51 protein-coding genes, 1 tRNA gene and 3 pseudogenes are annotated in these 57,671 nt (G+C 69.6%); 14 read left to right on the forward strand and 41 right to left on the reverse strand.

The window, feature by feature from the left end; genetic code table 11:
- From CG719_RS09195 to CG719_RS09275, 17 genes are all read right to left on the reverse strand, one after another.
- Nucleotides 1–643, reverse strand: a 643-nt coding sequence (locus tag CG719_RS09195; protein ID WP_234375494.1) for a F0F1 ATP synthase subunit A, incomplete at its 3' end; no start/stop codon positions are given.
- Between the two features lie 225 nt (nt 644–868).
- Nucleotides 869–1,315 (reverse strand): hypothetical protein, encoded by a 447-nt coding sequence (locus CG719_RS09200; RefSeq protein WP_100568044.1) that lies wholly within the window; start codon nt 1,313–1,315, stop codon nt 869–871.
- Nucleotides 1,316–1,618: 303 nt separating this feature from the next.
- Nucleotides 1,619–3,019: an MraY family glycosyltransferase gene (locus CG719_RS09205; protein WP_100568045.1), complete on the reverse strand. Its 1,401-nt coding sequence runs from the start codon at nt 3,017–3,019 to the stop codon at nt 1,619–1,621.
- Between the two features lie 139 nt (nt 3,020–3,158).
- Nucleotides 3,159–4,397 carry a serine hydroxymethyltransferase gene (gene glyA / locus CG719_RS09210; protein ID WP_100568046.1) on the reverse strand — a complete coding sequence of 413 codons (1,239 nt, stop codon included), beginning with the start codon at nt 4,395–4,397 and terminating at the stop codon, nt 3,159–3,161.
- A gap of 409 nt (nt 4,398–4,806) precedes the next feature.
- Entirely contained in the window at nt 4,807–5,439 is a 633-nt protein-coding gene (locus CG719_RS09215) for an arsenate reductase/protein-tyrosine-phosphatase family protein (RefSeq protein WP_100568047.1), read from the reverse strand.
- Nucleotides 5,436–6,083 (reverse strand): L-threonylcarbamoyladenylate synthase, encoded by a 648-nt coding sequence (locus tag CG719_RS09220; protein WP_100568048.1) that lies wholly within the window; start codon nt 6,081–6,083, stop codon nt 5,436–5,438. Before CG719_RS09220 ends, CG719_RS09215 begins: the two co-directional genes overlap by 4 nt.
- Before the next feature lie 52 nt (nt 6,084–6,135).
- Nucleotides 6,136–6,975: a peptide chain release factor N(5)-glutamine methyltransferase gene (prmC, locus tag CG719_RS09225; protein ID WP_100568049.1), complete on the reverse strand. Its 840-nt coding sequence runs from the start codon at nt 6,973–6,975 to the stop codon at nt 6,136–6,138.
- Nucleotides 6,976–7,070: 95 nt separating this feature from the next.
- A complete protein-coding gene (gene prfA, locus CG719_RS09230; protein WP_100568050.1) occupies nt 7,071–8,138 on the reverse strand; it encodes a peptide chain release factor 1 in 1,068 nt (355 codons plus the stop codon).
- Nucleotides 8,139–8,255: 117 nt separating this feature from the next.
- Nucleotides 8,256–8,480, reverse strand: coding sequence for a 50S ribosomal protein L31 (gene rpmE, locus CG719_RS09235; RefSeq protein WP_100568051.1), 225 nt, complete (start codon nt 8,478–8,480; stop codon nt 8,256–8,258).
- Nucleotides 8,481–8,628: 148 nt separating this feature from the next.
- Nucleotides 8,629–9,768, reverse strand: a complete 1,140-nt coding sequence (locus CG719_RS09240) for an LCP family protein (RefSeq protein WP_100568052.1) — start codon at nt 9,766–9,768, stop codon at nt 8,629–8,631.
- A gap of 430 nt (nt 9,769–10,198) precedes the next feature.
- Entirely contained in the window at nt 10,199–12,235 is a 2,037-nt protein-coding gene (gene rho, locus CG719_RS09245) for a transcription termination factor Rho (protein ID WP_100568053.1), read from the reverse strand.
- Nucleotides 12,236–12,652: 417 nt separating this feature from the next.
- Nucleotides 12,653–13,582 carry a homoserine kinase gene (gene thrB, locus CG719_RS09250; protein ID WP_100568054.1) on the reverse strand — a complete coding sequence of 310 codons (930 nt, stop codon included), beginning with the start codon at nt 13,580–13,582 and terminating at the stop codon, nt 12,653–12,655.
- 581 nt (nt 13,583–14,163) lie between these two features.
- Nucleotides 14,164–15,222 carry a threonine synthase gene (gene thrC, locus CG719_RS09255; RefSeq protein ID WP_100568055.1) on the reverse strand — a complete coding sequence of 353 codons (1,059 nt, stop codon included), beginning with the start codon at nt 15,220–15,222 and terminating at the stop codon, nt 14,164–14,166.
- Between the two features lie 6 nt (nt 15,223–15,228).
- Nucleotides 15,229–16,521, reverse strand: coding sequence for a homoserine dehydrogenase (locus tag CG719_RS09260; protein ID WP_100568056.1), 1,293 nt, complete (start codon nt 16,519–16,521; stop codon nt 15,229–15,231).
- A gap of 190 nt (nt 16,522–16,711) precedes the next feature.
- A complete protein-coding gene (gene lysA, locus CG719_RS09265) occupies nt 16,712–18,103 on the reverse strand; it encodes a diaminopimelate decarboxylase (RefSeq protein ID WP_100568057.1) in 1,392 nt (463 codons plus the stop codon).
- A 26-nt stretch (nt 18,104–18,129) separates the two neighbouring features.
- Nucleotides 18,130–19,182, reverse strand: a complete 1,053-nt coding sequence (nrtL, locus tag CG719_RS09270) for an ArgS-related anticodon-binding protein NrtL (RefSeq protein ID WP_100568058.1) — start codon at nt 19,180–19,182, stop codon at nt 18,130–18,132.
- A 136-nt stretch (nt 19,183–19,318) separates the two neighbouring features.
- Nucleotides 19,319–19,843, reverse strand: coding sequence for a response regulator (locus CG719_RS09275; RefSeq protein ID WP_100568059.1), 525 nt, complete (start codon nt 19,841–19,843; stop codon nt 19,319–19,321).
- A gap of 61 nt (nt 19,844–19,904) precedes the next feature.
- Between CG719_RS09275 and CG719_RS09280 the strand changes: the two genes are divergently transcribed.
- Nucleotides 19,905–19,976: transfer RNA gene (locus CG719_RS09280), tRNA-Arg, on the forward strand.
- A gap of 164 nt (nt 19,977–20,140) precedes the next feature.
- On the opposite strand, the gene CG719_RS09285 is transcribed toward CG719_RS09280, so the two are convergent.
- From CG719_RS09285 to CG719_RS09350, 14 genes and pseudogenes are all read right to left on the reverse strand, one after another.
- Nucleotides 20,141–20,422: a hypothetical protein gene (locus CG719_RS09285; RefSeq protein ID WP_100568060.1), complete on the reverse strand. Its 282-nt coding sequence runs from the start codon at nt 20,420–20,422 to the stop codon at nt 20,141–20,143.
- 205 nt (nt 20,423–20,627) lie between these two features.
- The gene (locus tag CG719_RS09290; protein ID WP_100568061.1) at nt 20,628–21,542 is read right to left on the reverse strand and encodes an IS982 family transposase; all 915 of its coding nucleotides are present in this window, start codon (nt 21,540–21,542) and stop codon (nt 20,628–20,630) included.
- Nucleotides 21,543–21,628: 86 nt separating this feature from the next.
- On the reverse strand, nt 21,629–22,138 hold the full coding sequence (locus tag CG719_RS09295) for a DinB family protein (RefSeq protein WP_100568062.1): 510 nt from the start codon (nt 22,136–22,138) through the stop codon (nt 21,629–21,631).
- 187 nt (nt 22,139–22,325) lie between these two features.
- The gene (locus CG719_RS09300; protein ID WP_100568063.1) at nt 22,326–23,699 is read right to left on the reverse strand and encodes a tyrosine-type recombinase/integrase; all 1,374 of its coding nucleotides are present in this window, start codon (nt 23,697–23,699) and stop codon (nt 22,326–22,328) included.
- Nucleotides 23,696–23,890, reverse strand: coding sequence for a helix-turn-helix transcriptional regulator (locus tag CG719_RS09305; RefSeq protein ID WP_100568064.1), 195 nt, complete (start codon nt 23,888–23,890; stop codon nt 23,696–23,698). The genes CG719_RS09300 and CG719_RS09305 overlap by 4 nt, the downstream gene beginning before the upstream one ends.
- Nucleotides 23,866–25,164 (reverse strand): replication initiator, encoded by a 1,299-nt coding sequence (locus CG719_RS09310; RefSeq protein ID WP_100568065.1) that lies wholly within the window; start codon nt 25,162–25,164, stop codon nt 23,866–23,868. Before CG719_RS09310 ends, CG719_RS09305 begins: the two co-directional genes overlap by 25 nt.
- A 152-nt stretch (nt 25,165–25,316) precedes the next feature.
- Nucleotides 25,317–25,574, reverse strand: a complete 258-nt coding sequence (locus tag CG719_RS09315; RefSeq protein WP_100568066.1) for a SpdD protein — start codon at nt 25,572–25,574, stop codon at nt 25,317–25,319.
- 14 nt (nt 25,575–25,588) lie between these two features.
- Complete coding sequence (locus CG719_RS09320; protein ID WP_100568067.1) at nt 25,589–25,783, reverse strand: hypothetical protein; 195 nt, start codon at nt 25,781–25,783, stop codon at nt 25,589–25,591.
- Nucleotides 25,784–25,793: 10 nt separating this feature from the next.
- Nucleotides 25,794–25,985: a mobile element transfer protein gene (locus CG719_RS09325; protein ID WP_100568068.1), complete on the reverse strand. Its 192-nt coding sequence runs from the start codon at nt 25,983–25,985 to the stop codon at nt 25,794–25,796.
- 11 nt (nt 25,986–25,996) lie between these two features.
- Nucleotides 25,997–26,635, reverse strand: coding sequence for a DUF2637 domain-containing protein (locus CG719_RS09330; protein ID WP_100568069.1), 639 nt, complete (start codon nt 26,633–26,635; stop codon nt 25,997–25,999).
- A gap of 91 nt (nt 26,636–26,726) precedes the next feature.
- Nucleotides 26,727–28,102 (reverse strand): annotated as a pseudogene (locus CG719_RS09335) (FtsK/SpoIIIE domain-containing protein).
- On the reverse strand, nt 28,102–28,458 hold the full coding sequence (locus tag CG719_RS09340) for an SCO3933 family regulatory protein (protein WP_100568070.1): 357 nt from the start codon (nt 28,456–28,458) through the stop codon (nt 28,102–28,104). The pseudogene CG719_RS09335 and the gene CG719_RS09340 overlap by 1 nt, the downstream one beginning before the upstream one ends.
- A 318-nt stretch (nt 28,459–28,776) precedes the next feature.
- The gene (locus CG719_RS09345) at nt 28,777–30,015 is read right to left on the reverse strand and encodes a helix-turn-helix domain-containing protein (protein ID WP_442802718.1); all 1,239 of its coding nucleotides are present in this window, start codon (nt 30,013–30,015) and stop codon (nt 28,777–28,779) included.
- Nucleotides 29,996–30,310: a putative quinol monooxygenase gene (locus tag CG719_RS09350; protein WP_100568071.1), complete on the reverse strand. Its 315-nt coding sequence runs from the start codon at nt 30,308–30,310 to the stop codon at nt 29,996–29,998. The genes CG719_RS09345 and CG719_RS09350 overlap by 20 nt, the downstream gene beginning before the upstream one ends.
- Before the next feature lie 213 nt (nt 30,311–30,523).
- Here CG719_RS09350 and CG719_RS09355 point away from each other — a divergent pair, with 213 nt between their 5' ends.
- From CG719_RS09355 to CG719_RS09365, 3 genes and pseudogenes are all read left to right on the forward strand, one after another.
- A complete protein-coding gene (locus CG719_RS09355; RefSeq protein ID WP_234375495.1) occupies nt 30,524–30,937 on the forward strand; it encodes an ATP-binding protein in 414 nt (137 codons plus the stop codon).
- Nucleotides 30,938–31,025: 88 nt separating this feature from the next.
- Entirely contained in the window at nt 31,026–31,403 is a 378-nt protein-coding gene (locus tag CG719_RS36300; protein ID WP_100568268.1) for a hypothetical protein, read from the forward strand.
- A 394-nt stretch (nt 31,404–31,797) separates the two neighbouring features.
- A pseudogene (locus CG719_RS09365) lies at nt 31,798–32,076 on the forward strand (IS701 family transposase); the annotation flags it as partial.
- A 330-nt stretch (nt 32,077–32,406) separates the two neighbouring features.
- Here the strand turns inward: CG719_RS09365 and CG719_RS09375 are convergent.
- Nucleotides 32,407–34,692, reverse strand: a complete 2,286-nt coding sequence (locus CG719_RS09375) for an NACHT domain-containing protein (protein ID WP_199836570.1) — start codon at nt 34,690–34,692, stop codon at nt 32,407–32,409.
- A gap of 284 nt (nt 34,693–34,976) precedes the next feature.
- Here CG719_RS09375 and CG719_RS09380 point away from each other — a divergent pair.
- A pseudogene (locus CG719_RS09380) lies at nt 34,977–35,057 on the forward strand (IS5/IS1182 family transposase); the annotation flags it as partial.
- Between the two features lie 412 nt (nt 35,058–35,469).
- Here the strand turns inward: CG719_RS09380 and CG719_RS09385 are convergent.
- Nucleotides 35,470–36,852 (reverse strand): S53 family peptidase, encoded by a 1,383-nt coding sequence (locus CG719_RS09385; RefSeq protein WP_100568074.1) that lies wholly within the window; start codon nt 36,850–36,852, stop codon nt 35,470–35,472.
- A gap of 581 nt (nt 36,853–37,433) precedes the next feature.
- Here CG719_RS09385 and CG719_RS09390 point away from each other — a divergent pair.
- Entirely contained in the window at nt 37,434–38,117 is a 684-nt protein-coding gene (locus tag CG719_RS09390; RefSeq protein WP_234375496.1) for a hypothetical protein, read from the forward strand.
- 71 nt (nt 38,118–38,188) lie between these two features.
- Here CG719_RS09390 and CG719_RS09395 read toward each other — a convergent pair whose 3' ends face one another.
- Both CG719_RS09395 and CG719_RS09400 read right to left on the reverse strand, forming a co-directional pair.
- Nucleotides 38,189–39,196, reverse strand: coding sequence for a tyrosinase family protein (locus CG719_RS09395; RefSeq protein WP_100568076.1), 1,008 nt, complete (start codon nt 39,194–39,196; stop codon nt 38,189–38,191).
- Between the two features lies 1 nt (nt 39,197).
- A complete protein-coding gene (locus CG719_RS09400; RefSeq protein WP_100568077.1) occupies nt 39,198–39,527 on the reverse strand; it encodes a hypothetical protein in 330 nt (109 codons plus the stop codon).
- A gap of 859 nt (nt 39,528–40,386) precedes the next feature.
- Between CG719_RS09400 and CG719_RS09405 the strand changes: the two genes are divergently transcribed.
- Both CG719_RS09405 and CG719_RS09410 read left to right on the forward strand, forming a co-directional pair.
- On the forward strand, nt 40,387–41,970 hold the full coding sequence (locus CG719_RS09405; protein ID WP_100568078.1) for an FMN-binding glutamate synthase family protein: 1,584 nt from the start codon (nt 40,387–40,389) through the stop codon (nt 41,968–41,970).
- A gap of 254 nt (nt 41,971–42,224) precedes the next feature.
- A complete protein-coding gene (locus CG719_RS09410; protein ID WP_442802716.1) occupies nt 42,225–43,316 on the forward strand; it encodes a hypothetical protein in 1,092 nt (363 codons plus the stop codon).
- 415 nt (nt 43,317–43,731) lie between these two features.
- On the opposite strand, the gene CG719_RS09420 is transcribed toward CG719_RS09410, so the two are convergent.
- The 3 genes from CG719_RS09420 to CG719_RS09430 all read right to left on the reverse strand — a co-directional run bounded on the left by CG719_RS09420 (nt 43,732) and on the right by CG719_RS09430 (nt 46,541).
- Entirely contained in the window at nt 43,732–44,136 is a 405-nt protein-coding gene (locus CG719_RS09420; protein ID WP_100568080.1) for a VOC family protein, read from the reverse strand.
- Nucleotides 44,137–44,389: 253 nt separating this feature from the next.
- Nucleotides 44,390–45,118: a rhomboid family intramembrane serine protease gene (locus CG719_RS09425; RefSeq protein ID WP_100568081.1), complete on the reverse strand. Its 729-nt coding sequence runs from the start codon at nt 45,116–45,118 to the stop codon at nt 44,390–44,392.
- A 154-nt stretch (nt 45,119–45,272) separates the two neighbouring features.
- Nucleotides 45,273–46,541: an NAD(P)/FAD-dependent oxidoreductase gene (locus CG719_RS09430; RefSeq protein ID WP_100568082.1), complete on the reverse strand. Its 1,269-nt coding sequence runs from the start codon at nt 46,539–46,541 to the stop codon at nt 45,273–45,275.
- Between the two features lie 212 nt (nt 46,542–46,753).
- Here CG719_RS09430 and CG719_RS09435 point away from each other — a divergent pair, with 212 nt between their 5' ends.
- Nucleotides 46,754–48,394, forward strand: a complete 1,641-nt coding sequence (locus tag CG719_RS09435) for a helix-turn-helix domain-containing protein (RefSeq protein WP_100568270.1) — start codon at nt 46,754–46,756, stop codon at nt 48,392–48,394.
- Between the two features lie 75 nt (nt 48,395–48,469).
- On the opposite strand, the gene CG719_RS09440 is transcribed toward CG719_RS09435, so the two are convergent.
- Complete coding sequence (locus tag CG719_RS09440) at nt 48,470–50,590, reverse strand: TerD family protein (protein WP_199836571.1); 2,121 nt, start codon at nt 50,588–50,590, stop codon at nt 48,470–48,472.
- 220 nt (nt 50,591–50,810) lie between these two features.
- On the opposite strand from CG719_RS09440, the gene CG719_RS09445 reads away from it, so the two are divergent.
- A complete protein-coding gene (locus tag CG719_RS09445; protein WP_100568084.1) occupies nt 50,811–51,680 on the forward strand; it encodes a class II glutamine amidotransferase in 870 nt (289 codons plus the stop codon).
- Nucleotides 51,681–51,704: 24 nt separating this feature from the next.
- Here CG719_RS09445 and ku read toward each other — a convergent pair whose 3' ends face one another.
- The gene (gene ku, locus CG719_RS09450; RefSeq protein ID WP_100568085.1) at nt 51,705–52,760 is read right to left on the reverse strand and encodes a non-homologous end joining protein Ku; all 1,056 of its coding nucleotides are present in this window, start codon (nt 52,758–52,760) and stop codon (nt 51,705–51,707) included.
- 111 nt (nt 52,761–52,871) lie between these two features.
- Here ku and ligD point away from each other — a divergent pair, with 111 nt between their 5' ends.
- Nucleotides 52,872–53,753: a non-homologous end-joining DNA ligase gene (gene ligD / locus CG719_RS09455; protein ID WP_100568086.1), complete on the forward strand. Its 882-nt coding sequence runs from the start codon at nt 52,872–52,874 to the stop codon at nt 53,751–53,753.
- A gap of 180 nt (nt 53,754–53,933) precedes the next feature.
- Here the strand turns inward: ligD and CG719_RS09460 are convergent, their stop codons facing one another.
- Nucleotides 53,934–54,746: a nuclease-related domain-containing protein gene (locus CG719_RS09460; protein WP_100568087.1), complete on the reverse strand. Its 813-nt coding sequence runs from the start codon at nt 54,744–54,746 to the stop codon at nt 53,934–53,936.
- Nucleotides 54,747–54,846: 100 nt separating this feature from the next.
- Between CG719_RS09460 and CG719_RS09465 the strand changes: the two genes are divergently transcribed.
- From CG719_RS09465 to CG719_RS09475, 3 genes are all read left to right on the forward strand, one after another.
- Nucleotides 54,847–55,353, forward strand: a complete 507-nt coding sequence (locus CG719_RS09465; protein WP_100568088.1) for a protein-tyrosine phosphatase family protein — start codon at nt 54,847–54,849, stop codon at nt 55,351–55,353.
- Between the two features lie 161 nt (nt 55,354–55,514).
- The gene (locus CG719_RS09470; protein ID WP_100568089.1) at nt 55,515–56,300 is read left to right on the forward strand and encodes a hypothetical protein; all 786 of its coding nucleotides are present in this window, start codon (nt 55,515–55,517) and stop codon (nt 56,298–56,300) included.
- Entirely contained in the window at nt 56,297–57,604 is a 1,308-nt protein-coding gene (locus CG719_RS09475) for a sensor histidine kinase (protein ID WP_100568090.1), read from the forward strand. Before CG719_RS09470 ends, CG719_RS09475 begins: the two co-directional genes overlap by 4 nt.
- Nucleotides 57,605–57,671 lie beyond the last annotated feature (67 nt).

The following is a 57,671-nucleotide window of genomic DNA, read 5'->3' on the forward strand; positions in this document are numbered from 1 at the left end:
GCAGCAGCAGCGTGTGGCCCGCGAACATGTTGGCGAAGAGTCGCACCGCGTGGGTGAACGGCCGCACCAGCAGGTTCGAGAAGAACTCGATGAGCATGGCCAGCGGCAGCACCGCGCCCAGCGACTTGTCGTAGCCCGTGACGTTCTTGAAGAAGCCCACGAAACCGTGGCGCTTGAAGGTCAGCGAGATCCACAGCACGTAGACGATCACGGCCAGGACCGCCGGGTACGCGATGATCGCGGTGACCGGGAACTGGGCGACCGGGATGATCGACCAGAGGTTCATCATCCAGATGAAGAAGAACAGGGAGACGACGAGCGGGACGTACTTCTCGCCTTCCTTCTTGCCGATCGTCTCGTAGACGACCCCGCGCCGGATGAAGTCGTAACCGGCCTCGGCGACCATCTGGAGCTTGCCCGGCACGACCTGGGGCTTACGGAAGGCGGCCCAGAAGAATCCGACGACGACGATGGAGCCGAGCAGCGCCAGCAGCATCGTCTTGTTGAAGTACAGGTTGCTGTCCGCGTTGCCCCAGAGGGGCTCGAACAGGAACGAGTGCAGGCCCGGAGCGGGGAAGCCACAGCCGGAGAAGATGTGGCAATCGGTCTCGAAGGCGAGCACCTGCGTCGGATCAGCACTCACCGCGGGCTCCTTCAGCGTGGCGCATGGGTACGGCAACCTCGTTGTGTCGGCGCGGCGCGAGGCCGCGGTTCGGCACGGGACTGGTGTTACGGATGTGGGGGCGGCTGTGGGGCATCTCGCCTCGCGATCGACCAGGCGTCAGCTCGGATGCCCGCGCCCGCGATGCCGCAGTTGGCAACGGACGATAGCAGGAACTCTCATGCGTCCTTATCCCGGCCCTACCGCTCACGACGAGCGCTCCGTCTTCTCGGACTTCTGGCCGGCCGAAGACGGGGTCGAGTCGGGCTCGACATAGAGGATCTTGGACTTCATGTGCGCACGCGTCTGCGCCGCGATCCACACCAGTGTGGCAGCGAGCAGCGTGAAGGCGAATGCCCTGGGGTTGAACAGCGTCGTGTGCTTGAACACTGCCAGGAAGACGAACAGCAGAAGGATCTGCGTCGCGTAGAGCATCAGGCCCATCGCCTGGAAAAGGTGCGGGAGCGACTTGGCGGTGCGCTGCAGGACGTAGAGGCCGATCCCCATGAAGAGGATCGCGATCACGGTCGCGACGACCGCGCCGATCGCTCCCTTGCCACCGGCGACCACACCGCTGATGACGGCGGCAACCGCACCGACGGCGGCTGTGGGCACAGCGGCCTCGGCCAGGATCCGGGCGTCATTGGACGGCATCGCGGCAACTCCGCATTCACAGGGGGCAGGGCGTCGTCATGGGACGAGCGTAGTCCCGGTGCCGAGGGTGAAAACCTCGGCCCCACCAGGACCTTCGCACTGTGGCCCTTCGGCTATCCGGGATACTCGTGAACGGTATCACAAACTATTTGATGAGGTCTTTACCTCAAAGGTGTGCTGACCCTCACGTGTGAGAGTACAGCTGCACTTCTGTGCAAAATCCAGCCCTGTTCGCCCGACATTGCGGGGATTTGACGCCCCACGAGTTGGCAACGCTTTAGTCAGATTCTTACCTTGGCGCCGTCAGCGCGACGTTCCGGCCTTCCGCCCGTCCAGGGCGCGCGAACGGGCTCCCACGGCGGTCGCTCCGTTGACACCACCGGCCGCACCGGCACGGACTCCCACACCCGCCGCCACGGGCGTCTCCCCCTGCGCCGGGCTCTCCTCGGACGCGCGGGGCGCGGCGGCCTCGGAGGCCGCGGACGACACGGACGACGCCGTAGCGGGCGTGGAGGCGTCCGGGAGGGCGGCCGCACGGCGGCGCCGGTACCGCGGCGGCACGAACTGCTCGGCCCAGCGCGGGGCGCGCGGAGTGAAGCGCGGCAGCAGGAGCAGCACAAGGCCGATGAAGCTGAGCACCACGATGCCCAGCACGATCCACATGGAGGCCGACTTGACCGAGTAGGTGAGCGCGCCGAAGCCGATCAGGGCCGCCCAGAAGTACATGATCAGCACGGCCCGGCTGTGCGAGTGGCCGATCTCCAGCAGGCGGTGGTGCAGATGACCGCGGTCGGCGGCGAACGGCGACTTGCCGTTCCAGGTGCGCCGCACGATGGCCAGAATCAGGTCGGCGGCCGGGATGGCGATGATCGTCAGCGGCATCAGCAGCGGGATGTAGACCGGCACCATCTGGTGCACCGCGTTGCGCTCGGAGCCGGAGAACAGCTTCATCACGTCCGGGTCGACCTGCCCGGTCACCGAGATCGCGCCGGCCGCCAGCACGAGACCGATGAGCATGGACCCCGAGTCGCCCATGAAGATCCGCGCGGGGTGCATGTTGTGCGGCAGGAAGCCCAGGCACATGCCCATGAGGACGGCCGCGAAGAGGGTCGCGGGGGCGGCGGCCTCGATGTTGTAGCCGTACCAGATGCGATACGCGTACAGGAAGAACGCGGCGGCCGCGATGCACACCATGCCGGAGGCCAGACCGTCGAGGCCGTCGACGAAGTTGACCGCGTTGATGGTGATGACGACCAGGGCGACCGTGAGCAGGGTGCCCTGCCACTGGGTGAGCGCGACCGTGCCGACGCCGGGCACGGGCAGCCACAGGATGGTCAGACCCTGCATCACCATGACGCCGGCCGCGATCATCTGACCGCCCAGCTTGATCAGGGCGTCGATCTCGAACTTGTCGTCCAGGACGCCGATCAGCCAGATCAGGGCGGCGCCGGAGAGCAGCGCGCGCGGCTCGTTCGACTTCTCGAAGACCTCGTTGAGGTTGGTGAGGTGGTCGGCGACCAGCAGGCCCGCGCACATCCCGAAGAACATCGCGATACCGCCGAGCCGGGGAGTGGGCTCCCGGTGCACGTCACGTGCCCGGATCTCCGGCATCGCCCCCGCAACGATCGCGAACTTGCGTACCGGCCCTGTCAGCAGATACGTCACCGCGGCCGTGATGCAGAGCGTCAGCAGGTATTCACGCACAGGCTTCCCCACAGGTCTCGCTGGCCTTCTCAGCCCCACACCCTAGCGACGCAGGCATATGTATGGGGACTTCCGGGTAGCGACGATGGTTGCACGTGTGGCTGTGTACGGTTTTGTACGGCCGTTCGGCTACCCCGTCTCAGCCGGGATACGGCGGAAACCGGCCTGTGAGTTCGCGCACGTCCTCCCGCGCGCTCGCCCCGTCGGCCTCGCCGCGCAGCACCTTGCCGAACAGGACGGCTATCCACTCCATCTCCTGCTGGCCCATGCCCTGGGTGGTCACCGCGGCGGTGCCCAGGCGCAGCCCGCGGCCGTCGGCGTGCGGCAGCGCGCAGCAGTCGAGGACGATACCGGCGGCGGCCAGCCGTCCGCGGGCGGCGCGGCCCTCGATGCCGAGCGGCGCCGGATCCACGGTGATCAGGTGGGTGTCCGTGCCGCCGGTGGTGACAATCAGGCCTTCCGCGGCCAGCCGGGCGGCGAGCACCCGCGCGTTGGCGACGACCTGGTGGGCGTAGGCGGCGAAGGCCGGGGTCGCGGCCTCGCCGAACGCGACGGCCTTGGCGGCGATGGTGTGCATCTGGGCGCCGCCCTGGGCGAACGGGAACACGGCGCGGTCGACGCGCTCGGCCAGCTCGCTCCCGCACAGGATCATCCCGCCGCGCGGTCCGCGCAGCACCTTGTGGGTGGTGGCGCACACCACGTCGGCGTACGGCACGGGGCTGGGCGCCGCCCTGCCGGCGACGAGTCCGATGGGGTGGGCCGCGTCGGCGATCAGATAGGCGCCGACCTCGTCGGCGACCGTGCGGAAGAAGGCGTAGTCGATGTGGCGCGGGTAGGCGATGGAACCGCACACGATCGCCTTGGGCCGGTGCGTGTGGGCGAGCGTGCGCACCTGCTCGTGGTCGATGAGCCCGGTCTCGGCGTCGACGCCGTAGCCGACGAAGTCGAACCAGCGGCCGGAGAAGTTCGCGGGCGAGCCGTGCGTGAGGTGCCCGCCGTAGGGCAGGCCGAGGGCGAGCACGGTGTCACCGGGCCGCAGCAGCGCGGCGTAGGCGGCGAGCACCGCGGACGAGCCCGAATGGGCCTGCACGTTGGCGTGTTCGGCGCCGAACAGGGCCTTGGCCCGCGCCACGGCGAGGCGTTCGGCGGCGTCCACGAACTCGCAGCCGCCGTGGTGCCGGGCGCCCGGATAGCCCTCGGCGTACTTGTTCGCCAGCACCGAGCCGAGTGTGGCGAGCACCGCGGGCGAGGTGAAGTTCTCCGCCGCGGTCAACTGGAGCGTCGTCGACTGCCGGTCCAGCTCCCCCAGCAGCACGTCGGCCAGCTCGGGGTCCTGCCGGCGCAGGAGATCGGCCTCGAGAACGGGGATGACCGACATGTGGCGCTCCGGACGGTCGACGTTGACGTACGTCCAATGTAGGTCCGCGAGCCCCGCCTCGCGCGGCCCATTGGGCCGTCACGGCAATGCCCACGGGCCCCTGCGGTCACGTTCCCGGGGTCCGGACGGACGGGCCCGTGCGGGGGCCCGGGCGGACGGGCTGTGCGGGGCCCGGGAAGGCCGCGATGAGCGACGGAGCGTCCACGGGCCCCGGTACACCCGGCCGCCCTCTCTACGGGCCTCCAGCCGGGGCCCACCGGCCCCGTAGGAACGCTCCTGCCGGGCTCCGGCCTGCCGAGGGCCCTGCGGGGCTTCAGCGGGGCCCACACGCCGCCCCCAGGACATCTCCGGCCTCCGGCCGGGGCACGGGCCCCCAGGAGCCCTCTGCCCGCCATACGCCCGCGGTGGGTCAGGCGCGCGCCCGTACGCCCGTCAGGGCCGTCACCACCGGGTCCAGGGCCTGGTGTATCTCGTCGCCCACGGAACGGAAGAACGTCAGGGGGGCGCCGTAGGGGTCGTAGACCTCGTCGGCCTCGGCGGTGGGGGCCAGGAGCCACCCGCGCAGAGCGGCGGCGGCGCGGACCAGGGCGCGGGCACGTTCGACCACGCCGTCCTCCAGCGGCGGCAGCGTGGCCGGATCTATCGCCTTCACCAGGCGGGTGAACTCCTTGAGGGTGAAGGTGCGCAGCCCGGCCGAGTGGCCCATGGAGATGACCTGGGCGCGGTGGTCGAGGGTCGCGGTGAGCACCAGGTCGGCCCGGATCACGTGCTCGTCCAGCAGTTCCCGGCCGGTGAAGCCGGAGGCGTCCGCGCCGAAGTCGGCCAGCACGGTCTCCGCGTTGGCCTCCATCGGCGCGCCCTCGTGACCCCAGGTGCCCGCGCTCTCCACGATCAGCCCGCCGCCCCGCGGATCCCCGAGCCGGTCCGCCACGAAGTGCCGGGTCAGCCGCTCGGTGATGGGCGAGCGGCACACGTTCCCTGTGCTGACGTGCAGGATGCGGAAGGTGTCGCCTATGCCACGCCCCGCGTCAGGGGCCGTCAATTCGCCACCTCGAGGTCGGGTACCACCTTGCGCAGCTCCTCCGGCGACAGGGCGCCCTCACGCAGCAGCACGGGCACCTTGCGGCTGACGTCGACGATGGAGGACGGGACGTTGCCGGGCGTCGGGCCGCCGTCGAGGTAGACGGAGACGGAGTCGCCGAGCATCTCCTGCGCGGCGTCGCAGGTCTCCGGCGCCGGGTGGCCGGTCAGGTTCGCCGACGACACGGCCATCGGGCCGACCTCCGTGAGCAGCTCGATGGCGACCGGGTGCAGCGGCATCCGCACGGCGACCGTGCCCCGGGTGTCCCCGAGGTCCCACTGGAGGGACGGCTGGTGCCGGGCGACCAGCGTCAGCGCGCCCGGCCAGAAGGCGTCCACGAGTTCCCAGGCCATCTCGGAGAAGTCCGTGACCAGCCCGTGCAGCGTGTTCGGGGAACCGATGAGCACGGGGGTCGGCATGTTGCGGCCCCGGCCCTTCGCGGCGAGCAGGTCGGCCACGCCCTCGGAGGAGAACGCGTCGGCGCCGATGCCGTAGACGGTGTCGGTGGGCAGCACCACGAGCTCGCCCCGGCGGACGGCGGACGCGGCCTCGCGCAGACCGGTCACGCGGTCGGTGGCGTCGTTGGTGTCGTATCGCCGTGCCATTGTCAGCGGGCCTCCTCGTACACGTACTGCTGGTCGGACGTCCTGATGAGGGTCACGGCAGCGCCTTGCGGGCGGTGGCGAACCGCGGCCGGTTGTTGAGGTCGGGATGGTCGGCGGCGTCGGCCCAGCCCCGCTCCTCGGTGAAGATCCACGGCACCTGTCCCCCCTGGGTGTCGGCGTGCTCCACGACGACGACTCCGCCGGGCCGCAGCAGCCGGTGCGCGGTGCGCTCGATGCCGCGGATCAGGTCGAGGCCGTCCTCCCCGGAGAACAACGCCAGTTCCGGGTCGTAGTCGCGGGCCTCGGGGGCGACGTACTCCCATTCGGTGAGCGGGATGTACGGCGGGTTGGAGATGACGAGGTCGACCTGGCCGTCGAGGTCGGGGAAGGCCGTCCGGGCGTCGCCCTGGCGCAGGTCGACCCGGGACCCCTCCGTGTTCTTGCGGGTCCACTTCAGCGCGTCGTCGCTCAGCTCCACGGCGTGCACACGCGAGCGCGGCACCTCCTGGGCGAGGGCGAGCGCGATGGCCCCCGAGCCGGTGCACAGGTCGACGATGCACGGCTCGACCACGTCCATGGCCCGTACGGCGTCTATGGCCCAGCCCACCACGGACTCGGTCTCCGGCCGGGGCACGAACACCCCTGGCCCGACCTGGAGTTCCAGATACCGGAAGTAGGCACGCCCGGTGATGTGCTGGAGCGGCTCACGCTGCTCGCGCCGGGCGATGACCTCCCAGTAGCGGGCGTCGAAGTCGACGTCCTTCACGGTGTGCAGCTGGCCCCGCTTGACGCCGTGCACGAACGCGGCGAGCTCCTCCGCGTCGGTGCGCGGCGAGTCCACGCCCGCGTCGGCCAGCCGCTGGGTGGCCTGCGCCACCTCCGCGAGCAGCACGCTGCGGGGACTCGGGGGCCGCCCCCCGGATTCTTGCTGCACGCTGGTCCTCCGTTGGTGCTCGTACATGCGCACGCGCCGCGTGCGTACGTGTCTTACGCGGCCGCGAGCTTGGCGGCCGAGTCCGCGTCGACGCAGGCCTGGATCACCGCGTCCAGTTCGCCGTCCAGGACCTGGTCCAGGTTGTACGCCTTGAAACCGACGCGGTGGTCCGAGATGCGGTTCTCCGGGAAGTTGTACGTGCGGATCTTCTCGGAACGGTCGACGGTGCGGACCTGGCTGCGGCGGGCGTCGGCGGCCTCCCGCTCCGCCTCCTCCTGCGCCATGGCCAGCAGCCTGGAGCGCAGGATACGCAGTGCCTGCTCCTTGTTCTGCAGCTGGCTCTTCTCGTTCTGGCAGGAGGCGACGACCCCGGTGGGCAGGTGCGTGATGCGCACCGCGGAGTCGGTGGTGTTGACGGACTGGCCGCCGGGCCCGGAGGACCGGTAGACGTCGATGCGGAGGTCGTTGGGGTTGATCTCCACGTCCACCTCCTCGGCCTCGGGGGTGACCAGCACACCGGCCGCGGAGGTGTGGATACGGCCCTGGGACTCGGTGGCCGGCACCCGCTGCACGCGGTGCACGCCGCCCTCGTACTTCAGCCGCGCCCACACGCCCTGGCCGGGCTCGATCTGCCCGCGGGTCTTCACCGCGACCTGGACGTCCTTGTAGCCGCCCAGCTCGGACTCGGTGGCGTCGATGATCTCGGTCTTCCAGCCCACGCGCTCGGCGTACCGCAGGTACATGCGCAGCAGGTCGCCGGCGAACAGGGCCGACTCGTCGCCGCCCGCGCCCGCCTTGATCTCCAGAATGACGTCCTTGTCGTCGCTGGGGTCGCGCGGGACGAGCAGGAGGCGCAGCTTCTCGGTCAACTGCTCACGCCGCTGTTCCAGCTCCTTGACCTCGGCCGCGAAGTCGGGGTCGTCCGCGGCGAATTCGCGCGCGGTGTCGACGTCGTCGCCGGTCTGCTTCCAGGAGCGGTACGTGGCGACGATCGGGGTGAGCTCGGCGTAGCGCTTGTTGAGCTTGCGCGCGTTGGCCTGGTCGGCGTGGACCGACGGATCGGCGAGCTGCTTCTCCAGGTCGGCGTGCTCGGCGACGAGTTCCTCGACGGCCTCGAACATCTTTCGGCTCCTGTACTGCCTGTACTGCTGGGGTGGGGGAAGGCGGGCGACCAAAAACGCCGGTCCCGGCGTACCCCGAGGCGGGGGCACGGCCGTGGACCGGCGAAAAGGGGCTCGCTACTTCTTGGAGCCGGCGGCAGCCTTGCCGAAGCGGGCCTCGAAGCGGGCCACACGGCCACCGGTGTCGAGGATCTTCTGCTTGCCCGTGTAGAACGGGTGGCACTCGGAGCAGACCTCGGCCCGGACGGTGCCGGACTCGATCGTGCTACGGGTGGTGAACGACGCGCCGCAGGTGCAGCTGACCTGCGTCTCGACGTACGCGGGGTGGATGTCGCGCTTCAAGGTGTCTCCTAGAGTTCCGGGAGGGCGCCGGGTCGCAGCCGCGGAATGCGGAGCGTGAACCGGAGCCGACGTACCAGTCTGCCAGGACTGGGGCCATTCACCCAAACCGGGGGGTGGGGTCGGGTATTCCCCGCGGGTCCCTGTGCCTCTAGGGGGCGCTCACCACTCCGCCTGCCTTGCCGGTGGCCGTGCCCTTGGTGGCCGACTTGGGGATGGGGCGGTCGTTCCTCAGGGCGGTCCAGATCTGCTGGGCCTTGGCCTTGTCGACGAGGACGCGGTTGGGGTTGGCCGGGTCGTACTGGACCGGCATCGTGACCATGTTCATGTGCGAGGAGCTGATGCCCTTCAGGCCGTCGGCGAAGGCGATCAGGGAGTTGACCGAGCCGAGGTCGGAGTCGGCGGTGACGGTCTTGGTCGCGGTGTCGGCGAGGTCGTAGAGCTTCTTGGGGTTGCTGAGCACGCCGATGTGCTTGACCTGGTCGGCCAGGGCCTTGACGAAGGCCTGCTGGAGCTGGATGCGGCCGAGGTCGGAGCCGTCGCCGACGCCGTGCCGGGTGCGGACCAGGCCGAGGGCCTGCTGTCCGTCGAGGGTGTGGGTGCCGGCCTTGAGGTCGAGGTGGCTGTTCGGGTCGTCGATGTTCCTCGTCGTGGTGACCTGGACCCCGCCGAGTTCGTCGATGAGCTTTTGGAAGCCGCTGAAGTCGACCTCCAGGTAGTGGTCCATCCGCAGGCCGGTCATCGACTCGACGGTCTTCACCGCGCAGGCGGCGCCACCGGCGGAGTACGACTCGTTGAACATCGCGTTGTGCGCCGCAGGGTGCGTGCCGCCCTTGGCGTCGGTGCACTCGGGGCGGTCGACCAGGGTGTCGCGCGGTATGGAGACCACGCCGGCCTTCTTGTGGCCCTCGTACACGTGCACGATCATCGCCGTGTCGGAGCGGGCGCTGCCGTCGTCGGTGCCGCCGCCGAGTTTCCTGTTGCCGCCGGCACGGGAGTCGGAGCCGAGGACCAGGATGTTCTCGGAGCCGTTGTCGGCCTTGGTGGGCCGGTCGCCGCCGAGGGCCTGGTTGATGTCGATCGTCCTGAGATTGCCGTTGAGCTTGAAGTAGAGGAAGCCCGCCCCCGCGCCGCCGAGCACGACGATGCCCGCGGCGGTCAGGGCCAGGGCGGTCAAGGCCCTGCGCCGCCCGGTGGGGGGCTTGCGACGGCGGCCCTTGCCTCGGCGGCGTGGCCCGGTGTCGCCGGGCTCCCCTGGTATGCCCGGTCCTCGCGTGCTGTCGGCAGGCATGCGCTCCTCGGCTCTCGTGTCTGCGGTCGGTTACCCCCTGCGGTCAGGGTCGGGCTCCGGTCCGTTCTCGGTCATGAGACCCGTACCGCACTATCGTCGCTCGTCCGGTCAGACGGGGGAATTCGGGAAAGGGTTGCACAACACTCCGGGTCCGCCACATGCGGACATAGGCACCATGCGTAGCTGTGTACCCCTTGGTAACCCCGCTCACCTGCGGTGACGCCGGGCCGGACGGCGCCGTGGAGAGCCGGCGCGGAACGCGGCGCCTGTGGTGAAGGTCTCGTACGGCCCGGAGCGCTCGTACGGCCCGCAGACAGCGGAAGGCCGCCCCCTGGAACAGGGAGCGGCCTTCTTCTTCGCTTCTTGCGTCTTGCCGGGCTCAGCGGCTTACCGGCTTACCGGCTTACCGGCTTGCTCGGCGGCGGAACAATCAGTCGCCGTTGCCGGGAGTCGGCGTGGTCTTCTGGATCTGCATCAGGAACTCGATGTTCGACTTGGTCTGCTTCATCTTGTCGAGGAGCAGCTCGATCGCCTGCTGCTGGTCGAGCGCGTGCAGCACCCGGCGCAGCTTCCAGACGACGGCCAGCTCCTCGTTGCCGAGCAGGATCTCTTCCTTACGGGTACCGGACGCGTCCACGTCCACCGCCGGGAAGATGCGCTTGTCGGCGAGCTTCCGGTCGAGCTTGAGCTCCATGTTGCCGGTGCCCTTGAACTCCTCGAAGATCACCTCGTCCATGCGGGACCCGGTGTCCACCAGGGCGGTGGCGAGGATGGTCAGCGAACCGCCGTCCTCGATGTTGCGGGCCGCACCGAAGAACCGCTTCGGCGGGTACAGGGCGGTCGAGTCGACACCACCGGACAGGATGCGGCCGGAGGCCGGGGCCGCCAGGTTGTACGCACGGCCCAGACGGGTGATCGAGTCCAGCAGCACGACCACGTCGTGACCCAGCTCCACCAGACGCTTGGCGCGCTCGATGGCGAGCTCGGCGACCGTGGTGTGGTCCTCGGCCGGACGGTCGAAGGTCGAGGAGATGACCTCGCCCTTCACCGACCGCTGCATGTCGGTGACCTCTTCCGGACGCTCGTCGACGAGGACGACCATCAGGTGGCACTCGGGGTTGTTGTGCGTGATCGCGTTGGCGACCGCCTGCATGATCATGGTCTTGCCGGTCTTCGGCGGGGCCACGATCAGACCGCGCTGGCCCTTGCCGATGGGCGAGACCATGTCGATGATGCGGGTCGTCAGGACGCCGGGGTCGGTCTCCAGACGGAGCCGGTCCTGCGGGTACAGCGGCGTCAGCTTGTTGAACTCGGGCCGCCCACGGCCGTGTTCGGGCGCCATGCCGTTGACGGAGTCCAGCCGCACCAGCGCGTTGAACTTCTCGCGGCGCTCGCCGTCCTTCGGCTGACGGACCGCGCCGGTGATGTGGTCGCCCTTGCGCAGGCCGTTCTTGCGGACCTGGGCGAGGGAGACGTACACGTCGTTGGGACCCGGCAGGTAGCCCGACGTCCGGATGAAGGCGTAGTTGTCGAGGATGTCGAGGATGCCCGCGACCGGGATCAGGACATCGTCGTCGGTGATCTGCGGCTCGGACACGTCGTCACGGCCACGGCGGCCACGGCGGTCGCGGTAGCGGCCGCGCCGGCCACGGCGGCCGTCGAAGTCGTCCCCGTCCTCGTCGGGCCGCTGCTGGCGGTCCTGACGGCCGCCGCTCTGCTGCTGGCCCTGCTGGCGCTGCTGCTGGCCGCCCTGGCCCTGCTGGTCGTCGCCCTTGCCGCGGCGGTCGCGGTCCCGGCCGCGCTCACGGCGGTCGCGGCGACGGCCCTCGCCGCCGTCAGCGGCGTCGCCCTGCGACTGCTGCTGGCCCTGATTCTCGGCCTTCGACTCGCTCTTCGCCTCGGCGGCGACGGTCTCGGCACCGCCCGCCGGGGCGCCCGCCTCGGCGGTGGCCCGGCGCCGGCGGCGCTCGGACGGAGCGTCCTCTCCCCCACGCTCGGCTTCACTCGGGCGGGAGGCACCCCCAGCGGGCTGGCCGGGGATCTCGATCTGCTTCTGCGCCACGGCGCCCGACTGCTCCACGTCGTTCGAGAGCTTGGCGGCGGGGGCCTCGGCCGTCTTCTTCGCGGGCGCGGCCTCGTCGGCCGTACGGGTCCGTGAGGTGCTGCGGCGCTTCGGCTTCGTCTCTGCGGCGTCCCCCGCGGCAGGCGCGGCCTTCGCGGCGGGGGCTCCCCCGCCCGCCTGCGCCTCCTTGATGACCTCGATCAGCTGGCTCTTGCGCATGCGCGCGGTGCCCCTGATGCCGAGGCCGGATGCGACCTGCTGCAGCTCGGCCAGCACCATGCCCTCGAGGCCGGTACCGCGGCGCCGCCGGGAGCCGGCACCGCCGGCAGGCGCGGAGGCGTCCGTGGCGGGCGCGGCAGCGGTCTCCTCGACACGTGCGCCCATCAGATCGGTGGTGTCGCTCACGAAGGGTCCTTCCCTGGAGCGGACGTCGGCCTGTCTGGCTCGGCGACCGGTTGTGCTGTCCGGCTTCGGTCCTTGCTGGTGAACCGTGCCGGGGCGGTGGTCCGCCCAAAACGGCGGAAGAGATTTCTGGTGATTGGCGCTTCCTCGGCCATCAGCGGCACCGAGTGTCACTGAGTCACGTGGCGTGGTCGCACCGATTCCGGAGCGTGCCCGGCGGACCGCTCAGTGTGCGCATACGAGGTACTGCCCAGGTACGACGTACACCACACAGTGCGGCTTGGGGGGCTCCCGGAGGAATGTCTGTCCCGGACGGGGACACGAAGCACCTCGCCATGGTGGGGTCGGGTGCAGACTTGAGGTTAACACTACCGGATCCAACAAACATTCCCCCTCTCGAAATCCGGCAACCGCCGGATTTCAGATCTCCGCGCCTGCCGACAGCGGCAGTACGCAGGCTCCTTGCAGGTCGAGACTCAGCCTGTTGGCGGCCCAGTCGGCGCCCGCCAGTTGCTCCACCTTGTCCGCGGTTCCCGCGTCGGCGAGTGCCATGACGGTGGGTCCGGCGCCGGAGATGACCGCGGGAATGCCGTCCGCCCGCAGCCGTTCCACCAGTGCCGCGCTCTCCGGCATGGCAGGGGCGCGGTACTCCTGGTGGAGACGGTCCTCGGTGGCCGGCAGCAGCAGTTCGGGGCGCCGGGTGAGGGCCTCGACGAGCAGGGCGGCGCGGCCCGCGTTGACGGCAGCGTCCACGTGCGGAACGGTGCGCGGGAGCAGGCCGCGCGCGGTTTCGGTGAGCACCGGCTTTCCCGGCACGAAAACCACCGGAACGATGGAATCGGAGGGCTCCATCCTGATGGCCCTGGCGGCTCCGGCCTCCATCCAGGACAGGGTGAACCCGCCCATCAGACAGGCCGCCACGTTGTCCGGGTGGCCCTCTATCTCGGTGGCCAGTTCGAGCAGCGCCGTGTCGTCGAGCCTGGCCTCGGCGCCTATGGTCACGGCGCGGGCCGCGACTATTCCGGCGCAGATGGCGGCGGAGGAGGAGCCGAGGCCGCGGCCGTGCGGAATGCGGTTGGCGCAGACGATCTCCAGGCCGCGCGGCTGTCCGCCGAGTACGTCGAAGGCGGTACGCAGCGAGCGGACGAGCAGGTGCTTCTCGTCCCGCGGCAGCGTCTCGCTGCCCTCGCCGGCGATGTCGATGTGCAGCCCGGAGTCGGCCACCCGGACCACGACGTCGTCGTAGAGCCCCAGCGACAGGCCGAGGGCGTCGAAGCCCGGACCGAGGTTGGCGCTGGTGGCGGGGACGCGCACCCGGACGGCGGCGGCGCGGAACGCGGGACCGGCCATCGCTCGTTGACTCTCCTTGAGCTGCGTGATGGTCGAATGACACTCGACAGGAACGGGGAAGACCCTCGGGCCGCACGGACGGCGCGGCGCCGCCACCTGCGTGGGCGTGTGCGGCGGTCGGGTTCCCTACAGCCTATCGAAGGAAAGTTCAGTGGCGACATAGGGCGCACGGGAGGCGCACGATGCGTGTCGCAAGCCCCCTGTGCCACCCTCCGCCGGAGTCCCCTGTGGGAGACGCCTCCGCACGCCACGCGGTTGCGTACCTTGCGCGGTGCGCGCGCGTTGCGCCGACCGGGCGAAACGGGGCGGGCGGGGCGTCGACGGCGGGTGCCGCCGGTGGGCGCGTCGCCGGGCGAGCCGCACTCAGGCACTCGGTGCCATACGTGTCCTGCGCCCGGAGGCCACCGCGGCCGGGCAGGCGACGACGTACGGGCCGCGGACGGCTGAACCGGCGACGGCCGACCGCCGCCGGTTGGACCGCCGCCGGTTCGACCGGCGACGGTTCCTGGGAAGCCGGACGCCGTCGGTCGTCGTCGCGATCCCGTCGACGGTACGGGAGGGGCCGTCAGCCGACGCTGCCGTCAGCCCAGGCCCAGGCGTTCGGCCGCCGTGGCCGCGTCGACCGGGACCGTGACCGGCTGGGGGGCGCCGGCGACGGCCCAGTCGGGGTCCTTGAGGCCGTTGCCGGTGACCGTGCACACGATGCGCTGGCCGGGGTCGACCTTGCCCTGCTCGGCGGCCTTCAGGAGGCCGGCCACGGACGCGGCGGACGCCGGCTCGACGAAGACGCCCTCCTGCGCGGCCAACAGCCGGTAGGCGCGCAGGATTTCACGGTCCGTCACCTCGTCGATGGCACCGCCGGACTCGTCGCGCGCGGCCAGCGCGTACGACCAGGAGGCGGGGTTGCCGATACGGATCGCGGTGGCGATGGTCGACGGGTCCTTGACGACCTCGCCGCGCACGATCGGGGCGCTGCCGGAGGCCTGGAAGCCCCACATGCGGGGTGTCTTCGTGGCGACGCCGTCCGCGGCGTACTCGCGGTAGCCCTTCCAGTAGGCGGTGATGTTGCCCGCGTTGCCGACCGGCAGGACGTGGATGTCGGGCGCGTCGCCGAGCATGTCGACGATCTCGAAGGCGGCCGTCTTCTGGCCCTCGATACGCACCGGGTTGACCGAATTGACCAGCGCCACGGGGTAGTTGTCGCTGAGCGCGCGGGCGAGCGTGAGGCAGTCGTCGAAGTTGCCGTCGACCTGGAGGATCTTCGCGCCGTGCACGAGCGCCTGGCCCATCTTGCCGAGCGCGATCTTGCCCTGCGGCACCAGCACCGCGGAGACCATTCCGGCCCGTACGGCGTAGGCGGCCGCGGAGGCGGACGTGTTGCCGGTGGAGGCGCAGATGACGGCCTTCGCGCCCTCCTCCTTGGCCTTGCTGATCGCCATGGTCATGCCGCGGTCCTTGAAGGACCCGGTCGGGTTCGCGCCCTCGACCTTGAGGTGGACCTCGCAGCCGGTGCGCTCGGAGAGCACCTGCGCGGGGACGAGGGGCGTGCCGCCCTCGCGGAGCGTCACGACCGGCGTGCTGTCGGACACCGGCAGCCTGTCCCGGTACTCCTCGATGATTCCGCGCCACTGGTGGGTCATTGCTGGTTACTCTCCTTCAACCCGCATGATGCTGGCGACACCCCGCACGGTGTCGAGCTTGCGCAGCGCCTCCACGGTCCCGCCGAGGGCGGCGTCGGAAGCGCGGTGGGTGACGACGACGAGGGAGGCCTCACCGTCCTTGCCCTGCTGGCGAACAGTGTCGATGGAAACCCCGTGCTCGGCGAACACGGTGGCGACCTGGGCGAGCACACCCGGTTTGTCGGCGACGTCCAGGCTGATGTGGTAGCGCGTGACGACGTCGCCCATGGGCGACACGGGCAGCGCCGCGTACGCCGAATCGCCGGGCCCGGTGGCCCCGTTGAGCCGGTTGCGGCAGACGGCGACGAGGTCGCCGAGCACGGCGGAGGCGGTGGGCGAGCCGCCGGCGCCGGGGCCGTAGAACATCAGCTGCCCGGCCGCGTCGGACTCGACGAACACGGCGTTGTAGGCGCCGCGCACGGAGGCCAGCGGGTGGGTGAGCGGAATCATCGCGGGGTGCACGCGCGCGGTGACGGACCCGCCGTCCTCGGCCCGTTCGCAGATGGCGAGCAGCTTGATGGTGCAGCCCATCTCCTTGGCGGAGACGAAGTCCGCGGCGGTGACCTCGGTCATGCCCTCGCGGTGGACGTCGTCGAGCCGTACGCGCGAGTGGAAGGCGATCCCGGCGAGGATGGCGGCCTTGGCGGCGGCGTCGAACCCCTCGACGTCGGCGGTCGGGTCGGCTTCCGCGTACCCGAGCGCGGTGGCCTCGTCGAGGGCCTCCTGGTAGCCGGCGCCCGAGGAGTCCATCTTGTCGAGGATGAAGTTGGTGGTGCCGTTGACGATGCCGAGCACCCGGTTGACCTTGTCCCCGGCGAGGGACTCGCGCAGCGGGCGGATCAGCGGGATGGCACCGGCGACGGCTGCCTCGTAGTAGAGGTCCCTGTCGTTCGACTCCGCGGCGGCGTGCAGGGCGGCCCCGTCCTGGGCGAGCAGGGCCTTGTTCGCGGAGACGACGGAGGCGCCGTGCTCGAAGGCGGTGGTGATGAGCGTCCGGGCGGGCTCGATCCCCCCGATGACCTCGACCACGACGTCGATGTCGCCGCGTTTGACGAGAGCGGTCGCGTCGGTGGTGACGAGCTCGGCGGGGATGCCCTCGCGCACCTTGCCGGGGCGGCGCACGGCGACCCCGGCGAGCTCCACCGGGGCCCCGATCCTGGCCGTGAGGTCGTCGGCGTGCGTCGTCATGATGCGCGCCACCTCTGAGCCGACAACCCCACAGCCCAGCAGCGCCACCTTCAGCGGACGCGTACGCATCATCCGACCTCGTTTCCTCATACCGTCTACGGTTGGACCAGTCTCCTTCACCGGAACGCAGTTTCTGCTATTTGTCCGGATCCTGAGACGTTTATTTCATTTTCGTCGGCCCGGAAGACGGGAGATCTTCCGGCCGCCCCGCGCGCCCCCTGTCACCGTCATCGTCCTCGGTGCTGTCGGGTGCCGACGGGCGTCATCCGACGTCGAGCCGCAGGAGATCCTCCTCCGTCTCCCGGCGGACGATCACCCGGGCGTCCCCGCCCGCGACGGCGACCACCGGCGGACGCAGCACGTGGTTGTAGTTGCTGGCCATCGACCGGCAGTACGCGCCCGTGGCCGGCACGGCGATGAGGTCACCGGGTGCCAGGTCGGCGGGCAGGAAGGCGTCCTTGACCACGATGTCCCCGCTCTCGCAGTGCTTGCCCACCACCCGTACGAGCATCGGCTCGGCCTCGGAGACACGGGAGACGAGCGCGACGCTGTATTCGGCGTCGTAGAGCGCGGTGCGGATGTTGTCCGACATTCCCCCGTCGACGGACACATACGTCCGCAGCCCCTCCAGCGGCTTGATGGTGCCGACCTCGTAGAGCGTGAAGGCGGTCGGCCCGACGATGGCGCGCCCCGGCTCGACGGAGATGCGGGGCGTACGGAGCCGGGCGGCCTCACACTCACGGGTGACGATCTCGGTCAGCGCCTTGGCGATCTCGTGCGGCTCGCGCGGGTCGTCGTTGCTGGTGTACGCGATCCCGAGCCCGCCGCCGAGGTCGATCTCCGGCAGCTCGATCCCGTGCTCGTCCCGGATGTCCCTGAGCAGCCGCACCACGCGGTGCGCGGCCACCTCGAACCCGGACATGTCGAAGATCTGCGACCCGATGTGGGAGTGGATCCCGATGAGTTCGAGCCCGTCGAGCTGGAGGGCCCGCCGCACGGCCTCGGCGGCCTGTCCCCCGGCCAGCGGGATGCCGAACTTCTGGTCCTCGTGCGCGGTGGCGATGAACTCGTGCGTGTGCGCCTCGACGCCGACCGTGATCCGGATCTGCACCCGCTGCCGCTTCCCGAGGGACTGCGCGATGTGGGCGACGCGCACGATCTCCTGGAAGGAGTCGAGCACGATCCGCCCGACCCCGGCCTCGACGGCCCGCTCGATCTCGTACGGCGACTTGTTGTTGCCGTGGAAGGCGATCCGCTCGGCGGGCATTCCGGCGGAGAGCGCGGTGGCGAGTTCGGTGCCGGAGCAGACGTCGAGGTTGAGGCCCTCCTCGTCGAGCCACTTCACGACGGCCCGGGACAGGAACGCCTTTCCGGCGTAGAAGACGTCGGCGTCGTGCCCGAAGGCGTTGCGCCAGGCCCGCGCCCGAGCCCGGAAGTCGGTCTCGTCGAGGACGTAGGCGGGGGTGCCGAAGCGTTCGGCGAGGTCGGTGACGGCGAGGCCGCCGACGGTCACGACACCGTCCTCGCGCCGGCCGACGGTCTGTGCCCAGACCTTGGGGTCGAGGGCGTTGAGGTCGGCGGGCGGGGCGGAGTAGTGCCCCTCGGGCAGGACATCGGCGTAACGGGGCCCGGCGGGGTGTGCGGAACGGCTCATGTCAGTGCGGCTCTCTGTGGGCTCTCTCAGAGGTGTTCGGGTGCGTCGATGCCGAGCAGGGACAGGCCACCGGCCAGCACCGTCCCGGCGGCTTCGGCAAGGGCGAGCCGGGCGCGGTGGGCGGCCGAGGGTTTCTCGTCCCCCCGCGGCAGCACGGTCGCGAGGAACGGCAGCACGGCATCGGCAACGCTGACGAGGTGCCGGGCGAGAACGTCGGGAGCGTGGTGGTCCGCGGCGCGGGCGAGCACGCGGGGATGGTCGGCGAGCAGCGCGACCAGCTCGGACGGGACCACGTCGAGAGGTCCGGCCTGAGCACCGAAGCCCAGGTCGGCGGCGCTCCGGCCGAGGGCCCGGACGCGGGCATGGGCGTACCGGACGCGGAACAGCGGGTTGCTCTCACGCTGGACGAGATGCTCGTCGCCGACACGGGGCCGGTCGCGGCCGGCGGGATGAAGGAGGGCCCAGCGGCCGGCGTCACGGCCGAGCGGAAGGGGGTCGGCGGGGGCGGGAACGGGCCGGACGTGGACGGCGGGAACGGTGTCGTCGCCGACGGGTTCGGCGTGGACGCCGAGGATCTGCTCCCAGCGGGCGGGGATGGGGCCGACGGGGACGACTCGTGCCTCGCTCCCCTGGGAATGGAGAAGCCGCTTCACGACATCCGCGACGACGAGGGCACGGACCTCGCGGGGACAACGCAGCTCGACGACGGCTTCGGCCGCCCCCGGGGCGTACGCGTACCGCTCACCGGCGCGCCGAACGTCCTCCACCAGCCGCACGAGGGCGGCCTCCGCGTCGGCGTCGCGGAGGCTGATGTTGAGGAACCCGGGCTCGGTGACGGTGACGTCGCCGATGCCGTCGAGGCCGAGCAGATGGCCCCGGAGCACCTGGGCGACGACGGGGGCGGGCCGCCCGGCGGGCCGGGCGAGCTGAAGGGCGACGTTGGTGGCGTAGTCGCCACAACCGCCGGGCCGAGGCGGCGTGACCACGACCCGCTCCGGCAAGCTGACGTCGAGTTCCCCCACGTCGACAGCGCGACGGACCGCGCTGAGCACGGTACGGGAGAGCTCCACGGGGGTCACGGGACCAAGCGTAGGGGAGGAGGGGGGTGGGTATGCGAACTGGTTTGGGCGCGGTATCGCCATGTGGACGGATACCACCGAAACCCAGCAGCGGGGGGCGCGGCGACGGCGATCCGCCTCCGCCGCCGTGAAGGAATCAGCCGCTACTGCGCCCGGCGGGCTCGGCCTCCCCGGCCCCACGGGCCCCACCGTCGATCAACCGCCGCACGAGCCGCACGAGCTCGGCCGGCTCGAAGGGCTTGGCGAGGAAGGCGTCGACGCCGACGTCGAGCCCGGCCTCGATCTCGTACTGCGAACAGGCGCTGACGATGGCGAGGGGAAGATCACGGGTGAGCGGATCGGCCCGCAGCCGGGCGGCGGTCCGCAGCCCGTCCAGTCGCGGCATGACGACATCGAGCGTGACGACATCGGGCTGCACCCGATGCACGACATCCAGACACTCGGCACCGTCGGCCGCGGTCACGACCTCGAGCCCCTCAAGCTCAAGATTGACCCTGATCAGCTGCCGGATGACCTTGTTGTCGTCCACAACAAGCACCCGTCCCGAAGCGGCTGGCACCACTCGAGAGTAGGTCGGCACCGGCCACCGCGTCCGGCTTTTCCCCACTTCCGCCCCGTCCGGGGGGACCCACCCCCCAGGACCCCACCGGAAAACGTTCATGACCACCACCCCGGAACTGGTAGTGTTCTACCCGTCGCCGCGCAAACACAGCGCCCGACCCGCCCCCGTAGCTCAGGGGATAGAGCAACGGCCTCCGGAGCCGTGTGCGCAGGTTCGAATCCTGCCGGGGGCACTTCGCATGAAGTGCCCAAAGACCCCGTCACCAGCGGAAACGCTGGGTGCGGGGTCTTCTTGTTTGTGCAGCCGTGTGCCGCCCGGAGCGGCCGTATGTCGGGGTCCGTGGACTATTTGTGGACTGGCGGCGGGCAACGAACGCCCCCGGTCGGTGGGCTTTTCTCACGTCATGGTCCGAGCTTCCATGAGCGACCGCTGCACGTCGCCCACCAGGTCCCGGAGGCTCCCGGACTGCACGCCCTCACGGTCCATCCACTCGTCGAAGCGAGGACGCAGGTGCCGCGCCACCCCCAGGCCGTGGCGACGCAGCGCTGAGCGACTGGTCGAGATCTCTTCCTGCACCTCTCTTCGAAGATCATCGGTCCAGCCCTGCACCCGATCGTCCTTCCCCAGAGGAGCCTTGAGAGCGGCGACCGCTTCATCGAGGATCACAAGCAAGTCCATACGGTCTCCCAAGATCACAAGGCGCAGCCTTCTCTTGAGGGCCAACGTAGGAACCAAGCCCGGTCAAGGCACCGAAAGCCCACCCGCTCGTTGTCCCTGGGCAAGCAGCGGCCACCGCCACCGGTCCCTACCAGCCCCTCAACGGCAAAAGCCCCCGGACAGGTCCAGGGGCTGAAGCCTAGACTAGATGATCGATTCCAAGGGGTCAGTGGTCGTAGGCGGTCAGTGAGCGTAGGACGGGCTGGTTGGTGTGGTCGTTGTGCCAGATCGCGGCGGTCAGCGCGAGGATGCGTTGCATGACGCGGGCGATGACACCGCGGGGTGTGCGGCCTCGGTGCTGTTCGAGGTCGAGCTGGCCCTTGAAGGTCTCGTTGACCGACTCGATGACCTGCCGCAACGGCTTGAACAGGGGCGCTCCGGGCCGTTCCGGCTCGTCCTTGCGGGCCGGCCTCAGCAGCCGGATGTCCTGCTCGGCCAACTGGTGCTCGAAGGCGCGGCCGAAGTAGTTCTTGTCGCCGATCAGCGTCTGCCCGGCCCGGGCGGCGACCAGTTCCGGTTCGGCGGCGAGCAGGTCCAGCAGGGTCTCGCGTTCGTCGGCCTTGGCCCCGGTCAGGGCGAAGGCGATGGGCAGGCCCTGCAGGGTGCACACCAGGTGCAGGCGCAGGCCCCAGAAGAAGCGGCTGTGGCTGGCGCAGTAGCCGTACTCGGCCCATCCGGCCAGGTCGGAGCGCTTGACGGTCTCGCGGGAGCGTCCGCACTCCACCGGCGTGGAGTCCACGATCCACACGTCATCACTCCATACAGAGGTGTCGGTTGCCAGCAGCCGGGTCACCCGCCGCAGCAGCTCGGTGGCCTTGCGTAGGCGCTTGTTGTAGCCGGGCTGCTGGGGCAGGTAGGGGAAGAGGTGCCGCAGGTGGGCGCGGGCGTGGCGAAGCCACTTGGCCTCGGAGGTGAAGCCCAGCATGGCCTGCATCATCGCGAGCGTGACCAGCTCGGCATCGGTCAGTTGCGCGGCGATCCCGACCGACGGACGCCAGGGCGCCAGGTGCGGTGAGTCCTTCAGCAGGTCGTCGGTCTTCACATAGAGTGCGGTGGCGAGGGAGTCCAACTCTGTCTTCACACAATGACGTTGGACTCCCTCCTTCCAACCCCGCGGGTGATTCTCTGGAACGGCTCAGCAGGTGGAGACAGGTGGCCCCTGCGGAATCAGGCGCCCACGGTCCCGTCGACACCTTCACGCAGAAAGTCCGCGTGCCCGTTGTGGCGGCCGTACTCCAGGAGCACGTGCACCATCACCATCCGCAGCGACACCTCCTCGCCCCATCGTGGCTGATACCCGGCCTGGTCCAGGGACTTGGCCTCCCGCTCGATACGGCGCGAGGTCTCCACCTCGGCCTCCCAGGCTACGAACGCCTCGTCCCTGGTCGACGCACTCGCGTCGTACGCCGCCTGAAAGTCGATCTTGTCGGACCAGACCATGGGCGCGTCGTGGTCCTCGAACACTCGACGGAACCAGGCACGCTCCACCTCCGCCATGTGCCGCACCAGACCGAGCAGCGAAAGCGTGGACGGCGGCATCGACTGCTGTCGCAGCTCCTCGTCGGTGAGCCCTTCGCACTTCATGGCGAGGGTTGCGCGGTGGTAGTCGAGGAAAGCCCGCAGCATGTCGCGTTCGCTGCCAAAACTGGGCGGTCCTATGCGGTTGTCGCTGGTCACTGGTTGTGCTCCTCATCCGTGCCTGCGTTGAGGGCCAGTATCTACTCCCGTCGACTGTCCCAGAGGAGGGCCGTCAACCGGACCTGATTGTTCCCACGGAGATCGCCGAACACAGGAACCAGAAAGGCTCATTGCACCCCGCAGCCGCAACTACCCCTTGGAATCGATCATCTAGCGTCGCACGGGATCACTCGTACTCGCGCAACAACTCCTCGATCTTGCGGTTGGCAATCTCCTGCCGTCCGTCGATGCACTTGGCGTAGCGGCTCAGCAGGACCTCCACACTGTTGCCCGCACGTTCGGCCACCTCCGTCGCGTCCACCCCGGAGTTGAGCCAGGTCGACAGCGCCGAATGTCGGAGGTCGTACGGGCGAGCCGCGAGCGGTGAGGCGACCACGGCCGGCGGATGCGCCAGCGCACGGGCCTCCTGCCAGACGCGGTAGTACGTTGAGGAGCCGACCACTCCCCCACGCTCGTTGGTGAACAGCCGCCCGTCCTCGGCGGCGCCGAACGTGTCGAGGTGCTGCCGGAGTATGGCGACGAGCTGGGGCGGAATCGGTACGAGCCGGACCTCCTCCGCCGGTCGGTTCTTGAGACCCCGGTCGTCGTGGGTCTCGCCGGAGTCCGTCCACTGCTTGCCGACACTGGGGCGCGTCCGGTTCAGCAGTGCTGTCCCCCAGCCGACCTCGGGCAGCTTCAGGTCCGCACTGGTGAGGCCGACGGCCTCAGCCGGGCGCAGAGCGCCGTAGTACATGCAGGCGAACAGGCCGACGAGTCGCCGGCCACGCGCGCGGCCGTACCCACCCACGTACGAGACCGCGGTCAGCAGGGAACGAGCCTGCTCGGGATTGGCGACCACCCGCGGATCGACCTCCCCGGCAACCTTCGGCTTCTTCCAGCGGATGCCCGTGACCGGGTTCTCCTTGAACTCACCAAGGTCCACCGCGTAGTGCATCGCGTTGACGAGTGTCCGACGCTTGCGCTGGACGGTCTCCGCGGCTGCCGCTGTCCCGTCGAGCTTCAGCTTGAGCGAGTCCAGGACGGCCCTACCGATGGCGGCGTCACCGAGATCCGAAAGCGGGCGCGACGCCTTGGCCACCCAATGCAACGCGTTGGCGATCTCGCTCGGCAATTCACGCTCATTCGGACCGGGAAGGACGAAGGCCCAGGTGCGAAGCGCCTTCCTGATCAGTTCCTCGGACGGCCGTCCCGGACGCTCGTCGAGAAGGGCCATCGTCAGGGCGGTCAGCGCCTCATTGATCCCGTTGCGCGTGTTCGGCGCCGCGTGCGGCCACTTCATGGACAGATACTTCAGGGCGAAGGCGTACCAGGTCATTGAGGCCGCCTTCTCGACCATCGAGTCGGGTAGCCCCGCCGCCGTGTCGAACTCTTCGCCGGCATGAGCGGCACGGAGCAACTTGGAACGGTAATGGTCCGCGAGCGCTTTGGTGCGGAACTGTTCGGAGAACACGTTCCCGGCAACGGTCCATCGGACGTCATAGGACGACTTCTTGGTGTTCCTCTTCCGGACGCCCCACACCTTTACGTCGAGAGACTTCACGCCGCCGCCTCCAACTGTCGGAGCCAGGCGGAGAAGTCGCTCCGCCAGACTCGCAGCTCGCCGTTAGGAAGCTTGAAAGCCGCCGGCCCAATACCCAACTCGCGCCAGCGGTAAAAGGTCCGCCGAGAAACACCGCCCAACTCGTCGAGGACCTGGCTCACGGTCATCAGTTCGTCGCGTCGGCGGTCCATGTCGGTTCTCCTTCCGTTCCGGGGGCGGGTTCAAGGGATTCGGCGAGCCAGGCTTCGGCGCGGGACAGGCCGGTACCGGCGAAGACCCAGTGCGCGAGGACGAGCGTTGTTTCCCCGTCCTGCGGGACGGGCGGAGCCGCTTGGGCCCGGCGCCAGTCGGCGCGAGCGTCACGGAGGGCGCCGAGGGTGGTGGAGTAGCGGCGGGACTTGGTGGAGAAGTGGCCGCGGAAGCCGAGCATGTGGGCCCAGGCCCGCAGGCGGAGGTCTGCCAGCTCGGGGCAGGCGCCCAGGGTCCAGGCGGTGCGGATCATGCGGCGGGCGTGTTCGGTGATCCGGGCTTGGGCCAGCTCGGCGAGGAACCTGATCGGCCGGTCCAGGGCGCCGGTCGCTGTCTCTGCTCCCTTGGTGGCGTACTTGGCGATGTACGCCGCTACGGCCCGCTCGGTCAGTTCCTGGCCGTCGTCGAAGTCGGCGGAGCGGATCGTGCGGACGTCGAGCTGTCGGCCGAAGACGAAGGTGTGGGCCCGTTCGTCGATCACCGGCCCGTCGACTCGCGCGGTGGTGGCAGCTGCCCTGATGGCGTCGGTCAGCAGCTCGGCCGTGGCCCAGGCGGGAGGGGCGGAGTCGCCGCCGTCGGGGCCGTCGAGGCGGATCACGGCGTGGAAGCGGACGGCTCCCCGCTTCTGGTACTCGGCCACCTTCGCGAAGGAGATCCGGGCGTGGTCCCGGAACGCCCGCTGAGTGAGGCCGGCCCGCTTGGCGACCTCCCGGCGGAGGTAGATCGAGAACCGCCGCCACAGGGCACCCGCATGTGCGTTCCACAGCACGGCCGCTTCGTAGTCGTAGGACTCCGGGTCGAGGGGCGTCCCCAGGACGGCGTCACCTTCCTCGTGCCGGACGCCGCAGCGGCAGTTCCGGCCGCCGGAGGGGCGGTTGTGGACCGGGCCAAAGCCGGGGGCGGTGAAAGTGGCGAAGACGCGCGGGTGGGTGGCGACCCGTTCGGGTGTCCCCTTGCCACCGCGGAGTCCGGCGGTGATCAGGTGGTAAGTGTCGCGGCGGTAGGTCTCGGCACAGGCCGCGCACCGGGTGGCGCGGCGGTTGTTGCAGCGGATGAGGAGCTGACCAGCGGGCAGGGTCGAGGAGTCCAGGTGGTGCAGGACGCGGCCGATCTCGCCGGTCGTCTGGTCCACCGCCTGTTCGGTGCGGTGACCGTCGAGGCGGATCGGGTGCGTGCAGCCGCCCAGGCCGGACAGTTGGCGGGCCAGCTCGGGCATGGTGCCCAGTGAGGCCAGCGTGGAGAGTTCCGCCAGCGGTGGCGGGGTCTGCCGGGTGATGATGGGAGTTCCTTTCGACTGTTTCGACGGCTGGGAGGGACGGCCCCGGGGCGGCGGGATGCTTGGCGGCGTGTTGCCGCCCTGGCGGCCGGTCAGCGCTTGTTCGCGCTGCTAACGAGGGAGCGCAGGACCACGGCGGCGATGGCCACGGACACGGCCGAGAAGGCGAGGGCCGCCAGGAGCGCGGTGAGCACGATTCCGACGATGACCACGGCGGCGACCGCGCCGACACCGGCGCCCACGTACGGAGCGACCGGGCGGCCTGCGGAGGAGGCTGGAGCCTGCGTGTGCTGGGGCATGACGGTTGTCGTCGGCGGAGTCGGGATGTCGGGCAGCTTGGGGCGGAGCACGGCGGACCTCCTTGTCACTCGTGGGTGCCGTTGACGACGCCGACCCCGGAACGGGTGCCGGACTCGATGGCGGGGGCGAGGAAGGTGTGTGAGAGCCAGAAGCCGAACAGCGCGATCACGACGGCGACCCAGAGCCGGACGCCGAGGAACTTGATCGCGGCCCAGGCGATGACGCCCAGAACAAAGACGAGCGGCAGCGAGACGGTCACGGGAGCTCCCTCAGCGGACGGCGCAGCGGTGGGTACGGGCAGCCAGCTCGGCGGCGGCCCGGCTGTCGTAGTCCGTGGCGAAACCGCAGCGCGGAGCCGTGCAGGCGGCGGTGTGCTTCTCGCGGCCCCGGCCGTCGTAGTACGTGCCGACCTGGACAGGACCGATACGGACGACCCGGCGAAATCGCGGGGTGGCGGACATGAGTGCTCCTTTCAGAGCTGTGCAGCGATGGCGTCGGCCAGGGGCAGGGGCACGCCGAGGCGGGCGCGCAGGGTCGGGGTGTCGATGGCCGTTCCGGTGCGGGTGTGGTGCTCGGCGGCGACCTTCCGGGCGTGCTCGACCAGGGCGGCCGGGACGGGCACCGCGGGCAGAGCGGGCTTCGGCTCGACGGCCGGGAGGGCTTCGGTCGGATCGGGCGCGTCCTCCTGGTCCTCGATGGCCTGGAGCCGCTCCGGTTCCTCGGTGGTCCCGGGGTGGTCGTCCGTCGGCGGGGTCGAGTGGGCGAGGAGGGTTCCGCCTAGGAAGGCGACGGCGGGCCAGCCCGCGACGAGGATGCGGAGCCAGGCCGGTACCTGGTCGATGTCGAGCAGTCCGGCTGTGGCGACGTTCGCGCCCAGGGAGGCGGTCAGCGCGATCAGGAACCAGCACCACCCGGCTGCTTTCGCGCCGCCGGACCGCAGTCGGCGCCAGGCGGCGACGAGCAGGAGGTCGACCGAGATGGGATAAGCCCACGCCTTCCACCCGTCCTGACCGGCGGCCGAGGCGATGTCGTGCAGGTGGGCGAAGGACAGCGCGGCGGCGATGACCGCCTGGACGAGTACCGCGTCGACGCGGGCCAGGTGGGCGCGCATGAAGCGGCTCCTTCCGGATTCGGGCATGGGAGGGGTAGGGACGTGGCGTGAGGCGGTCACGCCGACCGGTGGTGGAGGGGGAAGCGCTAGGTCAGTCGGTCACGGGCCGTGGCGTCACGACCGGGGACGGGGTCTCGACCGACCGCGCGGGCACATGGGGCCGGAAGGGCTTGAGCGCGGGCAGGTCCGGGACCAGGTGGGCCGAGTCGCGGCAGGTCTCGGCGGCGTCGCCGAGGGAGAGGTACGGCGTGCGGATGCGGGACCAGCCGCCGGAGGTGTCACCGGCCACGGCGAGGCCGGGCCGTTCGGGGGCGATGGCGCAGGCGGCGAAGACGGCTTCCGGGGCGATGTCGCCGAGCGCCATCTTGGCGGAGGCTTCGTCGTTGACGCGGTGGCAGACGCGGCCGGTGAGCTGGGCGCGCAACATGGTCGCGCCCTTGCCCAGCTCGGCGCCGAAGCGTTGCCCGCAGACCTCCAGGTAGATGCCGGCTGCGCGGCCGAGCTGGGCAAGCCGGATGAGCTGAGTGACCATCTCGTCCCGCCGCTCCTCGTCCCTTTTCGTGGCAACGAGGAAGAGCTCAGCGACCTCGTCGACGAACAGCACGACGGGAACCGGGCGTTCACGCTCAGGCAGGCCCCAGATGTCGGAAGTGATCTTCTCGTCCGGCGTGCCGGGGGCGATGCCCTGTCGGGCCTTGATCAGGTCGTACCGCTCGTCCATTTCCCTGATGAGCGCGGGCAGCAGCTCGGCCGCCTGCTCCGAGTTCGTGGCCAGGGCCGAGAGCCTCGGGGCGAAGGGCGCAAGCTCGACGCCCCGCTTGCAGTCGATGCCGACCAGGGCGACTGGCTGCTGGGCGAGCCCTGCGAGGAGGTGCCGCAGATACATGGACTTGCCGGACAGAGTGGCACCCAGGGTGAGTTGGTGCGGCACGGTGCGGTAGTCGCGTACGAAGGGCGTGGCGTCCTCGCGCAGCGCGACCGGCACCCGGAGGAGCTCGGAGCCGGCCTTGCGCGGCATACGCACCCGGTTCAGCACGTCGAAGCCGACGAGTCGGAGGTCACCACGCCCGGCTTCACCGTGGTGACGTAGACAGCGTGAACTCCCCAGGCGTGCCGCAGCCGTTCGGCGGAGGCGGCCACGTCCGCCGGTTCCTGGCCGGGGGCGAGTCGCAGACGGAGCCGCAGACCGGTCGTGGTGGGACGGATGATCCCCCGACGCGGCGGTACGGGCCGGACCTCGCGGCGGCTGGTCGCCTTCACCGCCAGGACCCTGAGCCGCGAGGGAGCCACGGTGAGGCCGCAGGCTTCCATGACGGAGCCGTACGAGCCAAGGAGCCGGGCCGTTGATAACGGCAGGCCAACCGTGGACCAGTAGACGCCCGGGTGACGAGCCCGGGTGTAGGCGGCCCCGCCACCGAGTGCGGCGAGGGGGCCACCCACCTCCAGCAGCGTCGTCCAGTCCGACATCAGGCGGAGGCCCCGACTGCTGTCGAGAAGGCGGCCGGCGCGACCGCAGCCGCCCGGAAGGCGATGCCGTGACGCTGCTGGCCGTTGAACACGGTTTCCCACGGCCGGGCCACCAGGCCCACCAGCGCAACTGGGGAGCCGAGGGACAGCCCCTCGGTGACGCCGCTCTCCGGAACGGTGACCTTGACCAGCGAGGACTCGCCGTCCTCGAGGTAGACGACGCCGATGGTCATCAGCGCCTCACCGGTGTTCGCGTCCTTGGCGATCTCACCGGTCTGCCGGTCCCGAACTTTGGGCTCCGGAGTCTCGGTGAGCAGGATCGTGGCCGCCGAAGTCTCCACACGGATTACACGCACAGAACTGCTCTCCCTTGCGTCGCACCGTATGCACGGTGCATTCAGTGACGAATGACTACGCAACGGGAGGTTGACCTCATACCGACTGGGCGCGATACGCTCCAAGAGCGTTGATGCCAAAGACGCACCCGGCCTGAGTGGGCTGCCTCCCGCTCAGGCCACATCTGCTTTCTGTGGCCCTTTTTCGCTCACGCGCCGGTGCAGGTCTGCCTTCCTGCACCGGCCCGTTCGCATGCTCGCACCGCCAACTCCGCTGGACGCGAAGGGGCGTGCCGACACCAACCACAGTAACCCGCACTCGAAGTACTGTCTAGTACTTCAGGTACCAGTACGTACTTCGTGTACGCCCAACTCTCCCGCCAGGGCCCGCAGCTCCTCGGACGGGGGCTGGCTCATGGTCAGAAGGTCCGCCACGAGCTGCTTGACCATCGGCAGAGACCGCACCCTCTCGGGCGACAGCTCACGAGCCCTCAGCAGCGCTGAGACCGCGTCACCAACCTGTCGACGCTGGGCATAAGCCCTCGCCACATCGATCTGGAACCGAGTCTGCCGCTCTGCGGACAGCCCCGACGCGTCAACTGCCTGCGCAGCCCGTAGAGCGACGCCGGCGTCTCCAAGGTCGACTGCTACGGACACCTCGTGCAAGCCGACGTTGGTGGGGCCAAATTCGGTGTTGTAGTCATTGCGCCCGTCACCGACCTGTTCGGCCATTGCACGAGCGTCGCGGAGGAAGCCGTATGCCTCATCGGCCAGGTTCAGCCGAGCGGCGGCGACCGCCCGTTGCAATGTCAGCGCACCACGCAGCGCCACCGCCTCGACCTGCCCAGACTCCGTCAGGGGTCGCAGGGCGTCAGCCGCACTCCCTGACGCTTGAGCCGCCTGCTCGAAGTGACGCGCACCGAGGAAGACGATTGCGAGCCGGAACTCACCAGCAGCCATCAGCAGCGGATCATTGGCCCGCTCGGCGGCGACCACGGCGCGGTCGACGGCGATCCAGGCCGCCTCGGGCTCCCCCAGGTTCGCGAGCGCTCCGCTACACGTGTGGTACATGACCGCAAGCAGCCGGAAGAGTTCGGGACGATCGGCCTCCGGAACCGAGCGGGTGGCCGATTCCAGCCGAGGAACGAGCTTTTCGAGCAGCTCGGCCAGGTCGGCATAGTTGCCCTGATGCGTCAGCGACCATGCGTGGTCGACCTCGGCACCAAGCGCCGGCACATCAGGGGATGCGTTCTTCTCGCCGAGGACCGCCTTGAGCGAGTGCGCGGCACTCAGAACCAGCCGCAGCCGACTCGCTCCCGGTGCCTCACCTTCGGCCACCGACGCCACGATGGGGGCCTCAGCCGCCAGCTCGGCGATGGGCACCTCCAGCACCTCGGCGACCTTCTCCAGCACGGTCATCCGGTCGATGCGCCGCACGCCACGCTCCACCTGGGACACCCACGCTTCCGATCGCCCAAGGAGACCGGCGAACTCCTTCTGCGACAGCCCGCGTCGTTTGCGATGGAAGGCGATCTTGCGACCTAGCGCCTTCTGATACTCAGTGCTCAACGTCCACACCCTTGCCGGACACGAAGTCCAGACGGTCAACCTCTGTAGCGGAAAGGTACTGATCCCGCTCGGAGAGGAAGGCCCGCACGTAGTCCTTTGACTCGTGCTCCTCGAAGGCGCCCTTGTCCCGATACAGCTCGTAGAACACGCGCTCCAGGGGGCGCCCGTCAACGCGATGCACCGTGTAGATCACCGTCCCGGGCTCGTTCGCCCGGATCAGTTCCCCGGTCCGCGCCACGAGGTCATCGAACGCCGCCGCCGACGCCTCGTCCTTGCAGGTGAAGCGCACCATCAGTCCGAACATGCGAGGTCCTCTCTATATCGGCTTCCAGGCCAGCACCTGACCACCCGGCGAACGCTATGCGCCGACCGCTCGCACGAAAAGTACGAAGCCGCACTCTAAGTACGCACACATTCGGTACGGTGCTAGTACTAATTGTACGGCTCTGCGTGGTCCGTGTCAGCCGGTCGCTATCGCTGACACAGAAGACAGCAGGTCACCGCCATGGAGGACGCCATGCCCACCCACGGACGCACCTTCCCTGGGGACCCCCAACAACTCAGCGCCGCGCGCCGCTGGACCCGCGCCACCCTGAACGGCCACCCACGCTCCGAGGACGCCGCACTGATCGTCACCGAACTCGGCACCAACGCCGTCACGCACACCGCCAGCGGCGAAGGTGCCGGCACTTTCCAGATCAGGCTCACCGTCTCCGAGCAGACCGTCACGATCGCGGTAACCGACCGAGGCCGCACGAAGACTGCCCCCGAGGTCCAGCATCCGCCCCTCAACGCCACCCACGGCCGCGGACTCGGCCTGGTCGCCGCCCTCGCCGACAGCGTCACAGTCGAAGGCAACAATTTCGGCCGCACGGTCACCGCCGAACTCCGCGTCCACGCGGCCCTCCGGGAGTCGGCGCCGTGTTCTTGAACGTCGAGCGGGACGCCCATGCCGGGCCCCAGAAGCCTCACGGCGACGACAGCGACTCCAGGGCCACGGCAGGAGGCCACCCGTGCTCATGAAAGAACCCCGACGCGGCTACTGGTGCGAATGCTGGACGGAAGACCTCACCGAGCGGCGAAGTCCGGCACTCCTGGCATCCTTCGACGCTCTCACGGCTCCGCAGGCGGATCGCTGGGTGGCGGTAGCCCTCCGGACGATCTCACCGGCCCTCGACGCAGACTCATCAGACGCTGCCTGGGAGTGGCTGTACAACGGCCGCATCGAGACCAGACGAGCGCTTCTACGCTCCGAGCCCTGCACGGTGTCAGTGACCCACGAGGGCATCCGCATCACGTGGATGATCCGACCTGTGATCTTCTTGCCACTCTCACACCGCCAGGGTGCCGAACTCCCGCGGTGCGCGTACGACTTCAAGCCCTGCACATCCCACTGAGTTACAACTTTCTCTACGGGTTCAAGGCGGCTCGCTCCGCTCACCGCGCGCGGCCCGGCCCCCGGCCGGGCCTGCGCTCCTGTCTCCGCCCCGCTCCAGCCCGGCCGGCGCCCGTGCCGCGCGCACAGCAATCAGCCGCCTGATGCCAGAGAAGGGATCCATCGTGGCTGGGGCGGTCGGCTCCACGGCTTTAGGCAGCCACTTTGGCGCGAGCCTCGAAGATCATGGCCCCAACGTCGTGCTTTACCGGGCAGGTCCACAGACTGCCCGACGCGCCGGAAGCTTACGGGGCCATGATCACTCGCGCCAAAGCAGCTCCAGCCCAAAGCCGTTCCACCGACCGCGTGCTCCCGTAGCGCGAACGGAGGGTATCCGACCCCTTCAGGTCACCGTCCAGGAGCTGGTGCGGGTCGCCGGGGCGCGCTGGGCGATCGAGGAGTGCTTCCAGGCCGCGAAGAACGAATGCGGCCTGGACCAGTACGAGGTCCGCCGCTACACGGGCTGGTATCGGCACATCACTCTGGCCATGCTCGCGCACGCCTTCCTGGCCGCCACGGCACACCAGCCCTGGGAAAAGGGGGCGGAACAGGTGAGACACCCGGGGCCATCGAGCTCACAGTGGCGGAGGTTCGGCGACTCCTGGCAGCTTGTCGTGCCCGGCCCCCGCACCTGAGCGGGCACCGCGGACGACACCACGCGCTGCACTGGTCGAACTGGCGCCGCCGACGCCAAGCAGTCGCCCGCCACTGTCACTACCTGCGGCGTTGTCGCACGATCGAGGGGCGGTCTCCGTGAGACCGCCCCGCACGATCGAAGTCCCGCTACACTCCCGCCACACGGCGAAAGGCCAGGTCAGACAGCAAAATCCTGCTGGAGTACTAACAGGGCTCCTGGACCAACGGGTTCGTCGAACACCTCACCCAACGGCACGGGAGCCCTGTGCGTTGCGGGCACCGAAGCCATCACGCGATCGGTGGCCACTCTGAAACCCTCACTGCTGATGTCAGCGAGATTTCAGGTAAAATTCCCCGGGCTTCTCTAGAGCGCGAAGGGCCGCAGGTCGACGCCCCTTAACCGGAAGGTACAGGGTCGCTTTCCCTGATGTGTTGCGGTAAACCCAGCCTTCAGACACGAGGCTCGCTAGCACACTCGCAACAAGGTTCCTGCTGGCCTGGTCAAGGCCGCGACTCAGCCCGCTCTCCTTCCGGCCCGAACCGCGCTGGCTGTAAATCTTCTTCAGTATGGTAAGTGCCACCTTGGTGCGGGGATCGAGGCTAAGTTGCATTATTCCCGCCGTGGTCTGAGATTGCTGGGAGAATTGCTCGATGTCGCAGTCAATGAAATTACCCTCGAGCCATGTAGGGATTTTTGATGCTCCGTCGAGGAAGCCGATCAGACACCGCTGGAAGTAAGGGAACGGCTGCCCCTCTTCCGTCATCGATATGTCCAGCGTCTGAATGACACAGTCCTGGTAGTTGATGCGCCTAGCCAGCGCATCGCTATTGGACAGCGTTAGCGTATCGAAGATGACTCCTTCGACGATGAACGTGTTTCGGTTTCCGTCCTCTGTCGGCTCGAAGGTGGACACCACACGCAGCATGTCGGCCAGAACGGAATCGTACTGCCCTTGATTCTGTCGGCGAGAAGCTACTGCGAGGGCAGCTCGGGCAGTCGTTCCTCGCTCCTGCAGGGCGCTAGCCGCCGCTTCAATTCCTAGGTCGCCAGCAGTAGTAACCCAGGATGCGACGCCGGAGAGCGGATGCTCATCGTAAGGATCTGTGAGATAACTGGCCAGATCCTCCCCGTAGGCCGTATCTGCCAGATTACGGTCAACGAAGATTCGAGATTCCTCGTCTCCTATTGGGGCCGAGATGGCGAGGCCAGGAAGACGGAGAAGCAACTGCAAGCCCTCTTCGTCAGGCTGCCTGTTGTTGATGTTGATAAATGCGGTCCTCATCAGGTCCATGCCGACAGGACCAGTTTCGTCTCCCTGGGAACGCGCTAGCGTGGCGACCCTGGACACGATAGCCTTTATCACTTCGGGGCGAACAGCGCTGAACATGCGCGCTTCCCGCTCGCAGATCGCGTCGAAGAAGCGACGCCATGCCGTCGCTTGCGTTGTCTCTGCGTCTGTGTTGACTTCTGAGAAGGCCTGCATCGCCACCAAGTAGCCGATGAGTAGAGGGCGTGTAGGAAGCCACTCCGGAACCTTCCATGACACTCCGGCCGATGCCAGGTACTCCTCTACCTGCCCCTCGGTGAAGTCCCGAATGCTCACGAGGTTCTCTGACGATTCGAATCCCAGTGACTCCGCCATCTCGGAGTGGGAAGAAAAGTAGTGGGAGCGTCCACAGACGACGATTCCTGTGTCGGACGGAGTCTCCTCGGCCAATCGTCGGACTGGAGCGAGTGCCGCGCGTCGGACTTCTTTAAGATCTGCCGCACTTCCAAGCCACCTGGTGGGAACGATTTCATCAAAACCGTCCAGCAGTAGGATGCATGCCCCTGATCGCCAGGCAGATATCAGGCTCCTGTCGCTACCGAATCCAATCTCTTCGGAGTGTCGCCGCAGGATCTCCGCAGGAGTCTTCAGGCCGGCACAGTCTCTGAGATTGATATGAACCGGAAAGGGAGTAAGCTTCTTCTTCCTGAAATGCAGCCTGCGGAGCTCGTAATAGAGCTCTCGCAGGGCATGACTCTTCCCTACCCCGAATTCGCCGACGACGAGGGCCCTGTAGCCGTCGATCAACATCTTGGAAAGTTCGGTTGTGGTCAGTTGTCCGGAATCGCGGTCCGAGAAGGAGACGGGCACCTTCACGTCCACCTTCTCGGTGGGTCGAGAGTAGGAGATGCTACCGAAAGGTGCGTCGTCTCTGCAGCGCAGGTAACCCTCTGAATCGCAAAGTCGACGCTGCAAGGTGGACACACTGATTGCGTGGATAGTGATGTTCCCTTTTCGGGACTCCTCCACGACAGCGCTCCGCTGCTCTGCAGTCGGCTCGTCGCGAGTCACAAACCAACCGGTCAGGTTCTTGTAGGAGTTTTCGGGCTTTCTACTCAGATCAATGAGCAACTCGCGGAGTTTTTCCGCATCCTTCTGGGCCTTGGCCTTTTTTGGCTCGATAGTGAACTCATATGCATGGATTGATTCTTCCGTGATGAACACACCGTCCCGCTCGCGCCCCTTGTGCATGATCGCCCCCTGGAGCCCGTGTGGGTCGTGTATCGCTCTGGCCACCTCCAAAGCCCTGAGTTCGAAATCGCGCCCGGATTCATCGAACATGGTCACGGTTCCCCCCTTCTGCAGCTAATGAAAGTTAGCTGCACTTTGCATTGTTACTCTATCCCGCCATCGCAGCGACATTGGAGACCTGATTGGCCGATATGTCCATTTCGTCTCGCCAGGGTCAGGGCGGGTGACGGCTTGTCAGCTTATGGCCTCCCCCGATGTTTTTCGAGATCCGTCCCCTGTGTCCTTCAGCGATGAGCCGGCGCTCAGCGGGATGTCAGGATCTGCCCTCCGGACCCGGAGGCATGTTCCGAGACCGGAACATCAGCAGTCTTGTTCGTGAGGCCCACAAGCATCGCCGTCACGGGGTGAACGTGCAGGTAGTGAGCGATCCCGCGGGCAAGCTGCTTTGGATCTCGCCCGCGGGGCACCCTTCACGGGCGATCAGGCCTTCCTGGGGGCCTATCGCAGGAACGCTACCCCGTGGACCATCCGTGGACAGGCACCATCTGGTTCCTCTCGACCAAGCCCCTGACCAGCACGTTGTCTGCGAGGCAAAAGGGCCTCCGGAGCCGTGTGCGCAGGTTCGAATCCTGCCGGGGCACTCGCCGAGGGGCAGCAGAGACCAAGCGCTGACCAGGGCGGATGCCGCCAGAAGAGGGCGGAGTCAGTCTCACTGACTCCCGCCCTCTCTCGTTGTCTCTCAGCGTTCGCGACACGCCGCCTCAGCGAACGGCACCCCGGCGTCCAGCCACCGCCGCCGCGTCGTGCGGTAAGTCAGGCCGTTCGAGATCCACAGAGCGCGCGGGCGTCAGCCCCTCGGGGACGGGAGTGCTTTCAGCTCTCCTTGGCGAGGGCCGGGACGAAGCGGGACGCGTCGATCGTGCCGACGCCGGTCGCCATGTCGTAGCCCTTGACCGCGCTGTAGCCCGTGACTCCCGCGTAGCTGTTGTTCGTGCCGTCCTTCGCGTCCACGATCCCGGTGGACGGGTTCCGTGAGGACCTCTCGAACAGCGAGTACAGCGCCTGGTGGATGTCGCCCAGTCGGTGTCCGGCGACCTGGTCGGCCAGGGCCACGATGCCCGCGAAGAGCGGGCTGGCCGCGCTGGTGCCGACGTAGACATCCCAGCCGACCCGCTTCGGGTCGTAGCTGGAGTACACCCATGCGCCGCCGTTCATCGCGGCGGACATCGAAACGTCGGGGGTGCCGCGGCGGTCGCCGACCACCTGCCCGACCCCGTTCTGGTACGAGGGACGGGCGAAGACATGGGACGGGCCGCCGCCGCTCGCGCCCTCGTCGTTGTACACACTGTCCGGCGCGATGCGGTCGCCCTTGGCGTCCAAGTGCAGCTGAGTGCCGCCGACCGAGACGGCCAGCGGGTCGGAGGACGGCCAGGAGTTGGCCTTGTACGGGTAGTCGACCTTGCTGTTCGCGGTGGGGCTGGTGGCACCGTCGTCGCCGGAGGCGGCGAGGACGGTCACACCGTGCTTGGCCGCGTCCTTGAAGGCGTACCGCAGGTTCTGAATGCTGGAGAAGTCACCGTTGCGGTAGCCGGGGAAGGTGTTCTCCGTCGCGCCGAAACTCTGGCTGATCACATCGCCCACACCGCGGTCGATGAGCGACTTCTCGGCGTCCATCATCTCTCGCAGGCCGGTGGTGCCGACCCCGCTCTGGTTGACCCCGGTCTCCACCAGGACGATGCGCGCGTCCGGGGCGACGGCATGTGCCATCTCCACGTCAAGGGTGCTCTCCCCGGCCCAGAAGTTGTGGTCCCCGTTCGCGGGGTCGAAGCGCGGGACGTTACCCCACTTGACCACGTCGACGTGGGTGCTCTTCATACCGAACCGGGCACTGTAGACATCCAGGTCATGCTGAATGGTCGGTGAGCCGAAGGAATCCACGAGCACGATCGTGCGCCCCTTGCCGGTGACTCCCGCCCGGTGCAGCGGGTTCAGGTTGTACGCCCGCTGGTACTGGGTCGGGGTGTAGCAGGAGATCCGCCACTTCGCCTGGCACTGCTCGGTGGTCAGCAAGCTGTGGGCGGTGCTCTCCGATTGCTGCCCGGCTGCTGCCGGCCCGGCTTTGACTCCTTGCACCGAATGCACGGGGGCGGCAATCGCCGAATCGGACAAAATGGGTGATATCAGTGCGGCATTGGCGAGGGTAGTGACCCCGGCCACTGCGACCACGATGCGGCGCCGCGCACGAACTCTGCGCATGATCAATCCCCTTGCAAGGTGAGACCCCCACTCGACAGTTGCGGCAATCCCACCCGGAGACCCCTCGCAGAGCAAGCATTTACCCCTGTGCGACTTCTCACCGATGTGGCACTTGTCACTGTTGTCCGATTCGGGAACGTGTGGCCATGCCAGGCGCGCAAAGTACGACCCGGTCCGGCCAGCAGTGAGTCGACCGTTCCGGCGGGAGGGGGTGTACGTGTATCTCGCGCAGCGTGAGCGTGCCTCGGTCCTTCTCGGGTGAGTGGCAGTCAGACCGCCTCAGGACGAAACCGCTTCAGCCGGCCGCAGGCCCACGTGATGCAGAACGGCGCCATGAGCAACTGCCGTCCCTGGACGGCGGTCACGAGAGCGCACCTTCCACCACGTCATTGGAGCCGACCTACTGCCGGCAGAACTCGAACCATCGCGACGGCGGCTCGGCGTCCGGTGCTTCCGCTGCTTCGGCCGCCGCCCGTACCTCGGACTCAGGATCCCGCCGCGGGCACCCTTTCTGAGGTGCCCAAAGACCCCGTCACCAGCGAAAGGGCTGTGTGCGGGGTCTTCGTGTTCGTGTCAGAGGTGTGCGCTTGGATGAGCGGGTGACCGTTCATGACGTTGCTCGGCAACTGCCCGAGATCGCAGTGCTCCGTGAGCACTGCCGCTCCCTGGCCATCCTGGAGGCAGTCCTGAGCCCTGAGTGGGAGGACCGCTGCCACTCCTTCGACGACCACTGGTCCGAGCAGGAGTCGATGGCCTCGATGCGGAACGGATCGGGCGACGAGTACTCGATCGTTTTCTCGCCCGCCGGCGCCTACGTCCGGGGATTCGATCACGAATCACCCATGAGCCCCTATGCGGAGGACGGGCCATGGCCCGGAGTGCTCGACGAGGTTCCTGAGGTCTTCCGGCCGTGCGTCGAGGAGCTGGCGTTCTCGGATGAGGACGGGATGCCTGTCGTCACTGCGTGTATGTGGCGAGAGACGGGCGATGGTGGCTGGCGAGCGGGGGCGATCGACTTTCCCGACGCGGCAACGGAAGATCCGGACGGCGCCGGGCGCCTCTTCCACCTGTTGGTGGATCGCTCACCGGAGGCGTTTCGGCGGTGGGCCGAGGACTACTACGAAGTTCCGGTCGGCCTGGAGGCTGTTCGTCACGTCTTCGCTTCGCGTCCTCTGACCGAGGAAGTGGTCCGCGCGTTGAACTCAGAGATCGGCCTGGCAGAGCTCGTGGAGGACCTGGCGGAGATCGGTTGTCCGATGAGTTGAGGCACAGAAAACAACAACGAGGCCCCTGGACGCAATGTCAGGGGCCTCGGATGCCGGACTCGCCGTTGATTTCAGGGCAGTTGGTCGTAGGTGCACCAGCTGCTCTGGTCCAACATGTTGCCCGGCGTGAGGGGGTAGCTTGCGGGGAGGGCGAGGGTGTCGCCGATCCGTTCACCCGTGTATGTGTCCGGTGCTGTCATGTCCGGGGTGTAGATCCGGCCGTAGCGTCGCAGCCAGCTCTCCCAGGTCCGGTCCACATTGCAGTGGTGCAGGAAGAACACCGGGTCGTTGGGGGAGCTCAGCGGCAGCATGTCTCCGCCTGTCCACATGTGCACCTGATTGTGCGTCCAGGGCCGTGTCGGCGGGCGCCAGCCTTCGAGTCGGCTGCGGAAGCCGTCCGAGTTGACGCTGTAGTCGACGACGTCGTATCGGTCTTCCGGTTTGGGGTTGGGGCTGTCCGGCGCGAAGTCGAGGGCCGCTTTCACGTCCGCGCTGGTCGGCAGGGTGTCCCAGCCTCCCGGCCAGGGCTGGGCGAACTCCCGGATCAGACCCCGTCCCTGGCCGTTCCCGGCCTGCGAGGGCCGTCCGTCGGGGCCGCTTTCGAGGCGGACGGTGAAGTTGTTCGGGTCGTTCGGGAAGAAGCCGAACGGACCGTCGGAGACGGGGTTCCCCTGTCCGCCCATGTAGTCGGACGTCCAGATCGGGGCATCGGTCGGCGAGCCGTCGTCGCCGTCGGCCGACCAGTCCCAGTACGGCATCGCGAAGGTGTTGTCTCCGAGTATCCGTTGAATGTTGAGCTCCACGAGGATGAGCATCAACCGGTGCCATGGCAGAAAGACCGGCCCTCGGTGGGCGAAGTTGCGGAGCAACGGGTCGCCGTTCCGCGGAATGGGGTAACTTCCCGCCTGAATGTGCCAGATCACAAACAGGTCGTACGTGTACACCGGGTTTTCCGGGCCGGGGATGCCGAAGCTGTTGGTGGTGCGCCCGGTCTTCTCCTTCTTGAGCAGATCGACGCCCGCTATGTATTTCTTCCGCGAGTTCTCGTCGTGCAGGATGTTCCTCCGGACCAAGGCCATCTCAGACGCCTCCTCCGAAGTGGTCGGGATAGGTGGACATCAGTGCCCGGACGGCGTCCAGTGCCGAGGTGAACTGGTGATAGGGCAGGGCGGGGCTGTACAGCATGCCGCTGTCAGCCACGTACAGTCGGGCCGTCACCGGTGTCCCGTCCACGACGACGTCGTAGGTCGTGGTGACCGTGATCTGGTGTCCCCCGTGCTCCGTCGTGCGGACGGAAGGTGCTGGGCCCGGCGTCTGCTCTCCAGCCGGCCGGGCCGACTCGGCCAGGTAGCTTCCGAGTGTGTCGGGCGCGGCGGCGGCAGCGACTGCTTCCAGGTCGATGGCTGTCATGGCGGACTCCCTGATGATGGTGGTTCGCAGGGGTCATTCGCAGGGGTCGGGGGAGTGTGGACATCCCTCCGTTTCCACCATCCTCGGCCCGCCCCTGGCTGTCCAATCGGCCTTTGCCGCACATGGCAGCAGGTCGAGGGCAGGACGACCGAGTCCTTCCCTGCCGAACCTGGCAAGGCGCTCGCCGCAGCACGGCGACGGGTTGGGGCGGCATGGGCACCCGCCGAACGCGACGACGACGTCGGTCTCGGCCAGGCCGACCGCCTCGGCAGGCCGGGAGCCATCGAATTCCCCCGGCAGTGTGACGGCGAGTGAGCTGCGCAGTGGCCGTTGCCCTCGGCACGTACGCCGAGGGCAACGCACCGATTGTTCGTCAGTTCACGAAGAAGATGTAGTCACAGGGCACCAGTTGGATGCCGTCCCGGGGGCGACGCCCCGACCAGCAACAGGCCAAGAGTTCCCAGGGAAGCCAGGACAGCACGCGATCTCGCGCCCAAAGATATGCTCAAGTGATTCCCTCCCGATAAATGCCCAGATACGGTGCTCGGATGTGCACCTGCTTGTGGGCGGTGAGGGAATCGTAGTGTGTGATCCAAGTGGATGGCATGTGAATAAAAGAGGAACCTGAACCGTCGATGTCGCAGCGAAACAGCTCATATCCTGCGCCAATACCGTAAAGGCGATCGGTGTCGCCGTCAGGGTCGCTCCGCCTGGGGCCGGGGCCGCTGCGGTGCGCGATCGCAAGGAAGGCGTCAGAAGACCTGGTGGGGAGGGCCGGCGCCGGTGCCGGGCGGCATGCGTCGGATGTCTCATCCTTGGGACATTGTGCTCCGCGCTGGGAGGGCTGTACGTTCCCCGCATGATCAGAATTGCAGTGATCGTATTCATTTGGGCTCTCGCCATTTCCTTCGGCGTCTCGGCGTTGACCGTGTCGCCCTGGTTGTGGTTGGTCGCCGTGTTGTGCGCGGGGATAGCCGGGCTCGGCACTTATGACTTGCTTCAGAAGCGCCACTCCGTTCTCCGTAATTACCCGGTGCTGGGACACATCCGCTTCATGCTGGAGTCGATCCGGCCGGAGGTGCAGCAGTATTTTATTGAGCGTAATACCGATGGCCGTCCCTACGACCGTGATGTGCGCAGCCTCGTCTACCAGCGCGCCAAGGGGACCGAAGCGGAGATCGCGTTCGGCACCGAGCGGAACGTCTACGCCGAGGGGTACGAATACTTCGAATCGTCGATGAGGCCGCGCCCCGTGCCGGCGGAGCAGCCCCGGGTCCGTATCGGCGGCCCGGACTGCACCAAGCCCTACGACATGGCCTTGCTCAACGTCTCCGCCATGAGCTTCGGTTCGCTGTCCTCCAATGCCATCCTCGCCCTGAACCAGGGGGCCGCCCTCGGAGGCTTCGCTCACGACACCGGCGAGGGCGGCATGTCGGAGTACCACCTGCGCCACGGTGGCGACCTGGTGTGGGAGATCGGCACCGCTTATTTCGGCTGCCGCACCCCGGACGGCGGTTTCGATCGCGCGCGGTTCGCCGAGAAGGCCGCTCGCGACAACGTGAAATGCGTGTCGCTGAAGCTGTCCCAGGGAGCCAAGCCCGGTATCGGCGGGGTGCTGCCGGGAGAGAAGGTCACCGCCGAGATCGCCCGGGTACGTGAGGTTCCCGAGGGGCAGACCGTCATCTCGCCTCCCTACCACCAGGTCTTCGACACGCCCCGGGAGCTGATCCGGTTCATCGCCGAACTGCGGGAGCTGTCCGGTGGCAAGCCGGTCGGCTTCAAGCTGTGTGTGGGCTCCCGGCGGGAGTTCCTGGCGGTGTGCAAGGCCATGCTCGAAGAGGGCACCGCGCCGGACTTCATCATCGTCGACGGAGCGGAGGGCGGTACCGGAGCCGCGCCGCTGGAGTTCGCCGACCATCTGGGCAGTCCGCTCACCGAGGGACTGATCACCGTCCACAACGCCCTGGTCGGCGCCGGTTTGCGGGACCGGGTGAAGATCGGCGCGAGCGGCAAGGTGGCGACCGGAGCCGACATCGTCAAGCGCATGCTGCAGGGCGCCGACTTCACCAACGCGGCACGCGCCATGATGTTCGCGATCGGATGCATCCAGGCGCAGAGCTGCCACACCAACACCTGCCCCGCCGGCGTCGCCACACAGGACCCGCGCCGTGCCCGCGCGTTGGACGTCGACGACAAGTCGGCCCGGGTCCACCGCTTCCAGTCCGCCACGGTGAACAGCGCACTGCAGATCATCGCCTCGCTGGGTGTGAGTGAACCCGCGGAACTGCGCCCGAGCATGCTGCGTAGGCGCGTGGACCCGGTCACCGTCCGCTCCTACGCGGAGCTCTACGACTGGCTGACCCCTGGCCAGTTGCTGATCGAGCCGCCCGAGTCCTGGGCGGTGGACTGGAAGGCCGCGGATCCCGACCGTTTCGCGGTCTGACAGGCCCGTAGTCGGATTCGCTACGCGTCTGCGGCGGCCGGCCCGCGCCCGAGGAGCGGCGCGGGCCGCACAAAGGTCGGCCGGTCCTGCCCAGGAACACTGATCCGCTCCCCGGGCCGCCTCGCGGCGCCCTCTCCCGCAGCGCCGGACGCCCCTGGCCGGTGATGATCTTGAGGCGGCCGGGCTGTGTGATGATGCACGGATGATCACCGTCCTGGGGTGGGGGCGGGCGCAGAAGAGGGGCGGGGCCCGGCGTGGGCAAGGACGAGGGGTCCATGGCGGACGAGGAGTGGGAGCGCTTCCTTCGGGAGGCCGAGGCAGGAACCAAGGGGGCTCCCGAGGAACCGTCGGCGCGGGCCCGGATGGTGGCGCGGCGGCTGCGGGAGGAGACCGGTCCGCCGGAACCGTGGCGCGGTCACCAGCCGGCCCGGCGGCGAGGAGGCAAGGTCTGGTACGCGGCCGGTCTGCTGGTCGCGGTCGCCCTGCTGGTCGTGGCGCTGGATCCGGGGCGGGTGGCCGGATGGTTCGGGGGCGGGGGCGCGGGCGGGGAAAGCACGCCGCTCGCCGTGGAGTCGCAGCGTCCGGATCAGGCGCCGCCGACCGAGGGCGTAGCCCTACTGCCGACCATCGCACACCCGTTCCGGGGTTCGCCCGCGGTGCGGTGGGGTGACGGGACGGCCGGGATCGGCATGCCCGAGGCCCGGGCGACCGGCTGGATGAGCAAGGCGGAGGTCGCGCGGACGCTCGAGAGGACCCGGGACTTCCTCGCCGCGTCCAGTCTGGATCCCGGTGTGCTGCGCGGGGAGCGGCCGAGGAAGGCGATCGCCCTGATCAATCCCCATCAGCCGGATGTCAAGGACTACCTGGCGACCGCGTTCCGCGCGCCCAGCCAAAAGAACGATCCCATGCTGCTGTTCAGCCGGTTCGACACGACGAAGGTCCGGCTTGTCGGGGACGTGGTCAAGGTGCGAGGCCGGATCACGTACCGCGAAGGTGACCGCGGTGCGGTCGAGGTGACCACCGATGTCACGTACGTCTATCCGGTCGCGCCCGCCGCGGCGGGAATCGACGAGGTCGCGCGCACCATCGTGCGCCGTGAGGTCGTGATGAGCTGGGACGACCCGGTGAAGGTCGTCGTCGATCCGGGTACGTTCTCCCTCGTCTCGTACAAGGTGGACACCGCCAACAGCGAATGCGGCGTCTTCAACGGCTACTTCACGCCCAGGTTCGGCTCGGATCCTGTCACCTCACCCCCGCGGAACGGTCCCGAGGTCGACCCGTACGACCGGAGCGCGTCGATGGAGCAGCGCATGCGGGAGGGGTGCGGGACCGTTTCGCGGTCGTAGGCGGACATGGCCTGGAGCCCACCGTGGAGGACCACGGAGCGCTCGCGGGCTCCGGCGCCGGTGGTACGTGGGCCTGGTGAACCAGCTGCTCAGGAAGCCCTGGCCGATCCGCCAGCCGAGATGGAACAGCGGGAAGTGGACGAGGGTGCGGCTCGCCGAGAGCTCCGGCCCGAACTCCTCGATGTGGCCCACGCCGAGGGCTATGACGGTGGTGACGAGCAGGGGGTGTCGCAGCTGGACCACCAGCGGCAGCATGGAAACGGCGGTGGCAGGTCCAAGGGGTGGGTTGTCCATCGCGACGGCGTGCTCCTGACAGCGGCTCCGCAGGGGGTTGGGCCGCCGTACTGGTGCTCGGCTGCAGGCGTTCGGCACACCGTGAAGGTCTCCGTTGCCCGGCCGTCGGCCATCAGCAGGTTCAGTCGGACCGCGGTGACTCCTCGCCGCTGCCGTACGGGCGCGTGAGGATCTCCATCGCATGGCCCACCGGGTCCTGGAAGTACAGGCCGCGGCCGCCGTCGCGGTGGTTGATCTGGCCGGACTTTTCCATGTGCGGGTCGGCGTAGTACGTCACGTGCGCCTGCTGGATCCGGTCGAACGCCGCGTCGAAGTCCTCGTCCGAGACAAGGAAGGCGTAGTGCTGGACGGCGATCGGGCCTTCGGGGTCGGCCATGTAGTCGAGGGTGACGCCGTTGCCGGTGGCCACGGGAACGAACGGGCCGAAGGGCGCGCCGACCTCCAGGCCCAGGATGTCCGCGAGGAACTCGGCGGACTCCTGCTTGTTCCGGGCGTGGACGATGGTGTGGTTCAGCTCCACGTTCATGGTGTGCCTCCCTGCGGACCTCGTCGGCGCCTCCGTGCCCACCGAGCCGATGTCCGGCACGCGGTGCCGTAGTTCCGACACTAGTCGGGGTGGTGCGGGGACGGTAGCCGGACCCGCGGGGGCGCCCCTACGGCGACGACAGCGAGACGTCACCGGTCATCACTCACCGCGACATCACCGGTGGTCCGGCGGGGATGCCCCGAGCGGCCTCACGCCGCGCTCAACTCGCCCGCATCGTCGTCGGCGTGCCGGGTCAGAGGAGGCCCAGGTCGCCGAGTTCCTTGTGCAGGTCTGCGCGTGGGCTGTCGGCCTGTACCGGGAGGTCGCCGCGGGTCGTCGTCCCGGTTCCGTCGTCGGGGCGGCGCGCGGGCCGTGGGCGGCGGTCCCGGAAGAGCCAGGCGCCGACCAGGCCGCCGATCAGGCCGCCGAGGTGTCCGAGCCAGCTCACTCCCGGTGTCCCGGGCACGGCGACGGTGAGCATGTAGGCGAAGGAGGCCGCCATGACGATGCCGATCAGCGTGTCGATCAGATGCCGGTCGAAGAGGCCGCGGACCACGACGTAGCCGAAGTAGCCGAAGATCAGGCCGCTGGCTCCCACGGTCTCCACGCCGCCCCGTTCGAAGAACCAGACGGTGAGTCCGCTGGTCACCGCGACGAGCAGGCTCAGTCCGAGGAAGCGGGCCACGCCCCGGTAGGCGGCGAGGAAGCCGAAGATGAACAGCGGGCCGGAGTTGCTTTCGATGTGCGCCCAACTCCAGTGCAGGAAAGGCGCGGTGAGGATGTCGGGCAGGGTGCCGAAGTCGCCGGACGACACCCCGAACTGCCGGGAGAGGGCGTAACCGCCGGTGTAGTTGGCCAGTTGCACCAGCCAGATCGCCACGAGGAACGCGAACATCGTGAAGAACGCCTTCCGCGCCTCCGCGATCATCTGCTCCGCACCGACCGGCCCGCTGCCGGTCCGGCCCTGATCCGGACTGCCCATGGCACGCTCCCTCCCCCTGCGGATCCGTCTCCGCGCCACCACGGACTTCCAGTATTCCCGGCGCCGGGCGTGCGGAGGGAGGGGGAGGGAGGAGGAGAACGGGTACGCGCCATGAGGCCCACAGCGGGCGGTCGGCGTCCGAGGCGAAGGGCGGTCAGCGCAGCGGGTCGAACGGGGCGAGCTGTGCGGGGAGTTCGCCGGTGACGATCGTTTCGGCGAGGAGGCGTCCGGTGGCCGGGCCGAGGGTGATGCCCCACATGCCGTGGCCGCCCGCGGCGAAGACACGCGGGGAGCGGGTGGCGCCGATCAGGGGCAGGCCGTCGGTGGTGCACGGGCGGGAGCCGACCCACTCGTCCTGGCGGGCGTCCAGGTCGGCGCCGCGCAGCAGCGGGCGGGCGGCCTCGGCGATGGCGTGGACGCGGCGGGCGTCCAGGGGCGCCTCCGGCTTGCGGAACTCCATCATCCCGGCGACGCGCAGCCGGTCGCCGAGCGGCGTGCAGGCGACGCGCTGGGCGGGGAAGTAGACGGGCCCGGACGGCACGTGCTCGACCGGGACGCTGAAGCTGTATCCGCGGCCGGCCTGCACGAGGGAGCGCACGCCGAACTCCCGGGCGAGGCGGCCGAGCCAGGCGCCCGTGGCCAGGACCACCGCGTCGAAGCGCTCACCGTCCCCGCCGCCGACGACCGTGACTCCGGCCGCCGTGTCCCGCACGTCGGTGACCTCCGTGCCCTCGTGAATCACCCCGCCGCGGGCACGGACCGCGTCGGCCAGGGCGTGCACGTAGTGGCCCGGGTCGATGTAGCGCTGGCCGTGCAGCCGGATGGCCGCGCCGATCTCGTCCGACAGGGACGGCTCGACCCCCCGGGCCTCGTTCCCGTCGAGGACGTCGAACTCCATGGTCTGGCCCGCGGAGTGGATCTGTTCGAGCTCCTCCAGCAGGACCTCGCGCTCGGTGGCCGAGCGGTAGGCGGCGATGAAGGACTTGGCCTCCAGCGTCCGCGCCTCGACACCGCCCTCGGCCAGCGTGTCGAAGCTCGACAGCGCCAGGCTGTTGATGGGGACGAGCGCGCGCATCGACCGCAGCCACTGGGCGGCGGTGCTGTTGCGGGCGAACCCGGCCAGGAACCTGAGCAGTTTCGGGTCGGCGCTCGGCGGGACGTAGACCGGCGAGGACGGGCTGAGTACCGCGCGCACCCCGTAGGTGAGGACCGCGGGCTCGGGCAGCGGGGTCGCGAGGCCGGGGGTGAGCCATCCGGCGTTGCCCCAGGACGACCCGGCGGCCACCCCCTCGCGGTCGTACACGGTGACGTCGACACCCCGCTCCTGGAGGAACCAGGCGGTGGACAGTCCGACCATGCCCGCGCCGACGACGGCGACACGGCGGGGGGCGGAGGGTGCGGGCGAGGGAGGGCGGGCGGCCATGCGGGACCTCTTCGTGCGGGGCGGTTCATACGGGACCTGTCCGGGCCGGTGACGCCTCCGGACGCCTCCGATGGTGGTGCCGGACGCCTCCGTTGTCTTTGTGGCGGGCGGACAATGAGGGCGGTGCCGATGATGCGATGGGCACGATGCGCGTGGGACACAATGGGGCTCATGAGCAGCAGTCCCGGACGCCGCGCTGCGGGGTGTCGGCCGTGATCACCGTGACCGACCTCGTGGACTCCCTGGGGTCCGGGCTTCTGCGTACGGTCGTCCCCGCCGGGAACGCCGAGGTGCACGACGTCGCCCTGGCCGAACCCGGTGACACCGCGGGCCGGCCGGGCGAACTCGTCCTCGGGGTGGGCGTGACGGACCGGGCCGGAGCCCTCGCCCTGCTGGAACGGACCGCCGGGGCAGGGGCCGCGGGCCTGGTCCTCAAGCGGCCCGCCGCGCGCGACCCGCAGGTGACCCGCGCGGCCCGCAGGCCGACGGGCGGCCCCGCACTGGTCGAACTGCAGCCGCACACCTCGTGGGCGCACGTCGTCTGGCTGCTGCGCGGTGTCATCGACCGGGCCTCCGCGCCCGCCACAGGCGCCCTCGGCACCCCCGGCCCGCACAGCGATCTGTTCGCCCTGGCCGACGCGGCCGCCGAGATCATCGACGCGCCCGTGACGGTGGAGGACACGCAGTCCCGCGTCCTCGCCTACTCCGCGCGGCAGGACACCACCGACCCGGCACGGGTCTCCACCATCGTGGGGCGGCGCGTCCCCGCGAAGACGCTGACGCATTTCCGGGCCAGTGGCGTCTTCCGCAGGCTGGCACGCTCCGGCGACCCCATCTGGACCCCCGCGGGTCCCGACGGCATCCTGCCCAGGCTGGTCATACCCGTGCGGGCGGGCGGCGAGTGGCTCGGGTCGATCTGGGCCGTGGTCAGGTCGCCGGTCCCGCCGGAACGCGTCCGTGAGCTCGGCGAGGTGGCCTCGGTCCTGGCCCTGCATCTGCTGCGGCTGCGCGCCGAGGCCGGCATCGCGCGGCGGGTGTCGGCCGGGCAGTTGCGGGCCGCCCTGCGCGAAGGCGCCCTCCCGGACCGGGCGCCGGGAGCGGCCGCCGCGCTGCCGGCCGGTCCCTGGCGGGTGGTGGCCTTCGGGTCGTCGTCCGGCGGGACCGAGGATGTACGCGGGCTGCTCGACCTGTGGGAGTCGGTCGCCCACCGGTTCGGCTGGCACCAGCCGCTGCTCGCCGACCTCGACGGGCTGCTGTTCGGCGTGGTCACCGAGCCGGGACGGAGCGGGCGGCGAGGTGCTCCCGGCGTCCGGGCCGACGCCGGCACCGTCGGCTGGCTCCGGCACGTGCTCACCGAGACACGCGCGCACGACCCCGGTCTGTACGCCGTGGCGGGCTGCCCCGCCCGCTCCCCCGAGGAGTTGCCGCGTTCCACGGCGGAAGCGGCCGAACTCCACCGGCTGACCGGCGCCGGCCGGCTCCGCCTCGCCCACGGGACGGGGCTCGTGCTGATGGAGGACGCCTGGGACGCCGTCGTCGTGGAACGCGCCAAGGCCGCCGTCGGGCCCGGCACATGGCGACTCGGCGGGCCGCTCGCCGCCCTGCGCGCGCACGACGAGGATCACGGCACGCCGTACCTCACCACCCTCGCGGCCTGGCTCGACCACTTCGGCGACCCGCAGAGCGCCGCACGGCACCTGCGGGTCCATCCGAACACGCTGCGCTACCGGCTGCGCAAGCTCGAGGAGGCGGTCCCGCTCGACCTCTCCTCGCCCCGCCTGCGGCTGGCGCTGCGGCTCCAGCTCACGGCGATGGGCGAGACCCCAGCGCACGGTGAGCCGCCGCGTCCCTGACCGCCACCGGTCCGTGACCGCCGGGGCTCCGCCTCCCTCCGGGCCTCGGCCTCCCGCTGTCCCGGTCCCGCCCGCTCAGCCTCTCGCCGCTCCCTGCCCGGACGGCACCCGGCGCGGTGCCGGGCTGTCCAGGCGGACCACCACGGTTCGGTGAAAGCGGTGCACTGCGTCGTCGACGCTCCGGATGAAACCGGACTGGGCGGTGCCGCGCGTACTGCCCATGCTCTTGAACAAGGACAGGCGGAAACCGGTGATCCGGGTGTCGCCGTCCTTCGGCAGCATGTCCGCGGGCTCCGGGCGGAGCCGTTCCAGCGTGCTCCGCGGGCCGCCGGTCTCCCCGTCGACGAGGGTTTCGACATGGAGGTCCGCCGGTGCCTCGGCCAGGCGCCGCAGGAGCCGCTTCGCCCAGGACAGGGGGTGGCCCTGCTCGGGCGCCGGTATGTCGATGGAGGTGCGCAGCCTTCCGGTACGGAGGTCCGCGCTGATGGCCAGGACGCCGGGTGTTCCCTCGATCCGCAGTTCCGCCTGGAGTCTTCCGTCGACGCAGAGCCGGTCGGCGAGTCCGCTGCGGCGCGCTCCCGGATCCGCTCCCCGCTTGGAGCGCTGGACGGGCAGTGCCTTCTGCCCCAGTTCGCCGCCCAGCGCGAGACACACCTGGCGGATGAGCCGTTCCCAGTTCTCGACGACCTCCAGTGCCCGTGGGTCTCCCTGGCACAGGGTCTCGTCGTCGATCCCGTTGCGTACGGGCACCCAGGCCGGGCCCATGTTCTGGAAACCGTGGCAGCCGGAGTTCTCGTGCTGGAGGTAGTGCAGCAGCTCCTGGAGGAGCCAGGCGTGCGCCGCGTTGCCGACGCCCTCGTGGCGGATCAACATCTGTGCCTGGTGGGCGACTTCCGCCCACGACAGGTGCCGCAGGGCCACCTTGTGCTTGCGGCGTTTGTCGATCCTGACGTCGACGAGCGGGCTGCCCTCCAGCTCGACGTCGTTCGACAGCGTGATGACGGCCTCGTAGCCGCGGCGCGCGGCGATGTCCATGTACGCCTGGACCTGGTCGGCCTTGAGCGCGTTGCCGTTGGTCTTCGTCTCGACCAGCGCCGTCCACAGTTTGCCGGCCCGCTCGACGCGGATCACCCCGTCGGGGCGCCGCGGGGAGTCGCCGTGCGGCAGGGTGACCTCGGTGAAGGTCTCCATACGGCCGGCGGGCGCCCCGAAGGCCGCGGTGAGCCTCCTGCCGAACTCCGGCACCTGCGCCATCACCGAGAGCAGCACGGAGGTCGCGCGTGTCTCACGGTCCCGGTCGCTCTTGAGAGCCGACACCGGGAAGAGCCGGGCCGCCCTCCAGGACTCGTTCTCCGCCAGGGTCTTTCTGGCCGCCCTGGGCAGGGTGACCTTCTTCTTCGCGGTACGAGGCCGTGCGGTCGGCCTGCCCGGCCGGGCGGTGGTGTCCTCGGGACGGCGGGGAGCCGGGACGGTCTCCACGGTCTCCCGCGGACCGGGCTCGCCGGCAGGGGCCGTGGCCGGAACCGGGGCCGGGGTCGCCGTCACGACCGCCCGGCCCTCGGACGCGGCGTCGCTCTGCGCTTCCACCGCGCCCGCGTCGCCCCGCGCTTCCACCGCCTCGGCGCCGCCCCGAGCCTCCGCAGCCTCCGCCGCCTCAGCGTCGTCCTCGATGTCGACGCCGAAGTCCGTTGCCAGACCGGCGAGTCCGGTGTCGTAGCCCTGGCCCACGGCGCGGAACTTCCACTGCTCCCCGCGCCGGTAGAGCTCGCCGAAGATGATCGCGCTCATCGAGTCGGCGCCCTGCACGGCGAAGCGGAGGAGTTCCTCACCGGCCCCGTCCGCCAACGACAGCCGTACGTCGTCCAGTTCGCCGAAGCACGCTCCGTCGTACCGGCTGGCGGCCACCACCACACGGTCGACGTCGGAGGGGACGGCGGTCAGGTCGAAGCTGATCCGGTCCTCGTTCCCGTCCGCCGTGGGCGTCTTGCCCAGCAACTGCACACTGCCGTCGGCCGCGACCGGATGGTTGTAGAAGTAGAAGTCGGCGTCGCTGCGTACCTTGCCGTTCGCGTCCAGCAGGAGGACGGACACGTCCGCGTCGCCCTCGCCGGTCGGACTCCCCCAGCCCAGACCGACGATCACTGAACCGACGTTCTCACTCAGGGCCGCCAGCGTCACATTCGAGCCCTTGCTCATTTCATGCACAATGCCCCCAAAAACGACGCAACCCGGGAACGAGGAGACCCTCGCCCCAGGCGCATGACACGCGACACGGTGTGACGTGTCGCACATGGCTCACTGTAGTCCCCGCGGTGCGATGCGTAAGCGACTGGTCCGGATCTTCACGGAAGGCCCGGTTCGTGACCTGGGGGCGGGGAACTCGTGGAGGGCTGGCCGACAACCGCGGAGGAAGCCGATGTGCCGTCTGTTCGGACTCAGCAGCGCGCCGCGGCGTACTCGCGCCACCTTCTGGCTGCTGGACGCCCCCGACAGTCTCAGCCGGCAGAGTCACCGCGATCCGGACGGCACCGGGCTCGGTTACTTCGCGGCGGACGGCACCCCGCGGGTCGACAAGGCGCCGATCGCCGCCTACCGGGACCGCGGGTTCGCCGAGGAGGCACGGCAGGTGGAGTCCACCACCTTCCTCGCCCATGTGCGGTTCGCCTCGACCGGCAGCCTGGAAGCGCGCAACACCCACCCCTTCGAGCAGGAAGGGCGGCTGTTCGCGCACAACGGGGTGGTCGAGGGCCTCGACGCGCTCGACGACCACCTGGGCGAGGACCGGTCACTGGTCAGGGGCGACACCGACTCGGAGCGGTTCTTCGCCCTCGTCACCCGCGAGACCCGCGAACACGGCGGCGACGTCACCGCCGGCATCACGCGTGCCGCGCGCTGGATCGCCGGGCATCTGCCCGTCTACGCCCTCAACCTGGTCCTCGTCACCCCGGACCAACTGTGGGCGCTGCGCTACCCCGACACCCACGAGCTGTACGTCCTCCAGCGCGCGGCGGGCGGCCGGCACGGCACCCGGCACCTCGACCACAGCGGCAGCAACGGGCGGATGCGCGTGCACTCCGAGGCTCTGGCCGCACACCCGGCCGTCGTGGTGGCCAGCGAGCGCATGGACGACAACCCGGACTGGCGGCTGCTGGAGGCGGGCGAACTGCTCCATGTCGACTCCGGCCTGCACACCACCGGCCGGCTCGCCCTGCCCGAGCCGCCGGCCCACCCCCTCACCCTCGACGACCTGCGCCCCGACGCGGCCGCCTCGCAGAAGGCCGCGTAGGTCCAGTCGTGCGAGGGGCGGTTCTCACGCCGTGCGTTTGCGGGAGGCCGTCTTCTTGGCCGGGGTCTTCTTCGTCGTGTTCTTGGGGGTCGATGCGGTCTTCTTCGCGGTCCGCGACGACTGCGCCGACTTGGAGGTGGACTTCTTCGCGGCGGCCGTCTTCTTGGCCGCGGTCTTCTTGGCCGCGGGAGCCGACTTCCCGGTGGTGGTCTTCTTGGCCGCGCCGCCCGCTCGCTTGCCGCGCGGGAGGTGCCTGACCTCGGCCTCCTCCGCCGGTTCCCCGGTCTCCTCCCCCACTTCCTCACCCCTGGACTGCCTGGCCGCCCGCACACTGTTCTCCAGGGCGGCCATCAGGTCGAGGACCTTGCCGCCAGGGGCGGGTTCGGGAGCCTCGGGGGGCGCCTCGCCGGCGGCCTTCGCGGCGATGACCTCCTCCAGCGCCTCGCGGTACTCGTCGTGGAGATCCTGGAGGTCGACCTCGCCCAGGGTGTCCATGAGGGCGTCGGCGAGGTCCAGCTCCTTGTCCCGGACGGTGACGTCGACTTCCGGGGCCACGCCCTGCGGGGCGCGGATCTCGTCGGGCCAGAGCAGGCCGTGCATGGCGATGACGTCGTCCACCACACGGAGCATGCCCAGGCGCTCGCGGCCGCGCAGGGCGAACTTCGCGATCGCCACCTTCCGGCTGCGCTTGAGGGCCTCGCGCAGCAGGGTGTACGGCTTGGCGGCGGGAGCGCCGCTCGCCGCCAGGTAGTACGCGTTCTCCATCTGGAGCGGGTCGATCCGGTCGGCCGGGACGAAGGCCACGATGTCGATCGTCTTCGCGGTGGGCAGCGGCAGGTGGGCCAGGTCCTCGTCGGTGATCGGGACGATGGAGCCGTCCGCGTCCTCGTAGGCCTTGCCGATCTCCGCCTGGGTGACCTCGCGCTCCTCCAGTTCGCACACCTTGCGGTAGCGGATGCGGCCGCCGTCCTCGGTGTGGATCTGGCGGAAGGAGATGGCGTGGCTCTCGGTCGCGTTCACGAGCTTGATCGGGATGCTGACCAGGCCGAACGAGATGGCGCCGTTCCAAATGGATCGCACGGGGAGCACCTTCCGGATCGGATCAGGACGATCTGCTTGGTCTGATTGCGCTGACTGCCCAGGCTGCTCCTTTTGTCCTGTTTCAAGTAGTTTCCATGGTTTTCTTATCGTATGGCGCCGATCACGGAGGTGGAGGGGCGACGGCTCGCGCTCAGCAACCTGGACAAGGTGCTGTATCCCGCGAGCGGGTTCACCAAGGGCGAGGTGCTGCACTACTACGCGACGACCGCCGAGGCACTGCTGCCCCATCTGCGCGACCGGCCGGTGTCCTTCCTGCGCTACCCGGACGGGCCGGACGGGCAGGTGTTCTTCGCCAAGAACGTGCCGCCGGGTACGCCCGAGTGGGTGACGACGGCCGAGGTGCCGAAATCGGCGGGGGCGGCGCGGATGGTGCTGGTGCAGGATCTGGCGAGCCTCATGTGGGCGGCCAACCTGGTGACCGAGTTCCACACCCCGCAGTGGGTGGTCGAGGCGCCCGCGGAGGCCGACCGGCTGGTGTTCGACCTGGATCCGGGGGCGCCGGCGAGCGTGGTGGACTGCTGCCGGGTGGCGTTGTGGCTGCGGGAGCGGCTGGCCGGGGACGGGATCGAGGCGTACGCGAAGACGTCCGGATCGAAGGGGCTGCATCTGCTGGCCGCGGTGAGGGGGGCTTCCAGCGCGCGGTCGTCCGACTATGCGAAGGGGCTCGCCGTGGAGGCGGAGCGCGCGATGCCCGAGCTGGTGCTGCACCGGATGACGCGGAGTCTGCGGCCGGGGAAGGTGTTCGTCGACTGGAGTCAGAACGCGGCGCGCAAGACCACGGCGGCGCCCTACACGCTGCGGGCGCGCCAGGAGCCGACGGTCTCCGCGCCGGTCACGTGGGACGAGGTGGCGGGGTGCCGGACGCCGGGGCGGCTGGAGTTCCGGGCACGGGACATCGCGCCCCGGCTGCGGGATCACGGCGACCTGCTGGCGCCCCTGCTGGACCCGGGACGCGCGGCCGCGCTGCCGTGAGCGGGAACCGGCCGCCCGGTCACGCCATCTCAGGGAAACCCGGCCGCCCGGTCACATCCGCTCGGCCGGAACACGGTCATCCGGTCACACCCACTCGGGGCGAACCGGGGCGGCCGTCCGGTCAGCCTCCCGAGCCCGACCGTCCCCCGGCACAGCCGCCCCCTCGGCCCGGCCGCCCTCTCACACCCTCTCCCACGTCCTGCGGTCCCTCGCCATCGCGTGGAGTGCTTCCACGTCCGCCGGTTTCAGCTGGCCGCCCAGGCGGGTCAGGTCCCCGAGGACGGCGAGTTCGAGGACGCGTACGCCCCTGGGCGGCGCGGTGACGTGAAGGGCCGCCGGGTCCGTGAGGACCAGGACGGGGCGCACCTCGGCCGTCAGCGCGTAGGAGGCTCGGTCGGCCCGGCTGCGGAGGTCGCGCAGGAGGGGCGCGGGGTCGTGGCGGCCGAGGACGACCATCGGGTCGTCGATGCGGACGCGCTGCTTGCGGGCGTACAGGGCGTGGACGGCGAAGAGGCCGCCCGGGCCGATGACCAGGTGGTGGATGCGGTCGCCGCCGGGCAGCGGGACGGAGTGGAGAGCGTGCCAGCCCGCGCCGTCGAGGTGGTCCAGGGCCTCGCCCACCGTCTGCTCGGCGGTCAGGGCGCGGCGGCGCGGGTCCGGGCGCAGGCGGTGGGCGGGGGCGGGCTCGCGGTCGAGGGCGATCAGCAGCGCCTCGCCGGGGCGGTTGGGGGCGAGGTCGTCGTCCGGGTGCAGGCTCAGCCGGGCGAGTTCGGCGGGGGTGGGCACCGGGGGCGGGCCCACCGCGACCGGGCCGGTGAGGAAGGGGCCCAGGGCCTGGAGCACGTCTTCCTGCTCGCCCTCGCTGAGGAGGTTGACCCGGGCGGCCTCACGGTCGTACCAGGCGATGTTCCTGCCGTCGGCCCGGCAGACGTAGAGCCGTTCCTGTCCGTGGCGCCAGGTCGGTATGACGCGCAGTCCGCGGTGTCCGCTCATGCACCATCACCCCCACGACCATGGGAACAGGCGGGGTGCTCCCGGGGCAAGAACCCGGCTACCTTTGAGGAGCGGTTGGCAGGGGAGTGGGGAGGCGCCGTTGCGGACCCGCGGGAAACAGCCCGACGTACCGGCTCCGGACAGCCCGTGGAGCGAGGTCGTGCCCGGCCTGTGGATGGGCGGGCACGAGTTCAGGACGCACTCCGGGCGGCTGGAGCTCGCCGTCGTGCGCGATGAGTTCGATCTTGTGCAGACCCTGCTCAGGCTGCCGGGCCACGGACCCGACCCGGGTGTCGAGCACCATGTGTGGCCGATACCCGACGGACCGCTGGACGGAACACAGCTCGCGGGGGTGATACGGCTGGCCCGGGCCGCCTGCGACGCCCTGGACCAGGACCGCCGGGTCCTCGTGCGCTGCTACTCCGGCTACAACCGCTCAGGGCTGGTGGTCGCGCACGCGCTGGTCCGGCAGGGGCGCTCCTCCGACGAGGCGATCCGTCTGATCCGCGCCCGCCGCTCCCCCTGGGCCCTCCACAACGAGCTGTTCGTCGACTATCTGCGGACGGGCCTGCCGACGGCACGGCTGCTGGAGGAGCTGGCCGAGTAACCGTTTCGCCCGGGCGCCGGACAAGCCGTTTCCCCGAGGGCTCGTACGCCGGAACCGAAAGCCGGTGAGCAAAAGGGACTTCCATACGAAACGAATAGGGTGTACGAGGCTGTCACCCGCGCCGCTCCCTCTCCTCCCGCTCCTCCAGCCACCGGAGAAACGTGTTCCGCAGACGCCCCGCCCTGGCCACCGCCCTGGTCACCCTTCTGACGGCGACGACGGCTGCCTGCGGCGACGCGGGCGGGCTGCGCGGCGCGGGGCCCACGCCGACCGCGGTCAGCCCGGCCCGGCTGTGGCCCTCGCTGCGCCCGGCGGCCAGCCCCGCCTGGCCCTACGACGAGATACAGATCGAGACGGTCAAGGGCGTCACCGCTCCCGGCGACGACATCCACGCGGTCGACCCGGTTGCCGTCGTACAGGCCGAGGTGACCGCGCATCCGGACGCCTACACGAGCGCCGAGGCGCCGTACCAGGACACGGCCGTCCGGCTGGCGGAGTGCGGCGGGGCGAAGGATCCGTCGCGGTGTCCCGTCATGCGGCCGTACTACCGGGACCTGACCGGTGACGGGCACGACGACATGGCACTGGGCTTCCGGCTGTACCCGACCAACCAGACCGCGGTGCGCGTCTACACGTTCGAGGGGCACCGGCTGGTGCAGGTGTTCGCCAACGACGACGCTGTGATCGGCGTGGAGCTGGCCGGGCGGGCCGTGATCATACGCTCGCCGGCCGGGATCGCCGGGTACGAGTACCGCACCACGTGGTCCTGGGATCCGGAGCAGCGGGCGATGGTGTTCTCGCGCGACGAGTTCCTGCGCACCGGGCGGCACCGGCCCACGCACGCGCGTACCCACGCGCCCCTCCCCTCCTCCCCGCCCCCGTCCGCCGGCAGTCCCTCTCCCTCCCCCTCCTCCCCCGCCGTCTCCTCCTCCGCGAGCGTGCGATGAGGGTCGCGCTGCCCCGGTGGGCGGGGACGCTCGCGGTGAAGGCCGCGGCCTTCATCACGGTGATGTGCTGCGCGCTCGCCGCGCTGCTCGGCGTCCTCGTGCACGTCTCGGTGACCGACCAGACCGTCGGCCAGGCGCGCGCCCTCGCCCTGTCCCGGCTGAAGGACGCCACGACCGCGTTCGAGTCCGGCGACACGCTGCTGCCGGGCGCAGGCGTCGACCCGGAGGGGTTGCCGGAGCGGCTGCGGCGGCTGGCGGCGAACGGGCAGCGCGGCACGATGGTCGACGTGCACCAGGGGCGGCCCACGATGTGGGCGGCCGGGCCCGCGGACCGGGGGCAAACGCTGGCCGTGGCGGTGGACTACTCGCAGCAGGCCCGCACCATCGACGCGCTGGACCAGTCCATCCTGTGGTCGTCGATGCTGGCGATCGGGGCGACGCTGCTGGTCGGCGCGTTCGCGGTGACCCGGGTGACCCGGCGGCTGCACGCCACCGCGCGCGTGGCCCGGCGGATCAGCGCGGGCGACCTGGACGCGCGCGTGCACGATCCGCTGGCGCGGGACGCGTCGCGTCCGCACGACGAGGTGGCCGCGGTCGCCGCGGCGCTGGACTCCATGGCGGCGTCGCTCCAGGGCAAGCTGCTGGCCGAGCAGCGGTTCACCGCGGATGTGGCGCACGAGCTGCGCACCCCGCTGACCGGGCTGCACGCGGCGGCCGAACTGCTGCCACCGGGCCGCCCCACCGAACTGGTGCGCGACCGGGTGGCCGCGCTGCGCACGCTCACCGAGGACCTGCTGGAGATCTCCCGGCTGGACACCGGGAGGGAACGGCCGGCCCTGGACGCCGGGCACCTGAGCTCGGTGGCGGAGCGAGCGGTGCGGGCGGCGGGGGCCGCGGCCGGGGCGGAGACGCAGGTCAGGGTCGTACGGGATGTGTATGTGGAGACCGACCGGCGGCGGCTGGAGCGGGTGCTGGGCAATCTGGTCGCCAACGCGCACGGCCACGGCCGGCCGCCGGTGGTGCTGACCGTCGACGGGCCGGTGGTCAGCGTGCGGGACCACGGCGACGGCTATCCGGAGTACCTCGTGGCGCACGGGCCGCAGCGCTTCCGCACGGAGGGCGGCGCGACCGGGCACGGGCTCGGGCTGACGATCGCCCTGGGCCAGGCGGAGGTGCTGGGCGCCCGGCTGGAGTTCGCCAACGCGCAGGACGGCGGGGCGGTGGCGACCCTGACGCTCCCTCAGACACCGCCCGCTCCCTCCGGAGCCCCCGCCCCTGGAAGGACCATGCCCACACCTGAATGACGGCCCGGATGACGGCCCCTCAGACGGCGGCGCCCCGATGGCCCAGCGTGACGGGCCCCCGGAATGC

This window comes from Streptomyces sp. CB01373, assembly GCF_002803075.1.
Classification (GTDB): domain Bacteria; phylum Actinomycetota; class Actinomycetes; order Streptomycetales; family Streptomycetaceae; genus Streptomyces.

Excerpts from the sequence above, each read along its gene's own strand:
- CG719_RS09430 (WP_100568082.1), bottom strand. The coding sequence starts at position 46,541 with ATGGCCGCCCGCCCTCCCTCGCCCGCACCCTCCGCCCCCCGCCGTGTC.
- CG719_RS09260 (WP_100568056.1), bottom strand. The coding sequence starts at position 16,521 with ATGATGCGTACGCGTCCGCTGAAGGTGGCGCTGCTGGGCTGTGGGGTT.
- CG719_RS09330 (WP_100568069.1), bottom strand. The coding sequence starts at position 26,635 with ATGCGCGCCCACCTGGCCCGCGTCGACGCGGTACTCGTCCAGGCGGTC.
- ligD (WP_100568086.1), top strand. The coding sequence starts at position 52,872 with ATGGCGCCGATCACGGAGGTGGAGGGGCGACGGCTCGCGCTCAGCAAC.
- glyA (WP_100568046.1), bottom strand. The coding sequence starts at position 4,397 with ATGTCGGTCATCCCCGTTCTCGAGGCCGATCTCCTGCGCCGGCAGGAC.
- CG719_RS09385 (WP_100568074.1), bottom strand. The coding sequence starts at position 36,852 with ATGCGCAGAGTTCGTGCGCGGCGCCGCATCGTGGTCGCAGTGGCCGGG.
- thrC (WP_100568055.1), bottom strand. The coding sequence starts at position 15,222 with ATGACCCACCAGTGGCGCGGAATCATCGAGGAGTACCGGGACAGGCTG.
- CG719_RS09425 (WP_100568081.1), bottom strand. The coding sequence starts at position 45,118 with ATGGGCAGTCCGGATCAGGGCCGGACCGGCAGCGGGCCGGTCGGTGCG.
- CG719_RS09350 (WP_100568071.1), bottom strand. The coding sequence starts at position 30,310 with ATGTTCGGACTGATGGTGCGCTTCACCTGCAAGGACGAGGCGTCGGCG.
- CG719_RS09440 (WP_199836571.1), bottom strand. The coding sequence starts at position 50,590 with ATGAGCAAGGGCTCGAATGTGACGCTGGCGGCCCTGAGTGAGAACGTC.
- CG719_RS09395 (WP_100568076.1), bottom strand. The coding sequence starts at position 39,196 with ATGGCCTTGGTCCGGAGGAACATCCTGCACGACGAGAACTCGCGGAAG.
- CG719_RS09275 (WP_100568059.1), bottom strand. The coding sequence starts at position 19,843 with ATGAACGTTTTCCGGTGGGGTCCTGGGGGGTGGGTCCCCCCGGACGGG.
- lysA (WP_100568057.1), bottom strand. The coding sequence starts at position 18,103 with ATGAGCCGTTCCGCACACCCCGCCGGGCCCCGTTACGCCGATGTCCTG.
- thrB (WP_100568054.1), bottom strand. The coding sequence starts at position 13,582 with ATGGCCGGTCCCGCGTTCCGCGCCGCCGCCGTCCGGGTGCGCGTCCCC.
- CG719_RS09405 (WP_100568078.1), top strand. The coding sequence starts at position 40,387 with ATGATCAGAATTGCAGTGATCGTATTCATTTGGGCTCTCGCCATTTCC.
- CG719_RS09400 (WP_100568077.1), bottom strand. The coding sequence starts at position 39,527 with ATGACAGCCATCGACCTGGAAGCAGTCGCTGCCGCCGCCGCGCCCGAC.
- CG719_RS09200 (WP_100568044.1), bottom strand. The coding sequence starts at position 1,315 with ATGCCGTCCAATGACGCCCGGATCCTGGCCGAGGCCGCTGTGCCCACA.
- CG719_RS09305 (WP_100568064.1), bottom strand. The coding sequence starts at position 23,890 with ATGGACCGCCGACGCGACGAACTGATGACCGTGAGCCAGGTCCTCGAC.
- CG719_RS09285 (WP_100568060.1), bottom strand. The coding sequence starts at position 20,422 with ATGGACTTGCTTGTGATCCTCGATGAAGCGGTCGCCGCTCTCAAGGCT.
- CG719_RS09325 (WP_100568068.1), bottom strand. The coding sequence starts at position 25,985 with ATGTCCGCCACCCCGCGATTTCGCCGGGTCGTCCGTATCGGTCCTGTC.
- CG719_RS09240 (WP_100568052.1), bottom strand. The coding sequence starts at position 9,768 with ATGCCTGCCGACAGCACGCGAGGACCGGGCATACCAGGGGAGCCCGGC.
- CG719_RS09475 (WP_100568090.1), top strand. The coding sequence starts at position 56,297 with ATGAGGGTCGCGCTGCCCCGGTGGGCGGGGACGCTCGCGGTGAAGGCC.
- CG719_RS09420 (WP_100568080.1), bottom strand. The coding sequence starts at position 44,136 with ATGAACGTGGAGCTGAACCACACCATCGTCCACGCCCGGAACAAGCAG.
- CG719_RS09445 (WP_100568084.1), top strand. The coding sequence starts at position 50,811 with ATGTGCCGTCTGTTCGGACTCAGCAGCGCGCCGCGGCGTACTCGCGCC.
- CG719_RS36300 (WP_100568268.1), top strand. The coding sequence starts at position 31,026 with ATGAAAGAACCCCGACGCGGCTACTGGTGCGAATGCTGGACGGAAGAC.
- prfA (WP_100568050.1), bottom strand. The coding sequence starts at position 8,138 with ATGTTCGAGGCCGTCGAGGAACTCGTCGCCGAGCACGCCGACCTGGAG.
- CG719_RS09460 (WP_100568087.1), bottom strand. The coding sequence starts at position 54,746 with ATGAGCGGACACCGCGGACTGCGCGTCATACCGACCTGGCGCCACGGA.
- CG719_RS09220 (WP_100568048.1), bottom strand. The coding sequence starts at position 6,083 with ATGGCACGGCGATACGACACCAACGACGCCACCGACCGCGTGACCGGT.
- CG719_RS09355 (WP_234375495.1), top strand. The coding sequence starts at position 30,524 with ATGCCCACCCACGGACGCACCTTCCCTGGGGACCCCCAACAACTCAGC.
- CG719_RS09310 (WP_100568065.1), bottom strand. The coding sequence starts at position 25,164 with ATGCCCGAGCTGGCCCGCCAACTGTCCGGCCTGGGCGGCTGCACGCAC.